Raw genomic sequence first — 57,671 nt, forward strand, 5'->3', positions numbered from 1 at the left:
GGATAAACAGGGTAAGGATTCATTGTGGGAAGGACCGATTTACGCCCAGGATTTGATCGAAAAACTCCATAATGGCTTAAAGGAAATTTATGCGAGCTTAAAGGCCTCGGGTAATCTACGTATCGTAGAGCATAAGTACATTGATAAGATTGAGTATTGCACCTTTGGCAATACGCATCCGTTCCGGATTAGAATTGTAAACAGACTAAATGATGTTTATGATTATTTCTACATTAAGAAAGCCGATGCTTCCCGTATTTACGGACTGGAAATGGAAGAAATACTTTCACCAAACCAGGTGAATTATCTGGTGGATGGCGATACATTGGTTGAAGAACATATAGCCGGAATACCCGGTGATGTTTTTACGAAAGGACAATTATACACCCCTGAATTTAATCCCACCCGTATAGCCAAAGAGTTTGTGAAATTTAATGAGCGTTGTCTCATTATGCTTTTGGGCGATATGCGTGCCTATAATTTTGTAGTACAGATTACACCAGATTTTGACGATATCCAGTTTCGCATCAGGGCAATAGATTTTGATCAGCAGTTTTATGAAGGTAACCTGAAAGTTTATCTCCCTCAGTTTTTTAAAGAAAACCTGCCTTATGTTAAACTGAGTATGGAGCAGCTTACCGAGAAAACTGTATTGCAGTACCAACAAGAAGAAAGATCATCTATAGTACATCGGGTGAGGAGTGAACGCCATCGTTTAACCGATCTTCGCGATGTTTCGAAGCGGGAAGAGCTAACCACTCCCGAAAATATCGCCAGGCTAAAAAAAGGAATGGCAGAATACTTTAAAGACGATAACTATCTCCACTGTACCAACATGACGGATATTATTGAGTTGAATATCAAAAATATCATCAGACAGGTGAAACTGTAATTGATCAAATGCTGATGATTGATTGAATGAATAGGGATTGATGGAGTGGATTGTCTAATGACCTCAGCTAATGACTAATGCCCAACAGGCCAGTGTACTATCAATAAAAACGGCTGGACAAGCCAACCGTTTTTTGAGTGAATTTAGAAAGAGCGTCTAAAGCGTTGATCAGGCGTGTTGCCCTTCATGTACGCCTTCGGCAAATTCCTCCACTATTTTATCGTTAAATGCGGGTAGATCTTCCGGTGTTCTGCTGGTAACTAATCCCTGATCCACCACCACTTCCTCGTCGCTCCAGTCGGCACCTGCATTGATCAAATCCTGCGAGATATTTTTCACCGAAGTGAGTTTCCTTCCCCGAACTACATCTGCATTAATTAATGTTTGTGGTCCGTGGCAGATTGCAGCAACAGGTTTCCCAGCCTCAAAAAATGCCCTCACAAAAGCTATTGCATCATCATTAACCCGTAATTGATCTGGGTTTATAACACCACCAGGTAAAACCAAGCCATTATAGTCGGCAGCATTAACCTCGCTAACGGTTTTATCAACATCAACCTCAATAGACCAATGATCATGGTTCCATGCTTTAATTTTGCCACTTTTTGAGGAAATTACGTGAACGTTTGCACCCTCTTCCTTTAACCTTTTTAGCGGTTCTGTTAATTCTACTTCTTCAAATCCGCTTTCTGAAAGTATTGCAATGTTGCGGTTACTTAACTGTCCCATAGTTGTATTGTTTTTAATAGGTATTATGGTATAGACAGCTAAAATTGGAAGATTGTTTTTATAATTTTATATTATTGGATGACCAGAAACGAATTTTGGTTAGCGATATTATAATTGTGTAAGGCCTCATAAACTACTCTACTCACAATAGTTTTTATAGGTATAGTGTCCTTAAATGCATTCAAATCAAGTTTTATTTGCAGGCATGAGCCCGATTTATTTTTTCTAAATCCGATTATTCTCAGCAGCATCAAATTTTCTTTCTGAAAGTATATTTGGGAGGGAATTTCTGAAAATGGTGTAAATCTAATCCTTATCTGATTTCGTTTGATAGAAAAGCGAAGGTAGAGCTGGTCTTTCCATAAATAAAATATGAAAGCTTTGATTTTTTCTTCCACTAAATCGAAGAGAGCATCGTCAAACTCCTGCCCATCATTAAAATAGCCTGTTGAATGACAGTTGAGCTGGTTAATCCTGTGGTCAATGGTTTGAATTTTTTCTTTAATAAAATCTGCCATCCCCTGCCGGATGTTAAGTGCTTCTAATCTTTTCTTCTGATCCTCCAGCATTTCCTTTTCTTTGGCATGAGGATCAATCATTGACTTAAGTGTTCTAATTTGGCGTTCTATGCTAAACAGATTTTTAGAATTTAAGTATACCGCTTCCAGGTCGTTGTCCAGCTGATCGGCCTTGAGGAGAGACAGAATTAATTCTTTTTCTTGTTCGTAATGAGAGATGAGTTCGTTAATTTCTTCGTTCATAGGCTAATCATTTGTCTTTCTGTGTTTAAGAAAATACAGTGCCAGGTTACAGGCAATGATGAGGTGGTGAAAGAGATTTGGAATTAATCCGTAATATTTAGTAAAGATTTTGAAGCGTTCTTTCAGGCTTTCCCGATGCTTCTTCTTACTCATTCCCCCAACCAGGTATTTAGCTACATAACGGTGTACATTTACAATATTTGAGGCTTTTTTTGCCGCTTTGATAATCCAGTCTATATCGGAACTGTATTTATATTGAAGGTCGTAGGGAACAGTGATACTTTTTTTAATGTAAATGGCCTGGTGACTGATGCTCATCCCGTATTTAAAACTTTTCCAGTCAAATTCTTCGGGTACTTCATGTCTTCTTCTCCCCAAACTTTCCCAATTGTCGTTGTACATCTCTGTTTCTCCGTAATAAATATCTGCCCATGGAGCAGCGGCGAAAACAGCTTCTACTGTGTTTTGATCATATAATTCATCACCAGAGTTCATAAACAGAATATAATCGCCGGTGGCCAGCGCCAGGCCTTTGTTCATCGCATCATATATCCCTTTATCTGGCTCTGAAACAATTTTTGAAATGTGATCCTGATATTGGTTAACAACGTCCAAAGTTCCATCTGTTGATGCACCATCAATTACAATGTATTCAATCTTTTTGTAGGTTTGATTGATTACAGATTGAATGGTTCGCTCAATATCGCGAACATTATTATATACGATGGTGATGATGGATAGTTTAGGCATTTAGTTCATTAAATTTTTTAGGGTTTCAACATCTGGCAATATCCCTTGATACTCATCAGGTAAAGTATTATTATATCTGCTATTTAATATCGCAGACTTAAGTGCTTTTATATTATCGTAATAGGCATTTGTCAATTCTAACTTCATATTACTTAGGCTGTAGATCAATCAAAGTTTCGTACAGATGAATGTGCTCGGCAGCAATTACTTCCTCCGAAAAATCTGAAAGAATGGTAAATCTTGCCGCTTTCTGAATTTCTTCCTTGTTTGGACGATGGTACAGCCATTCGATCCCATTAGCCAGATCCGCGGCGTCCTGATAGGTGGCAAGATAGCCATTTTGCATATGCTTCACCATGTCGGGAATTCCTCCTGTGGTAAAAGCAATAACAGGAGTGGCACAAGAAAGGCTTTCCATCACTGTATTTGGCAAATTATCTTCTAAAGATGGGGTAATGAATGCATCTGCTGCAGAGTAACACTTGGCTAAATGATCATCTTTATTAATTGTTCCTAAAAAAGTGGTTTTAAAAGGGAAGGCGGGCAGCTCCGCATTATCCTTATTGCCAAAAATAACCAGCTCGATATCTTCTTTTTTAATCCCGGCCCTTCGGGATAGGATTTCTAAAGCTTCAATCAGGTAAGGAGTTCCTTTATGCTTATCGTTTTTAGAAGGCATAAAACCACTCATCAATACGAATTTATCCGGATCTATTTTAAGTACTTTTTTAGCTTCAGATTTTACATAGGGTTTAAAAATCTGTGTTTCTATGGTGTTTGGAATTACAGTGGTTTTTCTGGTGCCCAACAAACTGCTGAATTTTACCGATTTGGCCATCCAGTTACTGGGTGCAACAATGTGAAAATTTAGTTCTGTATATGCTTTCTGCTTGCGGAGCCAGGTTTTATGAGAGATATCATTCCTGCCACTCAGCTTTAAAATCGGGCAGTTGCCACATTGTTGATGAAAGTGCTCGCAACCATACCGTACATGGCAGCCACCGGTAAACGCATTGCTATCATGAAAAGTCCATACCACAGGCTTTTCCAGTTCATCTAACTGGGCTAAAAACCTGGGGTTTAAAAAACCATGGTTTATCCAGTGGAGATGTATGACATCGGCATTTTTAACATCAGGATGGTTAATTACCGACCGACCATACCATTGCAAACTGAAAGGGGTTTTGACCGATTTGCTCAACCATTTAGAAAAATAGCGTTCAGCCAAAATATTGTAAACTGCTTTCGCCTTTTGGAAAGGGTTCTTGCTGAATGTATCTATTTTAGGATTTTGACCGAATTTATAGTATACCAAAACCTTCGAATCAATACCAAATGCCTTAAGCGCATCGCTCAGGCGTAAACAAGCACGGCCTGCTCCGCCATTGCCATCATAAGTATTTAAGTGTACAACTTTCAAATCTCTCAAAAATACATTTTATTGTTTACGATTATAAAAACTGTTGCGTATTTTCATCTTTCCAAACATCCTTATCGCTAACTTATGATAAAATCTTTCTTTAAAGCACTAAAAATAGCTGCTTTGCTGGTACCCGTCTATTCATTTGGACAAAATCAAACTTATTTTGCCGCATACCCAGCTTTAACGCCCGATGCACAAACAATAGTATTCAGTTACGATGGCGATATCTGGAAAGTTCCGGTAAAAGGCGGTTTGGCAACACGTATTACAGCGATGCAGGGAGAAGAAATTAATCCAAAGGTTTCTCCGGATGGTAAATGGCTGGCATTTTCTTCTAATCAATTTGGAAACCAGGATGTGTATGTTATGCCTATGGCTGGAGGAGATATCAGACAGCTTACTTTTAATGATGCGACAGATGAAGTTGATAATTGGGGCTGGGACTCTAAAAGTATCTATTTTACTTCAGGACGCTATAATTCCTTTTCGAGCTACAAGGTAATGGTAAATGGAGGTTCTGCCATCCGCCTTTTCGATAATTACTTCAATACAACCCATCACATTGCAGAAGCGCCAGACGGGCAATTGTTTTTTAATGATACCTGGGAAAGTTATCGTTTTCCAAACCGTAAGCACTATAAAGGCGCGTACAATCCTGATATTCAATCTTACAATCCTAAAAACAAAAGTTATAAACGGTATACAGATTATAACGGAAAGGACTTTTGGACTACCATAGATCAAAAGGGTAATGTGTACTTTGTTTCTGATGAGGGAAATGAAGAATATAACCTTTACACTTTTAACAATGGGAAAAAAACCGCCCTTACAAAGTTCGACAGTTCTGTTAAACGCCCTTTTGTAGCTGCTAATGGTTCATTAATTGTATTTGAAAAAGATTATCAGCTTTACACCTATGATGTAGCCACAAAGAAAACAGAGAAAGTAAACATCAGTTCGAGCAGAAACCAGGTGTTGAGCAAAGAACAGGAATACGATGTTAGAGGCAATATTTCTTATTTTGATGCTGCTGTGGATGGAAAAAAGATAGCCTTTATCTCCCGCGGTGAGCTTTTTGTAAGTGATGCAGAGGGTAAGTTTATCCGGAAGATTACCAATACCGGCGAGCGGGCAATGGAGTGTAAATGGCTGGCTGATAATAAGACCATTTTGTTTAGTCAGACTGCTGGTGGCTACCAAAACTGGTTTACCATAACAGGTGACGGAAAAGGTACACCAAAACAGATAACGAAAGATAAGGCCAATAACAGGGATATTACCTTTAACAAAGCCAAAACCCAGGCCGTTTACCTAAGCGGCAGAAATGAGCTTCGGTTAATGGATTTAAAATCATTGGATAGCAAAACCATTGTTACCGATGAGTTTTGGGCCATACAAAACGCCGCTCCGAGTTTTTCTCCAAATGATGAGTATGTTTTATTTACGGTTTACAGAAACTTTGAACAAGATATTGTGGTGCATCATATCAAAAACAATAAAACCATTAACTTAACCAATACAGGTGTTACAGAAACCAGTCCTGCATGGTCTCCTGATGGTAAATATATTTTTTTTACCAGTGCCAGAACCAAGCCTGCTTATCCCAGCGGTTTGTCGAATAGCCATATCTACAGGATGGCACTGAACAATTATGATGAACCTTTTCGATCAGATAAGTTTGACGAACTTTTTAAAGAAAATAAACCTGAACCAAAAGAGGTTAAACCAGGGATAACGGATCCAAAGGAGAATAAAAAAGTAAAAGCGGCTGATACTGTAAAGAAGAAGAATGAGGTTAAGCCAACAGCCAAACCAGCAAATGTAATTACGATTAATACACAGGATATCTTAGATCGCATAGAATTGGTTGGTCCGGGATTTGGAGGACAGTATGGTACCGATGTTTTTGCAAAAGGAGATAAAACTTATGTTTTCTACAGCTCAAATCATGAAGGTGGGGCACCAGGAATCTACAGAACAACATTAGAACCCTTTGAAAACAGAAAAACGGAGAAAATTGCAGACGGTGGTGGTTTTGGTATCATTCAAAGTGGCGATAGATATTTTATGTTGATTAATGGCGTAATCAATAAATATAATATCGATGCAAACAAAGCAGATCGAATTGATCACAATTACAAATTTACCAGAAACCTCAATGCAGAGTTTAACCAGATGTTTTATGAAACCTGGGTAGGCTTAGATGAGAATTTTTACGATGAAAAGTTTCATGGTGTAGATTGGGAGAAAATGAAAACGCAGTATGCGGCTTATCTGCCATATGTAAACAACCGCAACGACCTGAGAATTCTATTAAATGATATGCTGGGTGAGCTGAATTCTTCTCATATGGGATTCAATAGTAACGGACCCGAAGAGCGTAAAAATCTAACCTATACGACAAATGAAACAGGGATATTATTTTCTAATGAAAATCCCCTGCAGGTAGAAAGGATTGTAGCTAAAAGCAATGCCGCAGCAGCAGGAGTTAATGTTAAAGCCGGCGATGTGCTAAAAGCAGTAAATGGAATTGAGGTAGACGAGAAGATCGACCGTGACTACTATTTCAGTAAACCCTCATTAGATCGTGAAATGACCCTGACATTACTGCGTAATGGAAAGGAAGTCATTGCAAATGTGCACCCGGAGAGTTCTGCAACTTTGCGGACAAACCTTTATGATGAATGGATTACCCAAAACCGCAGGAATGTAGATAAATGGGGGAAGAACAGGATTGCTTATTCCTACATGAAAAATATGAGCGGTGGAGAGTTGGAAAGGTTTTTATTAGACATGATGGAGCAGGAGGAGAACAAAGATGCCATCATTTTGGATCTTCGCTACAATACCGGAGGTAATGTTCATGATGACGTTCTAAGATTCCTATCTCAGCGCCCATATTTGCAATGGAAATATAGAGGAGGAAAGTTGGCCCCACAAAGTAACTTTGGCCCTGCAGTGAAGCCCATTGTGTTGTTAATTAATGAACAATCTTTAAGTGATGCAGAAATGACAGCTGCTGGATTTAAACAACTAAAACTCGGCAAGGTGATCGGAACAGAAACCTATCGCTGGATTATTTTTACCTCCGGAAAAGGCTTAGTTGACGGATCTTCTTACCGCTTACCTTCCTGGGGCTGTTACACCATGGATGGGCAAAATATAGAGAAAGAAGGCGTTAAGCCAGATATTTATGTGAAAAATACTTTCGAAGATCGCCTGGCAGATAAAGATCCCCAATTGGAAAAAGCTGTAGCGGAGATTTTGAAGGACTTGAAATAGGGTTTTGGAGTTTAATTGTTTAATCGTCCACTCGTTTAATTGTTAGTCGGTTAGGCAGTTCTTCAGTTAAACAGTTAAACAATTAAACATCAATTAAAACTTTTTCCGTTTCTTTGGTGCTTCGAAATTTTAGTACATGGCAAATTTATTAACCGACAGGGCTTTTTGGGTAAATTATTGGGAGAGTAAAAAAGGATTAGCAGTGCAATTGCCATCCAATTATCTGTTTCATCGCCAACTGGCAGAAATAATTTCGAAAAATAGCGTTAAAAATGCTATTGAATTAGGAGGTTTTCCTGGCTACTATGCTGTTTTTTTGAAAAAGTATTTCGATCTGGATGTTACCTTGTTGGATTATTTTGTTCATCCACCTGTGGTAAATGAGCTGCTTGAAAAGAACGGATTAACTGAAAAGGATATCCATATCATTGAAACAGATCTTTTTAACTACCAGCCAGAACAAACTTATGATTTAGTATTGAGCTGCGGCTTAATTGAACATTTTAACGATACAGCTGATATTATTAAGCGACATATTGCCTTTGTTAAACCCGGAGGAACTTTATTCATTACCTTACCGAATTTTAAAGCGGTTAATGGTTGGTTTCAGAAGAACTTTGATAAAGAGAATTACGATAAGCATAACATCAACAGCATGGACCCGGCCTTACTTAAGCGCATTTGCGAGGAAGCCGGATTAAAAGATGTGAAATCGGGCTATTTTGGTCGTTTCAGTATCTGGTTAGAAAATGAAGCTGAAAAATCTGCCGGTGTTCGCTTGTTTAAGAAGCTGGTTTGGCTGAGCGGAAAAATATTTACCAGGATTATTCCTTTCGAGAGCAAAAGTTTATCACCATATATTATCTTAGAGGCAAGAAAATAATTGCGCTCTATGTCAGTAAGTTGGGGTTATTCGCCAAAAACAGAAAAATACATTCCTTTAGCAGGCTTTCCTGCTGATAAATACCTGATTGTTGCTCAGCAAGCGATCAAAAATCTGGGCTGGAGTTTAAGCCATCTGTCTGAAAGCGGATTGATTGCTTATACCAAAATTTCATTTCAATCTTACAGTGAGGAAATCTCAGTGCGGATTCATGGCGATTTTGCAGTGATAAAAAGCGAATGTGTCGGGATTCAAATGTTGTTTAACGACTATGGAAAGAATGAGGCTAATCTTGCGAAGTTTTTTCACGAGTTTGAGTATGTAGAATTTCATTTAAAGGATGTTTGGGAAGAAAGGCTGGCTCAATACCATCAACAGATAGCGGATCAGGATAAAAACTATTTTGAACAGGCACCGCTGGCCACTAAAGATAAAATTAAGAACTTTTTATATCTTTTCTTTCCGCAGAAAGGATATACTGTTACCCCCGTTCTGGTATTGTTAAATGCATTTTACTACCTCGCTACCATCGCCATTTCTATTTTCCTGATGCGCAATTTTATTGCTGCAAAGGGTAACTCGGTTGATTACTACACGATACAGATGGAAGCAAAAAAAATGGCTTTAAGTTTTGGGGTAAATCATCGCAATATGGTGTTGGATGGACAGTACTGGCGATTAATCAGTTATCAGTTTATTCACGCATCTCTTTCTCATCTCTTTTTCAATATGTATGCCTTAGTTTACCTGGGTTTGATGATTGAAAATAAACTGGGCTGGAAAAAGTTCCTGTACGTATACTTGTTGAGCGGAGTTTGTGGAGGCCTGGTAAGCCTTACTTTCCATCAGGAAACGATTATGATGGGCGCATCTGGCGCAATAATGGGACTTTATGGTGCTTTTATTGCTTTACTACTAAATAAGTCATATGAAAAGAATGCAACAAGAGCGCTCTTAATCAGTACGTTATTTGTATCCGCTATTGTTCTTATAAATGGCAGTATGGGTAAAAGAGTAGATAATGCAGCACATATCGGAGGATTTCTTTCAGGTTTTATACTGTGTTACCTCTTAACTTTTAAGGTAGAAAAGACGGTTTTGCTTAAATCCTGGGCACGATATGCTACCGCCTCCTTACTTTTTCTTTTGTTCTTTTCGGGAATGATTTATTTCAGTCCGAAGTACCAAACAGAATTGTACCGGGAACTTAATGCCAGGTTTAATACTAATCTTGAAGTAATCAATAACATCATGAGGCTTAGAGTCTCTTTGCCTAAAGATGTAAAATTGAACGCCATTAAAACAGATGGTATTGCCCCAACGGAAAAGAACCTAGAACTGGCGAAGCAAATGGAAAAGCTAACGCTCAAATCAGAAGACGCTGTTGCACGAGATAGGAAGCTGAAGCTGGCAAAAGCCTCTCATCGGGCAGTTATGTTAATGTACAGAGATATTAAATCAGATAGTACCTATCGCTATAGCAAGCAAACTTCTACAGCGATAGGTCAGATCTTTGAATTGTTATATGCCGAAGAAAAGTAAATTTCCTAAGGTGTTTTTTTATAAAGCCCAAATTCACTCAAAGTAAGGCATACCGGTGATTGGGTAATAATCAATCTCACTTTTGAAGTAGTTACGGCATCGTCTAATTTGATCAGTCTTTTCGCCCCAATGCTGGTGCCTTTATAAACCTTTTGCCAGGTGTTGTTGAACCAGATTTCTACGTTGTAAGACTCAATTCTTTGTCCCAGGGGGATATATTCCTGCAAACTGATTATATCAAAGGATTGGGGTGTTTTAAGGTCAAGTTCCAGACTGGCAGTATGCATGTCATCAGTACTTGCCCAATAGCTTTCCTTGTTGCCATCTAAGATTTTGCTGGCTTCAAATTTTTTACCGCGGGTATTGCTTGCCACAATACTGGCATTTTTAGCCAGGTTATTGGCAAATGTATTTTTCACGGTGCTTCCGAAGGTTCTTAGCGCTTCTACATCATCTGCATGGAGTTGTCCACGGGTATCAGGAGCCAATCCTAAGTCTAATCCCGCACCTCTGCCTACACTTTTGAGGTAAAGATCGAATAACGTTTCAGGAGTTTTAGGTTTTTCTGTGGCATGGTAAAACCATCCTTTACGTAAAGGTACATCACATTCTGCAGGCATCCAAAATTTACCATTTCTAATTCCCATTGGGCTTTGAGGGTAGTTTGCTTGTCCTGGAACAGCTGCGTTTTTACCTTCAGGAGCCATTGGTGTAAATGTAGCCCAGCTGGTTTCGGCAGCATGCCCGTCTTCATTGCCCACCCAACGCACGTCCCAGCCAATATCGCTGAAGATATTAGCCATAGGCTGTTTTTTACGGGTGATGGCCCAGGTATTATTCCAATCGTAGTATACCGTATTGTCAATTGAACGGCGCTCTCTGGCACCACCATAATATCCATCTCCACCGTTGGCACCATCAAACCAGCTGATGAAAAGTTCACCATAATTGCTGTATAATTCTTTAAGCTGTGCCTGATAAATAGATAAATAGGTTGGTGTGCCATAATTGGGATTGTTGCGATCCCATGGGGAGCAATAGAGGCCAAATTTCAGTCCGTTCTTTCTAACCGCCTGCTCTACTTCCTTAACTAAGTCGCCTTTTCCATTTCTGAATGGGCTGTTACTGATGTTGTAATTGGTAGTTTTGGTTGGCCACAAAGCAAAACCATCGTGGTGTTTGGCTACCAGAATGATGCCCTTCAAGCCTCCGGCTTTTGCGGCGCTAATAATCTGCTCTGCATTAAAATCTGTTGGGTTGAAACTTTTAGGATCGGCATCACCGAATCCCCATTCTTTGTTTTCAAAAGTAGTTGGGGTAAAGTGAATCAAGCCATATACTTCAATGTCGTGCCAGGCTAACTGGCGTTTGGATGGCACTGCACCATAAGGTTCAGGTGCATTTTGAGCATACCCGTAACCAGATAAGAACAGGAGGATTAGGAATAATCTTTTCATAATAAAAAATTGAATCCTAAAGTTAAGCCCAAATCCATTAATAAATTAAGGGATATAAGCTTTTTGTTAAGAAATTTTGTTCCTTAATGGCAAATATTACTGAAATCTTAATGTAGAAGGTTTGTTAATAGATTATTTATTTATTTTTTCTTGTAAAAAGCGCTTAATTCTATCCCAAAGATTACCTTTTCTATTGGCTAAAAAGTTTTTAATGGCCTGGTAAACCATTTGGTTTTCTTCCACAACCTCAGGGAACTCCGTTACAGGCTTTGGATTGATGATGACGTTGTAAATGTCATTGATGCCCGAATGAACACCAGTACCATCGTGACCGATATTGTTAACTAAAGATTGGGAAGGGTTAAGTGTTAAGCCTCCTTTTAAAAATATGGAAGCATACCAACGGATCGCCCAGCTATTGTTTTTACCTTTTTTAAATTCCTGCATTTGTTTCCAGAAGTTCATCGTATTGTCGATGGCAAATGCTGATTTCTTTTGCTGATCAAATTGGGATATGAGGGTATCTATATCGGGTTCGAAATTTTTCCAGGCCCTGGCCCAGGTTGCCCATCCCCAGCTTGTGGCTGCCCTATAGAAAAATGACTGTGGAAGATCGTCTGCTTTCAATGGGTACATGTAAGCTCCAACGTGCATCACTTTTTCCGCTGTTTTATAACGGTTTAGCGCATCATTAAAATAGGTTAGCGTATGTGGTGATGTAATCAGGTCATCTTCAAAAACAATTACATGGCCGTAGTCATTTATCAACTGACTTACTCCAGCTATAACCGAATTTGCGAGGCCCGCATTATCCTGGCGTTCTATAACTTTAACCGATTTAAAACCTTCTGCATTGCGGATGATTTCTCTTACTTCAATTACCTTTTGCTCGTCTTCTGGCCTTTTTGCCCCGTCTGAGAAAATATATAATCTACTATCAGCAGCCAGCAAATTCTGTTGTAAAAACTTCAGCGTCCGCGCGGTATGTTGCGGGCGATTATAAACAAAAAGTGCTATGGGTGCCAGGTTTTGCATATTTACTGAAACTAAAATATGTGTAGGTTAGAATCAGATTTCTGTGTTAAAACAGTATAGGCATTTGCAAATTGCTCTTGTTTCTTCCTCCCGAGAAAGTTGCCGAGTACTTTCTTTAACCGGTATTCTAATTCTATCTTGAGGTTTTTACTAAAGGTTTTGGGCGCTTTCCTGTTAATAAACTCATTAAACTTGGTGGTTTCCGGAGCTGTCATCGAAACTTTGTCCTCTAATATTTCCAGGCCTTCACTTTGCAATAAAAACCTCAATGAAGTAGGTGTGTACATGTTAATGTGGCCGTAGTCCAGAAAATGTTTCATGCGTTTATCTACGCCGAAACGATAATCTTTAGGTACTTCCACCACAATGTATCTGGCAACTCTTTTTAATTCGCGTAATAAAATACGTTCGTGTTCTACGTGCTCCAATACATGGGCAAGGATTACCAGATCAAAGGCATTATCTTCATAAGGGATTTTATACCCATCAAAAGACTGGGCGAGAACAAGCCTTGAAAGTTTCCTTTCTTTAATAAGTTCTACGCCACTTTGCGCGATTTCCAGTGCATAAAGTTCCGGAGCAAAATTCCATTCATTTAAAAAATGCAGGATGCTTCCATCACCAGCGCCAACTTCGAGTACTTTTTGGGGTTTGATGCCTTTACAAACATCAACTATATTTTGTGCCTTGTATTTTGCACCAAGCATGCGCCAGGCAACATCGCTATTAGTATAAAAATTATCGTAGGCCGTTTTAACTTCTTCGCTTAACATGGTAGAGCTCCCGCAATTAAATTCCTAAACAATTATCGGCCTTGTAGAATACTGAAGTGGCTTTCTCGTAAAAAAGGCCTGGGGAAATACCGCTAAAGCTCAATTCTTTGAAGCCATTTTGTTTCAGGAATGTTCTTGCCGGATCGTAAACTTCACGCTCACTATCATCCAGTACCAATACCCCCTGACTTGAAAGGGCATCAATGCTATATTTACAACAGTTTACCCGGTCGCGGCCATCTACAATAATGATGTCAAATTTTCTATTCAGAAGTTTAGCTTTCTGTGCATATTCGCCATCTTTTTCCAAATGACAGAAAATCATTTCTGCGTTATCTGGGCTGGTATTTTTAACCCGATCAAACCAGCCTTTGTCATGCTCTACAGAAGTAACTGATTTGGCACGTTCTGCATAGAAAATGGTTGAGCTTCCGGATCCGTATTCAAAAATATCCTGATTTTTATTGATCCGGTTTTTAATAAAATCAATAAAAGAGTACGTTACCCAGGGCAAGGCCTGGCCCTGGCCATCAACAGCCTGTTTTTTATCGAATGCAGTAAACCAGCCAATGCTGTTTAAGTAGCCTTTATGGCCATATGATAATAATGCTTTTAGCCTTTGAGGCTTGGCGATTAACCGGGTTAATGCTTTTAAAGTGCTCAACGTTTAAATATTTTTTGAAATGCCGTGACCAAAAATAATGATTTTAACATCATTATACCTTGCTGACGGGTTTTAGGTATAAATAAAAGATAAAATGTAGAAACAGCACAAGCGATAAGTGTAGCTATCGATGCACCTATTCCTGCATATTTCGGTATTAACCAAAGATTTAATAAGATGTTTACCAAGGCTCCGGCGGCAGTTCTGTAAAAAGCTATTTTGGTGTAACCCTCTGCTAAAAGGTATTGAGAACTCGCGCTCCCTAAAAATACGAAAACGCCCGACCAGATATGGATAGATAACATTGCTCCAGCTCCCTCATACCTGTTGGAATAGAGTAGGTGGATAATGAAATTGCCGGAAAAACTCACAATAATGGCTGTAGGGATACAAATAAATATTAACAGGTCATAAAGATTACCCAATCTTTTAATGTAACGCTCGTGATCTGTTTTTCTTGCATTTATAAGTGCAGGGAAAACAGAGGTAATTATAGCTACTGGTATAAAATACCAGGCCTCACTCAGATTGGCTGCTGCACTATATATACCTACCGCTTTGCTACCAACATCTTTAAGCATCACTACATCAATCTTCATGTAAAGTGAAACCATTACGGCAGAGAGTATTAATGGAGCAGATTGTTTAAGAAGAGATCGGGCTCTTGTGCTATTGTAAGTCCATTCGAAAATGTTAAACCCTTTTCTTTGATAAATAAGCACTAATCCAAAAGCCAATATCAAGCCATCAAAAACTAAGGCCAGAACGATATAAATTAAAGGCAGGTTTAATGAAACTATTGTAATTTTTACTGCTGCTGAGATGATCAGACAGATATTTTGTACTTGAACAACGTATTTTGATTGTACCTGTGATTGAAAATAAACGTCAATAACATTGAAAGATTTGAAGAAAGAGGCCAAGGCCAGCAAGCCTACCATCAGGGTTAATGATTGACCGGGAGTTGATGACAAATGATGACTTAACCCATAAATACCCATGGCAACAGGAATTAACAAGGCATTTGTTATTATTCTTAGCCAAAGAGAAGTTCCTAAAATTTCATTTTTTTTATCTGGTTCTTGTACAATTTCTCTGATGATAAAAGTATCCAACCCTAAAGCGCCTACAGCAGCTAAAATGGCCACTAATGCTAATCCAAAATTTAATTCACCAAAAGAATCCGGGCCCAGATATCGCGCTACCAGCAAGCCAACCAGCAAGCTTAAGATTTTTCCAAACATCAGCCAACCCGTATTTTTCAAATACTTGTTAAATGCCTCCTCATCAAAACCTTTTATAACGGGTAATTTCATTAACGCAAAGATGTAAAAATTAAATGCTATGCAGAAAACTCTTTTCTATGCGATTAAGCTGTTTTAAATGGTGTTTCAAATGAATTTCAATAAAACGGAGCCACTGTTTTGCATTCAAATAGCCCAAACGGGGATGTTTTGTCTTTAGATTAGCATCAGCCTGAGCAATACCAGGATAAGCCTTGGCCAGGGCATTTTCAAATTGATGGATAAAGCTTAGTGCTTCAACTTTAGTGATTTTCTTCACCCGATCAGCCAGTTTTGAAGGCACTTTATATTTTTGAGGGGGCAGGGACCCGAAAAACAAAATCAGTTTAACAGCAAAAACCGTTTTTTGGTACTCAGCTTTACCGTTAATACAGTTTTCTAAAGCCATTACAGACAGAAAGCTGGAATCAAAAATATGCGAATACACCTCGCTGTAACTCCAGCCAGCAATGGGTGGTGTGGCCTGAAAAACAGCTTCGGGATAATGAAGCAGCTTTGCTTTATAAGCACTTAGAATTTGGTGAATAGCAGCATTGATTTTTGAAATCTTCATTCAATAAAGATAAACCGAATTACTGTTTCTCCAAAAATGCCACAAAAATGTAATGGTACAGCATGGCTGGATTAATGGTGCTTAAACATCTTAAACGGTAAGAAAATTGAGTCCTGTAGGGCTTACAAAAAATGAGTATTCACAACAATTACTAAAATAGTTCCAGTAATTCTTTAAGATGTAAGATCTCCTTCTTCACATCCGCTGGTTTTTCCTTTTGGGTTGGATTAAAGAAGATGGCTTCCATACCAAAATTCAAAGCGCCGTAAATATCAGCCTCCAAACTATCACCAATCATAATGCTTTCTGCTTTGAGCGCCCTGGCTTTATCTAGTGCATACTCAAAAATAATAGGACTGGGTTTGTTCACCCCAACATCTTCAGAAATGATTACGTTTTGAAAATAAGGATTCAGCTTAGAAAGATTCATTTTGGTTAAGGTTGTTTCTTTAAAGCCATTAGAGATAATATGCAGGGTATACTTCTGTTGTAAATAGCTTAAAACATCTTCTGCTCCCTCAAGTAAATTGGTTTTAGTAGGAGAAATGCTTACATAGTCATCTTCAAACTGATGGGGTACTGCATCGGGATGAATACCCATTTGAAGAAAGGTTTTACTAAAACGTTCTGAACGGAGAAACTCTTTTGTTATTTTGCCTAAGTGGTAATCTGCCCAAAGCTGATGGTTATTTTCAGTGTAGGTAGTAATAAAATCTGCGCAAGATTTTAAACCCAGTTCATCGAGCTTGTAGGTATAATAGAGTTCATTTAGTGTTTCTTCAGCATTGCGGTCGAAATCCCAAATGGTATGATCGAGGTCAAAGAAGATATGTTTTTTGGAATGATGCATATAAAGGCAAAGTTCGCAAAGATTTCTTGCAATGCCATTAAATTCTGGTTTTTTGAATTAAAATTGATGCACTATACCTTTTCGCCATAGGCCAGATCGCCGGCATCTCCTAAACCTGGAACAATGTACGATTTGCTGGTCATTTCTTCATCAATAGCACCCAGCCAAAGTTTTGCTTTGGGTAAATTGGCCCGTACATGCTCAACACCAACCGTACTTGCAATGGCTGCAACAATGTGAAGTTCTGTGATTTTATATCTGTTAATCAGTTCTTTACAACACATTACCATGCTTTGGCCAGTGGCCAGCATAGGATCGGCCATGATCAATACACGGTCGTTTAAATCCGGGCTGGAGATGTAATCCATCTGGATAACAAAATCACCACTCTTTTTTACTTTCCGGTAGGCTGAAATGAAACAGCATTCTGCCTTGTCAAAAATGTTAAGCAGTCCTTGTTGAAGAGGTAAGCCAGCTCTCAAAATGGTAGCCAGAACCGGCTGCTGTGCTAATACTTCACAAGAGGAAACCCCCAGCGGGGTAACTACTTCTTTAATATCATATTTAAGATTCTTGCTGATTTCGTAAGCAAAAAACTCCCCGATACGTTCCAGGTTTTTACGGAAACGCATAGAATCCTTTTGAATCTCTTCATCTCGTAATTCGGAAATGAAGGTATTGGCTATGGATTTCGTTTTGCTGAGGTTAAAAATCATGATGGATGGTTTGCTGTTAAGGTATTTCCTTGGTTAAATTTAAGGTTAATATTCTTATTGCAGCAAAAATTGTTCAATCTCCAACAGATTGTAGCATTTCTGTAAAGAGGGTTTTCAGTTTTTTATACTTTAAGTGATCAGACAAACTTCTAAGCTGCCAGGCACTGTAAAATGTGCCATTCACGACTTTTACCTGATCTATGAGGTGCTGGATAATTTTTTTTCCTTCTTCAAGTGGCATAAACTGAAGGGTTTGATCGGTTACACAATAAGCATTTACCTTTAATGGCGTTGCTTTTTCCAATTGCAGGTCGTACCAGTTAAATGGTGTACAAGTGCCGGCTCTGAATCCGATGGTATCGGCGTATCCCATAGAAAAGTCGGAGATGAACTGGAAGCTCAAAAGATTAAGATAACAGATGGGAAACTTTAATATTTCCAGTTGCTGACTGGTAAGGTGAATCAGTTCGGGGTGTATTTTTTTGAGTTTAATAAGGTTATCCTTAATGGTGCTGATGCCTTGTGCGCTATCAGCACAGGGTCTGAGCAAACCGACAGCCTTTTGCGACAACGTTTTGCTAAGTCCGTTTACTTTCAAATATGCCGTTGGAATGTTGGGAAAATTGACAAAGTAAAGCGGCTTGGTTTTCTTTGGGCCAAGCCATTCAGTTACCTGTTGCAGCACTTTTTCATTGTTGATATCGATTCCGGTAAGCCGGTCAAACTTGCTGCTTAAGTAACGATTTCTTCTTTGAAACAGCGCACTAAAAAGAAACTTAGATTTATTTACAAACCCTGGAGGCAAACTTGGATTAACCGTGAAATTGATGGTCGGGTGGTGGCTGAAATGCTTCTGATGAAATTTGAAATCCGGAAATTTTTTGAGGATCAGATTTTTCAGCATCAGCGCCCATTCATCAATAATAGGCCGTTTTAGTATCTTCCACTTGTGCTGAAGACTCTTAGAAGCTTTAAAATCTTCGTTGCTTTTCTTTTGGAAGAGGTATTCTTCGTACCTGCTTATTAAAAAAAATGATGCAGCAAAAACATCAAAAGGGAGTGCTGAACCCTGAACCGGGAAAGGAACCTGATAATCTCCGAAAGGTACAGTCTTAAGCGTTATTTCTTCTACTTTATTAGCGAACAAAAGTGGGCTGCTTTTAAAGAAAAGCTCATCTGCCAGCGGCTCCTCCCCATAACTGATTTTGGAAAGATTACTTTCTAAAAAGTACTGGCTGTTTCCAGTAAACTCAACCTCTATCTTTAAAATGTCTTTAAACAAAAAGCTAAAGATATACTTGATCCTCGGTGTCAAAACACTTGAGAAGATGATTAGATGCATAGCTTATTTAAACATTAGGGGAACAAATATTAACTAAGGTTACAACAAATTTTCCTCTCGGAAATGTGACTATTACGTAAAACGCAGTATTAAAATTAATGTTATTTTAATACTCATTTTATATCTAATACAAAAATTACAATTAAAAGTTTGCCGTGAAGGTTTGGTCGGGGTAAAGGATTTTAGTACTCTTTCTGGTATTTCCCTTCACAATATGCAGAATACTCATTTGATCATCAAACTGATCATAAAGGATCGTATTTTTTACTGATACGGCTTTTAAGAAGCTTACTTTTCCTACTTCAAGGTAAATGTTTGTGGCTTCATGATCGATCTCAAAGCCAATATAATCTAAAGGAACAGCTTTGCCGTTAGCATTTAAATGCAGGTGTGAAATCAGGTATTTTTTTACCAGTTCATCCATGTTCTTTTTAAGCTCAGGCCTGGCTAAATCAATTTTTTGTTTATAAACCTTCGCTAAAATGGCTTCAAAATCATCGGTAAATATTTTACAACTGATTTCAAGTGCCTTTTCTTTAGCATTATAATTTATTTCCGTAGTGCTCACGTGTAAGGGATGGCGGGTACCGGCAGCTAAATTTAAGCATGTAAAAAGAAAAAGTACTAACCCATATTTAACACTGTGCATAAGCCTGTTTTTGTTTAAACGCAAAGTTAACAATAAAGGTACTACTTGTTAAACGTAATTAAGGTGTTGTGGCCATTCCTTTCAATATTTAGGTTTTGAAATTTTAGTTTGGAGAAAATCTTTTTAAGTTTCTGGTGAGAGGGGTGGACGTGAGTGAGCTTTATACCCAGTTTTTCATTCAACCAAAAACTAAATTTAATAATTAGTTTCTTTAATGGCTTCTCCACCTGCAATTCTTTGTTGAGGTAGTCTTCGTTATTCACGATAATTAATCCTTTACCTCCAACATTTAATAAATCATAAATCTGGCGGGCAAATTGTTTGTCATTCAGGCAATAATACCAGCAAATCCGGTTAAAAAGTAAGTCGAATTTACCTTTTGCCTCTTCCAGGTAGCCCAGGCTAAAATTAATCTTAACCTTGTTGTTTTTGGCCTTTTCCCTTGCAATTTTCAAATAATTCTGGCTAATGTCATGCCAGGTTACCTGAGCCCCACGTTTAGCAAAAGCAAGGCTAAACTGACCGGGTCCGCCTCCCAGATCAATTAAAGTTCTGTTTTCTAATGATCCCAATTGGCTACAGATGTTATCTACCACTTTATTGTCCAATTTTTGATATTCATTCTCGGAGTATTTTGCTGCAAATTCCGCCGGTACCGGATCATAACCTTTTTCAGGTCTTTGAAAGTAGTATTTTAATCTAACCATATGAGCTGGGTTTAAGGTTGAATAAATATAGGATTTAGAGTTGTGAAGCTTAAGATCAGTCTGGTTTACAATCTGATAGCGTTATGAATTTTAGAAAATCCTTGTCAGAAAATGTGCGGGTTTCTATAAACAGGGGCTTTGGTCCCTCTAAACGTTTAGAGTCCTCACTTGTGCCTCGTTGCGGGATTTCCACTTATATCGGGTTTAGTAACGAAGGGCTATGAAGAGGAGAGCGACCACCTGAAGACAGTGCTGAAAGACCGGGGACTTGCTAACAAACTACAGCGTGACAGCTAACACATTGCTCAATATTGGCACTATCTATTCAATTTTGATGGTGATTTTAAATTTTTTAGTAACAAATTTGGTATTTATGGCCATGTTTTTAGGGAACCTTACTCATTTTATAAATTAAAATTTAATTTTAAGCTTTAAATAAAGCCCAAACAAAATATTCATAAATGCCGTTACAAGATTTTATCTTTTATTTTAAATTAGGTTGGGAACACATTATCAGTGCGGATGCGCTGGATCATCAGCTCTTTATTCTGGTACTGGTGGCTATTTATAGCTATCATAATGTGAAGCAGGTATTGATCTTAGTAACCGCATTTACCATCGGGCATTCACTAACGCTTTTGCTAAGTGTTATGGATATTATTCGCTTTGACAGTAAATGGGTAGAATTTTTAATTCCTTGCACCATCGTCATTACGGCCATAAGTAATCTGTTCAGGAGAAATTTTTCTTTAAAGTCTATCAAGATTAATTACTTTTTGGCATTAGGCTTTGGTTTAATCCATGGTATGGGTTTCGCTAATTCTATCCGCATGATGTTGGCAAAAGATCAAAACATTGGCTGGGGTTTGTTTGGGTTTAACGTTGGATTAGAAGCGGGCCAGGTGTTTATGGTGATGATTATCCTGCTGATTACTTTTATTATTTTTAATTATACGCGGATAAAACGCCTGAGTTGGGTTTTGTTTATTTCCGCGGCCGTATTTAGCCTGGCTTTAAAAATGGCTTTAGAACGAATTCCTTTTTAATAACTAACATATTATGAATAAACTGTTTACCCTGTCTGGTTTGCTGCTTCTTTCTGGAAGTTTAACCATGGCCCAAAACATTCAAAATAACCCTGGGAGTAACCACGGGAATAAGTTTGAGCAATTGGGTACGATATTACCCACACCAAATGAGCAGCGTACTGCGAGTGGTGCACCCGGCGTAAAGTACTGGCAACAAAGAGCTGATTACAATATTAAGTGCGAGCTGGATGAGAAAAACCTCTTGTTAACAGGCTCTGAAACGGTAACCTATACCAACAATTCTCCTGATCCTTTAACGTATATCTGGCTGCAGCTGGATGAAAATCAGCACAGTACAGATAAAAGTGCAAACTATCAGGACGCAACGAAAATGCCGGAAATCGGTACTACAGCAAGTTTGGATAAGTTGAGTGCAAAAAACAATAACGGTTATGGCATCAACATAACTAAATTGACAGATGCCTTGGGTAAAAATCTAAAGTATACGGTTAATAAGACGATGATGCGGGTTGATTTGCCTGTAGCGCTAAGATCGGGTCAGAAATTTATCTTCAACATAGATTGGAACTATAAGATTACCGATAGAATGAGTATCGGCGGTCGCGGAGGATATGAATATTTCCCTACCGATGGCAACTACTTATTTACCATGACGCAATGGTATCCACGTTTGTGCGTATACAGCGATTTTCAGGGCTGGCAAAATCATCAGTTTACCGGTAGGGGCGAATTTGCTTTAACTTTTGGTGATTTTAGAGTACAAATGACCGTTCCTGCAGATCATTTGGTGGGTTCAACCGGAGAGTGTATAAACTACAGCGCAGTGCTAAATCCAACGCAGTTAAGCCGTTATAATCAAGCGAAAACTGCTGCGGCACCTGTGCAGATCCAAACTTTGGAAGAGGCAAAAATTGCTGAAACCAAGAAGGCTACTGCTAAAAAGACCTGGGTTTTTCAGGCCAACAATGTGCGCGATTTTGCCTGGACAGCCTCCCGTAAGTTTATTTGGGATGCTATGCCCCAAAAAATTGAAGCCAATAACAATACAGTAATGTGTATGAGTTTTTATGGTAAAGAAGCCTATAACCTGTATAGCCAGTTTTCTACTCGTGCTGTTGCACATACCATTAAAACCTATTCAGATTTTACCATTCCGTATCCTTACCCGGTGGCACAAAGTATTGAAGCAGCGAACGGAATGGAATATCCGATGATTTGTTTCAATTATGGGCGAACAGATGCGGATGGAACCTACAGTGAAAGCACTAAAAATGGTATGTTGGGCGTAATTATACACGAGGTAGGGCACAACTTCTTCCCGATGATTGTAAACAGTGATGAACGCCAGTGGACCTGGATGGATGAAGGTCTAAACTCTTTTGTTGAGTATTTAACAGAAGAGCTTTGGGATAATAAGTTCCCAAGTAAAAAAGGTCCTGCTCATACCATTGTTGATTATATGAAACTGCCTAAGGATGAGTTGGAACCAATTATGAGTAACTCAGAAAATATTGCCCGCTTTGGCCCGAACGCATACTCTAAGCCTGCCACAGGGTTAAATATTCTGCGTGAAACCATCATGGGTAGAGAACTTTTCGACTACGCATTTAAAGAATACTCAAGAAGATGGGCTTTTAAACATCCTGAGCCTGCAGATTTATTCCGCACCATGGAAGATGCAAGTGGCGAGGATTTGGATTGGTTCTGGAGAGGTTGGTTTTACGGAACTGATCCTTGCGACATTGCGCTGGATACTGTAAAGTTTGCAAAAGTTGATTTTCCTAAAGATGTTCCTGCGGCGAGGGCCAGAATGGTTAAAATAGATCGTCCTGCCTTAAATGCATTTGATGATATCTCCAAAATCCGAAATCGTGAGGATAAAAAGATAAACTTTTATGTAGATAAAAACACTGCAGCACAGGATTTCTATTACAAATATGATAGGGGTATGGTTACTGTAGATACCACAACCGCTACAAGGGTTGAAACAGCGCTTCCACTTGAACCTGTACCAGCTGCAGAACAAGATAAGTATAAGGAAAAGTACCTTTACGAGTTAAGCTTTAGCAACAAGGGCGGTTTAGTAATGCCGGTCATTGTAGAATTTACTTATAAGGATGGAACAAAAGAATTAGACAGAATTCCTGCTCAAATTTGGAGACACAATGAATTGAAAACATCTAAATTTTATGTGAAGGATAAAGAAGTAGAATCGATATTGGTTGACCCGCTTAAAGAAACGGCCGATATTGATACCTCAAACAATGGCTGGGGCGGTAAAGCCAAAGAAAGTAAATTCCATGCTTTTAAAGCCAAATCTGGTGCTGCGGTTAGGGGTCAGTCGGTTGGCACTAATCCTATGCAGAAAGCAGCTGGCAAATAATAAAGCTGGTTTCTAGAAAGAAAGTCCTGTTGAACACCAGTTCAGCAGGACTTTTTGTTTGTGGTGTAATTGTTGTGCTTGGTCCGTGACTCACGGACCAATAAAATAGTTGCCTGTGGTTTGTGACACACAAACCACAGGCAAGAGAAAAAGATAACTGGATATGGTTCGTGGGCCACAACCATGGTAGCCAATGAAAAAATCGTATATTTGATATTACCCATGAAATTTAAGATCACGTCAGAATATCAGCCGACCGGCGACCAGCCCGGCGCAATAAAACAATTGGTTGAAGGTGTAAATGCAGGAGAGCATTATCAAACACTGCTCGGGGTTACCGGCTCAGGTAAAACCTTTACGGTGGCCAATGTTATTGAGCAGACGCAAAAACCAACGCTAATTCTCAGCCATAACAAAACCCTTGCAGCACAGCTATATGGCGAGTTTAAGCAGTTCTTTCCTGAAAATTCGGTGAATTACTTCGTTTCCTATTATGATTATTATCAGCCTGAAGCTTTTATTGCTTCAAGTAATACCTATATCGAAAAGGATCTGAGCATTAATGAGGAGATTGAAAAGCTGCGTTTACGTACCACCTCTTCATTAATGAGTGGAAGGCGGGACATTATTGTGGTTTCGTCTATTTCCTGCATTTATGGTATGGGCAACCCGGAAGATTTCTCCAGAATGGTTTTTCGTTTTGGTGTTGGGTTACGGATTTCAAGAAATGCCTTTCTGCATAGCCTGGTAGAAATTTTATATGCCCGTACAACGACTGAGTTTAAGCGCGGTACTTTCAGGGTGAAAGGAGATACTGTAGATATTTTTCCTGCCTATTTAGATTTTGCCTATCGGATTTCTTTTTTTGGGGATGATATTGAAGAGCTCTCGGCAATTGATCCTGTTACTGGTAAAACACTCGAGAAGCTGGAAGATATGGCCATTTATCCGGCCAATCTTTTTGTAACCCCCAAAGACCGGTTCACCCAATCCATCTGGGGCATACAGGAGGAACTCGAAATCCGGAAAAATCAGCTCATCGCAGATAAACATTTATTAGAAGCAAAGCGATTAGAGGAAAGAACCAATTTCGATATCGAAATGATGAAAGAACTGGGTTATTGTTCAGGTATTGAAAACTACTCGCGTTTCTTCGATGGCCGGGCACCTGGTATGCGTCCTTTCTGCCTGCTGGATTATTTTCCGGAAGATTATTTGATGGTGATTGATGAGAGCCACGTAACAGTTCCACAAATCAGGGCAATGTATGGTGGCGACCGCTCCCGTAAGCTTTCGCTCGTTGAGTATGGATTCCGTTTACCTGCTGCATTAGACAACCGTCCTTTGAATTTCAATGAATTTGAGGCACTGGCTCCACAAACGATTTATGTAAGTGCTACACCTGCAGAGTATGAACTGGAAAAGTCAGAAGGTGTAGTGGTAGAACAGGTAATTCGTCCTACCGGGCTGTTAGATCCAATTATAGAAGTACGTCCGGCTATTAATCAGGTAGATGATCTTTTAGATGAAATAGACCTAACCATTAAAGAAGGTGGAAGGATTTTAGTTACCACGCTTACCAAGCGCATGGCTGAAGAGCTAACCAAGTATTTGGATCGTTTGAATATTAAGACCCGTTACATCCACTCAGAAATTAAAACTTTAGAAAGGGTAGAGATTTTACGTGGCTTACGCTTAGGGGAATTCGATGTTTTAGTTGGGATTAACCTTTTGCGTGAAGGCCTGGATTTACCGGAGGTAACTTTGGTAGCCATTTTAGATGCCGACAAAGAAGGGTTCCTCCGTTCAGAAAAGTCATTAATTCAAACCATTGGCCGGGCAGCCCGTAATGACCGGGGTCGTGTAATTATGTATGCCGATGGTATGACGGATAGTATGGAGAAAACCATTGATGAAACTAACCGGAGACGAGAAAAACAGATTGCTTATAATCTGGAACATGGTATTGTGCCCAAAACAGTAGGTAAATCTCGCGAAGCAATTTTAGAACAGACTTCAGTACTCGATTTCTCACAAAAAGCAAGTGATAACAAGGCCAGGGCTTATGTAGAAAATGCAGAAATAAGCATTGCTGCTGATCCGGTAGTGCAGTATATGGGCAAAGGTGAAATGCAAAAAGCTATCGATAATACCCGTAAAGAAATGCAGAAAGCAGCCAAAGACATGGATTTCTTACTTGCAGCCAAACTCCGCGATGAAATGTTCGCTTTGGAGAAAATGTTTAATGAGAAGTTTCCGAAGTAAGGCGGTTTAATTGTTCATTAGTCATTGGTCATTGGTAATTAGTCATTGGTCATTTTGAGGCTGCATGCAATACTAAATCATTCAGCCGAACTTGATTTGTCGTGTTTTTTTAGGCAAAAACTTTATCAATGGGCTCAGTCAAAGTAACGTTTTAGTTTAAAATCCCTTCATCTCAAATATTTGAGCTAGACTTGTATTCGAAAGTTATCTAAACAAATATTGAATGAAATCTTTAAAACTATTGTCGCTGATCGTACTTGGCGGCCTGGGTTTGAATGTGCAAGCCCAAAATCTATCTATTCCTCTTGGTGGCAATGCCTACAGCTCAAAACATACAGATGGCGGCAGAACGGTTACCAACCGGGGGATTCAGAACTGGACAGATCCCAAAGAATATTTTACCGTGTACCTTAGGGTAGAAAAACCCGGAACACTGACCTTTAGTACTGAGGGCAATACAGTGGAAGGGAAATCAAACTTAGAATTTGCCATTCAGAATCAAACTAAGAAAGTTGCTTTTGATGAAACTGAAAAAACTTCTACGATTGGTACCTGGGAAATCAAGGATACAGGATATGTGGCGCTAACGATTAAGGCCCTGGATAAAACGAAAGATCGGTTCCCGGCCTTGCAGTCATTAAATGTATCTGGAACAGCGATTACAGCTAAAACGGCCTACGTAAAAAATAATGAGGGGAATTTCTTTCACTGGGGAAGAAGAGGGCCATCTGTACATTTGAATTATATTCAGCCAGATGGCCTGAATGCAGAATGGTATTATAATGAAGTTACAGTGCCTAAAGGTGAAGATTTATTAGGCTCTTATTTCATGGCCAACGGTTTTGGTGAGGGTTACTTTGGCATGCAGGTAAATAGTCCGACAGAAAGACATATTCTTTTTTCGGTTTGGAGTCCTTTCAACACGGATGATCCTAAAAGTATCCCCGAATCGCATAAAATAAAAATGTTAAAAAAAGGGGAAGGTGTACATACAGGAGAGTTTGGAAATGAGGGTGCTGGTGGGCAATCCTACTTAAATTACATGTGGAAAGCCGGTAATACCTACAAATTTTTATTGCATGGCCTGCCTGGAACAGATAGCACTACAACCTATACGGCTTATTTCTTTGCTCCTGAATTAAACAAATGGCAGTTAATCGCCAGCTTTAAAAGGCCAAGGACACAAACCTATCTGAAGCGTTTTCACTCATTCTTAGAAAATTTCTCACCAGTACAGGGTGATCAAACCCGTATGGTTAAATTTAATAATCAATGGATCTGTGATGATAAGGGAAACTGGATAGAACTCAATAAGGCCCGTTTTACAACAGATAATACCGGGAACAAGGCTTACCGCATGGATTACGCCGGTGGAGTAGAGCAGGGGGCATTCTTCCTTAAAAATTGTGGGTTCTTTAACAACTACACTATTCCAAGAACAATCTTCAGCCGAAAAGAAACAGGGAAAAAACCTGAGATAGATTTCGCAAAATTACCTTAGTATGCTTTTTATTGCTGAAATTTGAATTCTTCGAGAGGCAAAGATTATTTAATATGGATGGACAAAACAGAAAAGATATTTACCCGGGTTTAGAAGTAGGCGTTATTTTAAAGAAGGACCAGCGGTCTGGAAACGTAACTTATGGTGTAGTTAAAAACCTTTTAACTTCATCTGCGTTTCATTCAAGGGGGATAAAGGTGCGGTTGGAAGATGGACAGATTGGCCGGGTTTGTGAGATTGTAGAAGAATAAACTTTGTAATCAAATTGCAATTAAAGGCGAAAAAGGTAACAAATTAATCCTGTAGACGTCTATATTTGTATTAAGTGTAAATTAAGATGGCATTAATTAAATTCATATTTATAACCATATTGGTACTCTGGCTTATCCGGATGCTAATTCGTTTGATCTTGCCGATGTTATTCAATAACCTGGCAAGTAAAATGCAACAACAGGCTACAGGCCAGCAATATCAGCAAAAAAGACAAAAACCAGAAGGCTCAATCTCTATTGATTATATGCCGCCGAAGCCCGATCAGGGGAAAACGGATAAACTGGGTGATTTCGTAGATTATGAAGAAATAAAATAAAGCAATGCCCCGAAGAAATTCGGGGCATTTTTGCGTCAGGATTTCTCTGCAAATGCTTTTATAAAGCGATTTCTTTCCATCAGTAATTTTTTCATGTAGAATTTAAGAAAGCTTTTTTCTACCAGCCAGCCAACGAAACCAAATGGTACCTCAAATTCGAAAACATCAGTCATCTCAGTAACCCGATCCTTTACCTTAAACTGATGGAGGTGCTTCAGGCTTTTAAAAGGACCATTGGTCATTTCATCAATAAACCGGAGCGGTTTTTCCATCAGGGTAATCTGGCTTGTCATTCGGAAAGAAATTCCGAAATGTTTAGCCAGCCAGGTAACACTTTCACCCATTTCTATTAAGCCTGCCGTTTTTCCGTCAATAGCCTTTTCTTTAGATTGATGCATAGAATCCAGGTGCAAATCGATGTTTCTGGATAAGTCAAAGCACTTTTCAACAGGCGCATTTATGTGGGTTGTTAATACAATCAGTTCCATTATTTTATTAATTGATACTTAGAATATCATGGACAGCTGCAGTAGCTGTTGCATATTGAAATTGAAAGCCCTGATCTAAAAGTACCTGAGGTTTTACCCACCTGCTTTTTAAAATTAATTCTGTTTCGGTACCGATTATTTTAGCGCCAATAGCAAGAAGCCAGGTGGGCGCAGGTAAGCCCCATGGAATACCGTAAGCATTTCTGATTAGCTTCATCAATTCAGTATTTTTAATGGCTTCAGGAGCTGTACAGTTCAGGGGTCCATTTATTTCTTTCCGTGTAGTTAACCATTCGGTGATTAAGGCTACATCTTGCTCGTGCACCCAGCTTACATACTGCGTTCCATCACCCTGGCGGCCACCAAGACCAAATTTTATTAAATTAAGTAAGCGGGGAAATACACCATCATGCCTGCCCATTACCAGGCCTACCCTTAACGCAACTTTACGGGTAGCTGGAGTTTGGGCGTCAAAAAATGCTTTTTCCCAGGCTTTACAAACCTCAACAGAGAAGCCATAGCCAATATCTCCATTCTTCTCATCCTGCGGCTTATCTTCGGCGTGGCGGTAAATGGTAGCAGATGTAGTATTAATCCATAATTTCGGCGCTTTGGTCAATCCCTTAATGGCTTCGGCCAATAGGGTTGTCGGGATAACCCTTGAATCGATTATTTCCTGCTTATTTTTATCCGTATACCTGCAGTTCACATTTTTTCCACAGAGATTAACGAGTAAATCTGCATTTTCCAATACCTTGCACCAGTCACCAATAGTCATAGCATCCCAAACAACGGTAACTATGTTTCCTTGTGTTCGCTTCGGCTTTCTGGCCAGAATGATTACCTCTGCTGCCATTGGGCTAAAGTGTTTGGCCAAAACTCCACCGAGGTACCCGTTTCCACCGGCAAGAACAATTTTATCGTATTTCATTACTTAAAAACTAGAATTAAACCTAAAACCACTAATCTATAAATCACCCAGGTAATACTTAATAAAAACCCAAGCGCTAATAATTTACTTCTGCGCAAATGTTCGAGCAGCATAAGCCCGGCTATCACCATAAAATAAAACAGGAAGCTTATAGCAGGAAGCGTTAATATTTTTGCAGCAAGTAAACCTATACCCAATAGCAGTGCCCCTGCACATGAAATACTCATCATATTACCCAGGTAATCCCAAAACTTTTCCCGTTTATAAAAGAATATAATCAGACCTTGAAAGGCTATCTGTGCTCCGCAAATGATATATTCCCTGTATCTTCCTCCCAATGGGACAAAATCTGTTAGAAGAGCTGCATAGGCGGTTAAAATATAGGCGGTTACCAGCCAGGTTACCAGCAGATAAATGAGGCGGTAACTTAGTTTAAAACTGGGTTGTAACCCTTCTTTTTTGATAGCTGCGGGGATAATTACTTTTCTGTTGTAGGAAATAAAAGCATAAAATTTTTCCATCAGCCAGATGAAGGGACTGAAAGTAAATAGGGGTTTAAAGAAAGGGAGGCTATGGCCAATAACTTTAAAGATACTTTTTATCCCGTAGGTAACTTCGCCATTTTGAATGTTAACCAAAGCAATTTCATTTACAGCTCTTTGCCTGTCGATGATAGGACAGACCTCTGCCGGCATTTTTTGGTAAGAAACCCTGCCTTCCTGATTGAGCATGCCTGTTTTAACAAATAATTGAGTATAGCCCATGCACATAGGGCATTCCTCGTCGAATAAAATAAGATGGTTGCTGAGTGTTTTCATTTTACATAAATATTGAACTTTCAGTAAAAAATGAAAGATTGATTTAAAAAATAAAGCCGGTTAAGGCTTTGGTTGATTTGAATATCTTGTATTATTTAAAAACTTTTAAAATTGATCCCCAGAACCAGCTTTCTTCTGCCTTTAACATTGTTTCGAGGGTTTTATCAACGTTGTTGGCCAGTTTGTTAATATCGGTTACTGATTTATTAAAGGTTTTAAACGCTGGATCTTTTTCATCTCCCTTGACGGTTGACAGCTCCGTTAATACTTTCAATACTGGTTCAAGTTCCCGTTTTTTCCGTTCTTTAGCCACCTGGCGGGCAATGTTCCAAACATCTTTATCAGCAAAAAAATATTCCTTTCGCTCGCCAGCTTTATGTTGCTTTTCTACCAGTCCCCAACCAATTAAGTCTCTCAGGTTCATATTGGCATTCCCTCGGGAAATACTCAAAGTCTCCATAATTTCCTCAGTGGTCAGTGCATCAGGGGAGATCAGCAATAACGCATGCACTTGAGCCATTGTACGGTTTATTCCCCATTCAGAGCCTAATTTGCCCCAGGTTTCTATAAACTTTAATTTTGCTGCTGCTAATTCCATGAACAAATATAATTATATTTTTAAACTTTCAAAAATTATTGAAAATATATTTATTTTGAAAAATTAGGCTTCAACTTTCAACTTTTCATTTTAAGCCTTTCATCCTGTCTACAGTATTTTGCCAGTTAGGTTTGTACTCCATCAGCGTTAAAAGACTTTGTTGAGCAGGATCGAAATAGCTTGAGTATTTGAATACCGGAAGTGCCATACTGGGTTTGAAGAAACTGCCGGCAGCAAACCCTGCTTCTCCGTTTTTTGCCCGGTCGCGATCGAATTTAACTTTGGTATTTACATATTCTTCGTGTTGCTTTTCGCCTTTCACATAGGGGATCATCCACTCTACCGATTTTTGAATAGAGGAGCCTGTAGTACTTTGATAATGATAGAAATCTTCTCCTTTAGCCCGGTCAATCGCGATAGCTAATTTCAGCATCGGCTCCAGATCATAAATATGATAGTGCATGGCATCTCTTTCTTTAAAATCGAAGCTGGTTCCATCTGGATATAAATTGATTTCAATGTGTTTTTTTAAATGATCAATGGTCCAGCTGATTAATTTCTGATCATTAATGGCATAACCGATTAACCCGACAATTTTTAAGCGGTGAGCATTCCAGTTATTAATAGCGGTTGTGCGGCCAGGTTTCATTCTTTTACTATTGATTTCTGCATTTGCAGTATTGCGGAGCCAATCAATAATCAGCTCTTTTTCCTGATTAGGAATCTCCTGCTTAATCAAGTCATAGGCCTCAACTGCTCTTTCCAGGTTGGTATCATCAATGGGATCGCCGTTTGGCTGATTAATTTTTGCCCAGGCACTCAGAAATTCAATACTCTTATTCAGGTATTTTTTATCCGAATTCAAACGGTACAGCAATGCCGTAGCATACATTTTGTAAATATCTGCAAGGGCTGTAGCGGTCTTAATCTTTTTTGGGTTTCCTTTTAATAGTCCCTCCGTTCGGATGGTATCTATCGCGTTAGGCTGATCTGAAAGAAAATTTGCAGTAGATTGCTCAAAAGCATCATATTCTTTCCTGAGGTTTTCATTTTTGGTCAGATTAACCTTTAATTGTTTGATTTCAACATTGTTCAAACCGACAATTTGTGAAAAGGCTGTGGTAGAGGATAAAGCTAAAAGTATTGTAATGGTAAAGTTTCTCATCGTTAATGGGTTAAAAGGAGACTTCCTTTCACAAATCTAATTGTTTATTCGCTTTACCTTCAATAATTCCTTTTTTATACCGCCCAAATTTTTATTTTTGACGTTCGTTTAAACTTAAACAAACCTTAATGAATAACTGGTTTAATAAAAATGGCGTTCATTTGGCCATCATTGCAATTTTTGTAGTCATTTGTTTTGCCTACTTCAGTCCTGTTTTACAGGGAAAAGCGCCACAGCAAGGTGATGTACTGCAGGCAAAAGCCATGCAGAAGGAAATTATGGATATTAAGGAAAAAGATGGGAAAGGCCCTCTTTGGACTAACCAGATGTTCGGCGGTATGCCAGCATATCAAATCTGGGTGAAATATCCGATGAACGTTGCCAGCTATGGTATAGATGTAATCAAAGGTATCTTTCCTGACCCTGTTGGAACGGTATTGCTGTATCTTTTGGGTGCATATTTGTTATTCTGTGTGCTCAGGATTAATCCATGGCTTGCAGCAGCAGGAGCCATAGCCTTTGCTTTTACTTCCTACAATTTTATCATTATAGCCGCGGGACACAGCAACAAGGCGCTTGCCATTGGCTTTTTCGCACCGATATTAGCAGGAATCATTTTAACGCTTAGGGGAAGGTATATTCTTGGCGCAAGCTTAACAGGCCTTTTTATGGCTTTGGAGATTCGCGCTAACCACGTTCAAATGACCTATTACCTATTTATTGCTCTATTTATTTTAGCTTGTATAGAGTTATATCATGCATATAAAGCAAAGCAATTGGCAGCTTTTGGTAAAGCAATTGGTTATGCCGCAGTAGGGATTATAGTAGCTGTGTTGGTTAATGCGGGTTCGCTTTGGACTACCTACGAATATTCAAAGGAAACTATTCGAGGTAAATCTAATTTAACAACTGATAAGGCTGAACCAGCAACCGGATTGGATAAAGCTTATGCTTACCAGTGGAGTCAGGGTGTGGGAGAAAGTTTTACGTTTTTAATCCCTAATTTATATGGCGGAGCGAGCAGTATTGACGATCTGATTAAACCAGAAAGTAATACTTACAAAGCTGTTGAGAAGAACCTTCAGGGAGTTGACCCGAGACAGGCGATTGGTTATTTTGCTCAAAACCTTGGAACTAATCAGTATTGGGGAGAGAAGCCAGGTACTTCTGGTCCATACTATTTTGGAGCCATTATTTGTTTCCTTTTTGTATTCGGATTATTTATTGTTCAACACAGGTGGAAATGGTGGATTTTAGGATCGAGCATCCTGTTGTTGTTCCTTTCATTTGGCCAAAACTTTCCGTTAATCTCTGATATTTTCTTTGATTATCTTCCTGGTTACAATAAGTTCAGGGCAGTAGAGTCTATTCTGGCAGTGGTAGGTTTATTGGTTCCTTTATTGGCGATTTTAGCTATTAAAGAAGCGCAGGAAGGTAAGTACGATCAAAAGTTTCTGGTTAAGCGTTTAACCTGGTCAGCAGGAATTACTGCCGGTTTTGCGCTGATTATTGCTTTGATTCCTACGGCATTCTTCAGCTTTACTACTTCTAATCAATCTCAGGTGATTGATGCATTAACGCAGATGTTACAGAATAACAGGGGCGCTGCAGAGCAGATTAGCAATGCAATTATAGCAGACCGTGTTTCTCTGGCAAGAACCGATGCTTTGCGTTCTATTTTATTCATTGCCATAGGTTTCGGCTTAAGCTGGGCATTCATCACCAAAAAGATGAGCGCTTCTATCGCTTTTGGTTTATTGGCTTTATTTGTTTTGATTGATTTGTGGCAGGTAGATCGTCGTTATTTAAACAACCAGAATTTCGTGAGCAAATCTGATTTGGCTAATCACTATCAACCACGTGATGTAGATAATTTTATATCTGCCGATAAGGATCCAAATTTCAGGGTTTTTGATTTATCGTTAGGTGATCCGTTTAAGAGCGCTGAAACTTCTTACTTCCATAAAACGGTTGGTGGTTTCCACTCGGCAAGATTAAAACGTTTTCAGGAATTGGTTGATCATCAGCTTACCAAAAGCATCAATCAGGATGTTTTAGATATGTTGAACACCAAATATGTGATTACGCAAGACCCTCAAAATGGTTCGTACAAAATGCAACGCAACCCTACAGCTTGTGGCAATGCCTGGTTTGTACAAAGTGTTCAATACGCTAAAAATGCTGATGAAGAAATGAAGGCCATTAGTAGTTTTGATGCTAAAAAAGAGGCCATTGTGGATGAAAGCTTTAAAAATATGATCGATACCAAGCGTTTGGGAACAGGGGTAGAAGGTTTCATTAAATTAACGAGCTACAATCCAGATCACCTCACTTATGAATATTCATCAGCTAAGGATGTAATTGCTGTATTCTCTGAAATTTATTACAGCAAAGGTTGGAAAATGTACATTGACGGCGTAGAGAAGCCTTATTTCCGTGCCGACTATGTATTGCGTGCAGCACAGCTGGAAGCAGGGAATCATAAATTAGAGTTTAAGTTCCACCCAACCGCTTATTATGCAGGTGAGAAAATTTCTCTTGCAGGTTCATTATTGTTGTTGGCGGGTCTTGGATTTGGCTTCTATTCGGAAAACAAGCAAAAAAAGAAGAAAGAAGCGAAAGTTTAAATACATAAAATCAGTTTCTAAGAACCCCATGGCCTATCGGTCATGGGGTTTTTGCTTTGGTGCTTTAACATACTTTAGCATTTAGGTGATAAATTTAACAATGCCGTAACATTTGTTTGATAGACAGCGTCTTACCTTTGTAAAATAAGTTTGCTGGAATGCTGGAATCCATTTTTGCCATTGGCCTTTTAATTGTTGTAATCTATTTCTTTAGCCCCTTTGAGGTCAAACTCGATGAGGAAGAAGAGTGGTAAATACAACAACTCTATATTTAAACTGCTTCAGATAAGCGGTAACAAAACTTCTCCCCCTAAAATTTCCCGATTATGGAAAAAAGAAATGTAGATCTCGTGGTTATTTCCGACGTGCATTTGGGTACGTATGGCTGTCATGCCAAGGAACTGCTGAAGTACCTCAAGAGCATTAAGCCTAGAACGCTGATCTTAAACGGCGACATTATAGATATCTGGCAATTTAGTAAAAGCTACTGGCCAGAATCGCACATGAAAGTGATCCGTAAACTGATGAAATTTGTTTCAGAAGGTGTTCAGGTACATTACCTTACCGGAAATCACGATGAAATGCTTCGGAAGTTTGATGGCATGGAAATGGGAACCTTTCACCTTCAAAATAAATTGATTTTAGAACTCCATGGTAAAAAAGCATGGTTTTTCCACGGTGATGTATTTGATGTGACCATGCAGCATTCTAAGTGGCTGGCTAAAATGGGAGCAGTAGGTTACGATACGCTGATACTGATTAACAGTTTTGTAAATTGGATACTTACAGCGCTTGGAAGGGAGAAGATGAGTTTTTCCAAAAAGATCAAGGCTAAGTTTAAGGATGCCGTTAAATTCATTAACAGCTTTGAGCAAACTGCCTCAGAATTAGCCATCGAAAAAGGGTATGAATTTGTAGTTTGTGGCCACATCCATCAGGCAGAACAGCGGGAAATTGTAGGAGAAAATGGCAAAGTTACTTATTTGAATAGTGGCGATTGGGTGGAAAGTCTTACTGCTTTAGAATATCACAATGAAAGCTGGACAGTATTCAAGTATGATCATAAGGATTTTGTAAAAGATGAGGTGGACGAAGGGATTCTCTCTGATGCGGAGGATTTGAAACAGAAATTGGATGTAAATTTACTTTTGCATACAATTAAGTATGAAATTGCCCAATAATTTTTTGATATTCGGGGCAAATCATGAAGATACTCTACGCAATCCAGGGAACAGGAAATGGTCATATTAGCAGGGCAAGGGAAATAATTCCTTTGCTGCAACAGTACGGCGAACTGGATATTCTGGTGAGCGGTACGCAAGCAGATGTAAAATTGAGTCAGCCGGTAAAATACCAGCTTCACGGTTTCAGTTTCATCTTTGGTAAAAAAGGGGGAGTTCATCACTTTAAAACCTGGCTGAATATGAATCTTTTCCGTTTTCGGAAAGACATGAAACAGCTTCCACTTAAAGATTATGATTTAATTGTAAATGATTTTGAACCCGTAAGTGCCTGGGCTTGTAAACTGCAGGGAATAGAAAGTGTATCCTTAAGTCATCAGGCGGCTTTTAAATCTAAAAAGGTTCCGCGCCCAAGAACACTGGATTGGGGGAAGATTATTTTAAGTCATTATGCACCCACAACACACCATATCGGTTTTCACTTTGATCGATATGATACTTTCATCCACACACCGGTAATCCGTTCCGAAATACGACAGCTTAAAAATGAAAACCTGGGTCATTATACCGTTTATCTGCCGGCAATTGATGATAAAAGATTGGTAAAGCTTTTGGTGCAAATTCCAGAGGTACAATGGCAGGTGTTTTCCAAGCACAGCAAAGTGGCCTATCAGGAAGCTAATGTATTGGTTGAGCCAGTTAACAATGAGAAGTTTAACAGGAGTTTGGCCAGCTGTGAAGGTTTATTTACAGGAGGAGGTTTTGAGGGCCCCGCAGAAGCGCTTTACCTTAAGAAAAAATTATTGGTTGCTCCCATGCGTTTCCAGTTTGAACAGCAGTGTAATGCCTATGCGCTCAAGCAGTTTGGCTTGCCCGTTATTTGGGGAAGTAACCGGAACTGGCTCCCTGTTTTAAAAGAATGGGTAGCAAATCCACAAAAACATCAATTTGATTTTCCTGATGAAACTGCGAAGATTATTGATGATATGGTGAAGAAGTACGGGCGAAGAGGGGCTGGTATTTAGTAATCAGTAGAAAGTATTTAGTAAAAAGTAGCTGGTATCAAGTATAAAGTATCAAGATTGGAGCAAAGATCAGGGGAGCGTATGGTTGTTTAATTGCTTAATTGTTGACTGTTTAACTGAGCGGAGCTGACTTTTGATTAAAGACTTTGTACTCTTGACTGACGAATGCATTATCAACTATTTTTCTTTACTTTGCCATCTCTATAAAAGGCATGATTAATCAGTTTAGAAAACTTAATCCAATTAACCTCGTTTTTTTGCTGGCATACACATTTTTTATGCGTATTGCTATTTTTTACGAGATGCCTGCGCTAGTCAATTTTGACTTTGTAGAATCCTTTACCCGCTTGCTGATTAATATAGACCTGGAAAATGCACTGTCGCCAAGTGCTAATATTTTCTTTGCCACGGTGATGGTTTACATTCAGGCATTGATTTTTAACAGGGTTATCAATAATCATAACCTGTTGGCCAAGCCCAGTTTTTTGCCGGGATTGAGTTTTATAACAGGGACAAGCCTTTTCATGCCTTTTATGATTTTGAGTCCGGCGTTGATCTGTAATTTTCTGCTGATCTGGATTATTGATAAGTTTTTGAAACTCAGTAAAAGCGCCAATTCCATTACTACCGTTTTTGATATCGGAATGATCATCGGTATAGGAACCTTAATTTATTTCCCTTTTATGGCCATGTTATTGATGATTTTCTTAGCGCTTATGCTATTTAGATCATTTAACTGGAGAGAGTGGGTAGCAGGTTTGATTGGCTTTATTACAGTTTTCTTCTTTTTAGCGGTATTTTATTATTGGAACGATAATCTCAGCTCATTTTATCAGATATGGAAACCTTTAGGAAATAAATTTCCTTCGGTGTTTAAAATTAATTACAATGATTATTTGGTATTGATCCCGGTGGTAGTGATTATAATTTTAGCCTCCCTGCAATTAAGAGAGAACTTTTTCAGGAGCTTTATCAGTACAAGAAAGGGCTTTCAGTTACTATTCTTTATGTTTATTGTTGCAGGCGCAAGCTTTTACTTAAAACCACAGTTCAGGATTTCACATTTCTTGCTGTGTGTACCTCCTGGAGCAGTCCTCTTAGCTTACTATTTTAGTAATGCCAAAAAGCGCTGGTTTTACGAAACTTTATTCCTGCTCTTTGTGCTTTCCATTCAGTACTTTCTCTTTGTTTAACCTTTTTTAACAAATAACTAGACCGAAACTTGGCAAAGATTAATAGCTTTGTGGCACGAAGTTTTACACCAAAAGCTTTAAATGAACAGATTAACTATTGATATTGGTAACTCATCGGTGAAAATTGCGGTTTTTAATAACCGGGAGTTAATCCACCATCAAAGATTTGATGAACTCGGAGTAGCAGAATTGGAACGTTTGATTAACGACTATTCTATTGATAAATCAATTATAAGTAGTGTTAATCAGGAAATAGAAGTACTGGAAAATATTTTAAAGGCACATACCCTCTACACCAGGTTTTCAGCTTTATTAACCAATGGTGTAACCAATATGTATAAAACTCCCCACAGCTTGGGTTTGGATAGATGGGCTGGCATTTTGGGCGCTAAAGGTTGCTTTCCGTCATATGCCTGTTTGGTTATAGATGCAGGCACATGCATTACTTACGACCTGCTCCAGTCTGATTCTACTTATTCTGGTGGGAGCATAAGCCCGGGAATTGAAATGCGTTTTAAAGCAGTGCACGAATTTACCAAAAGGCTACCTTTGGTTGATTGGAATGCGGAAGAGGAGATTGTGGCAGGAACAGATACACAATCGGCCATCAGGAATGGTGTTTTGCAGGGGATGATCAATGAGATTGAGGGCTTTATTGCCATAAATAATAAAAAAGAAAGTGCTTTAAAGGTCATTATAACAGGAGGTGATGCTAATTTTTTGTATAAACAATTACAAAACAGCATCTTTGCGCCTCAAATAGTAAAAGATGCCTTCATCGTATTAAAAGGATTAAATGAAGCTATTGCAGATTAAAATGTACAAAAGAATAAATTATATTGCGGCCATTCTCGTTCTAGTTTGTGGTTTAGGTGCTCAGGCTCAGGTTACTACATCGTCTCCATATTCAAGATTCGGACTTGGAAATATCAAAGGTTCTTTACTTCCTCAGTTGAGGGCTATGGGTGGAATTTCTACCGCAGTAAATAAGGTTACCGGTTTTAATTATATCAATATGCAGAACCCGGCATCATACGCCGGGGTAAACCTTACAACTATTGATATCGGTATGAGTGCCGGATTAACCAGCTTGTCGCGTAATAATCTAACCGAAACCAGTTTTAACTCTACATTTAGTCACCTGGCTTTTGCCATCCCTACCGGTAGAAAATCGGCAATTAGTTTTGGCATCTTACCTTATTCAGATTTAGGCTATTCTTACCGTAATACAGTGAAAGTAGATACGATGTCTGTTGATCAGCTTTACGAGGGCGAAGGTGGTTTATCTAAAGCTTATTTTGGATACGGTCGCCGTTTTGGAGATCACTTTAGGATTGGCGGTAACATTGAGTATCTTTTTGGTAATCTTCAAACAACCCGTGCTACAGAATACGGTAATGTGGGATCACTTAATGCTAAATTGCAGAACAAGAATAGTGTAGGTGGTTTAAACTATTCTTATGGTGTTCAATATGATTTCAATGTTGGTAAAAAAACTTTGGTTACTTTAGGGTACTCAGGAAGTAGCTCAGGTAAAGTAAATTCTACTCAAACCTTTTACTCTACCCATTATACAAGAGATGCCAGTGGCAACGAGAATACGGCAATTGATACTTTGGCCGCTATTGATAACGGCCGTTCTAATCTAACACTTCCACTAAGTCATAACTTTGGGATTTCTATCCAACAAAATGATAAGTGGTTAATCGGTGCTGATTTTAGAATGAGCAAGTGGTCTTCTACCAGCATTAATAACGTTAACCAGGGTTTACAGGATAGCTGGGGAGCATCATTAGGTGGGCAATGGACGCCAGATTACACTTCTTATAACAGTTATTTGAAGCGTATGGATTACCGTTTAGGAGTATCTTACGATAAGACTTATATTAAAATCAGCAATAAGGATATTAAGCAAATGGGCGCCTCGCTGGGTTTTGGATTCCCGCTTCCAAGCGCAAATGGTGGTAGTGCTTTTTACAAAATCAACTTTACAACAGAGGTTGGCCAAAGAGGAACCTTAAGTAATAACCTGGTTAAAGAACAATTTATTAACTTCCATCTGGGCTTTACACTGAACGATACCTGGTTCCGTAGATATAGAGTAGACTAATGAGAATCAGAACATTTTTATATGCATTATTACTAGGGATGCCCTTTTTTATGGCCTCTTGCAGTGATGATGATCTCAAAAATGTGGATTCCATTTCCAGTAAAAAGATTACACTTACCCGAGACCGTACCTATGGTGTTGAAATCACTTACAGCGATTCGGCTCGTGTAAAAGCGGTTGGTAATGCACCAATTCTGGATAAGGTAACCCCGAAAAATGGTGGTTCTTATCAGGAGATGATCAAGGGGGTTAAAATCAGTTTCTACAATCAAAAAGGAACAATTGATGGAACCTTAATATGCGATTACGCCATTCGCAAGGATTCGGAGTTGAAAACTGAGTTTAGGAAAAACGTTGTGGTTAAAAATGCTGATGGCAGTACTTTCTCCTCTGAAGAATTGATTTGGGACGAAGCCAGAAAGCTTTTTTATTCTAACCAGAAGGTGTATGTGAAAGGCTCTGATGGCAGTATCGGAGAAGGGATCAATTTTGAAGCCCCTCAAGATTTCAGTACCTATAAAATGAGTACAACTACAGGGCAACTGAACGTGAAGGAGGGCATTGCCCCTTAATTGTTATTGAAATAAGTACCAGTTTATGCTGAAATGACGTCATTTCTGTTTGATTTGAAGGGCATTCCTTCAGTCGCTAAGCCTATTCAATCATTCTCTCATTCATTCCTTCTGTCATTTAAATAAGGGTGCTATTTCCTTAAAAAACAATCACTTGATAAATAAAATTTTGTGTTTTCTTTTTTAAGCCAAATTTGTATCTTGCGCCCTCTTAAAAAAACTAAATAAATTTATAAAGTACAATATGGGATTAATGACATTTTTGCGTAACCGAGCGGGCTATATCTTAGTCTTTGCTATTGGTTTTGCAATTGTTGCATTTTTAGTAGGTGATGCAATTAACGTGGGTAAACCTTTCTGGGCAGCAAACCAAAAGGTAGTGGGTTCAATTGATGGTAACGAAATCAATATCGATGAGTTCGGGCCAAAGGTTGACCAGGGAGTTAATCAGTTTAAACAACAATATGGTGGTAGTGCAAATGCACAAATGACTGCTATGGCTGTAGATCAGGCTTGGAATGCTGAGTTGGCTAAAGCTTTATTAACGAAAGAATACGATCGTTTAGGTCTTAACGTATCTGAAGATGAGTTGTTAGACTTATTACAAGGTGCTAACCCAAGCCCATTAATTAAACAATATTTTTCAAATCCTCAAACTGGCCAGCTGGATCGTGCTACCTTGATGAACTTTCTTAAATCGAAAGAACCTCAGGCCTTACAGCAATCAGCTATGCTTCAGGAAGAAATCAAAAATCAGGCTTTACAAACCAAGTATACCAACTTAGTTCGCAACTCTGTTTATGTAACGTCTTTAGAAGCAACAGATGAATATAACAACCGTAACAAGTTGGCTAACTTCAAATACGTAAGTTTAGATTACACTTCAGTTCCTGATGCTTCTGTTAAATTGAGCGATGCTGATTACTCAGAATACTATGAGCAAAATAAAGCGCGTTTCAATAATCCACAAGAAAGCCGCGGATTTGAATATGTAACTTTTAGCATTAAGCCAACTGCTGCTGATTCTTTAGCCATCAAAAATCAGGTAGAAAAAATCGCGGCAGACTTTAAAGTTGCTAAAAATGATTCATTATTTGCAGCAGTAAATTCTGATGTTAAAGTTCCGTACACTTATTTAACAAAAGGTAAAATAGATCCGGCAGTAGATTCAGCAGTTTTTGTGCTACCTGCAGGTAGTTTCTATGGACCTAAACTTTCAGGTAACTCTTATAAAGTTGTAAAAGTTGTTGATACCCGTTTCTCTCCTGATTCAGTTAAAGCAAGTCATATTCTAATCAATCCTGCAAAAGTAGGTGGTGAAGATAAAGCTGTTAAATTAGCCGATTCATTAAAAGGATTAATTGCTAAAGGCGGAAATTTTGCTGAATTAGCTAAAAACTACAGTGAAGATGGTTCTAAAGACAAAGGTGGCGATTTAGGTACTTTTGCCCGTGGCACTATGGTTGCTGAATTTGAAAATGCTGCTTTTGGCGGAAGTCCTGGCGAAATTAAAGTTGTTAAATCTCAGTTTGGCGTTCACGTAATCAGAATCGATAAACAAATTGGCAACTCTAAAGTGGTTAAACTTGCTTATGTAGAGAAAAACCTAACTGCAAGTAGCAAAACACAGGCGGCAGCCTATAAAGCAGCAAGTAATTTCTTAAACGATGTTAAAGGCAAAGACTTTAACAAGTTTGCTCAGGAGAAAGGTTATAAAGTAGCTGTTGCTGATAAAGTAACCGCAACTCAAGGATTTGCCCCAGGATTAGATAATCCACGTAAATTAATTCAGGCAGCTTATGAAGCTGATAAGGGCGATGTGCTTCCTGAAATTTACAACATGACGGATGCTTATGTAATCGCTAAATTAACCAGTGTTAATCCTAAAGGGACTTTACCTTTAGAGGCGGTTAAAAAAGAAATTGAACCTTTGGTACGTAATGCTGTTAAAGCTAAATTGTTAAAAGAGAAATTTGAAAAAGCAGGTAAAGGTAGCTTAGATCAGATTGCTTCTAAAGTGGGCCGTACGGTTAACCCTGTTCAAAACATTGTTTTTGCTAACCCAATTATCCCAGGGGTAGCGCAAGAAAATGCATTGGTAGGAAGCGTATTTGGTGCGCAACCAGGCAAAGTATCGGCTCCGGTACAGGGCGATCGTGGTGTTTACGTATTTTCAGTTGATGGATTTACTAACCCTGCACCAATTGCTAACATGTTTAAACAAAAAGAAGGTATGTTGTTGAGTCTTGGTCAGCGTTCATTAAGCGCGGCTTTCCAGGCTTTACAAGATAATGCGAAGATAAAAGACAATCGCGTGAAATTCTATTAATTAGAAATTGCGTAATTTTGTAACCGTCCAGGCTTTGAGTCTGGACGGTTTTTTATTTTATACGATATGGAAATCCAGGAAAACATTGTTAATAAAGTAGCCAATAGCGGATTAATCAGCTTAAATCTTGAAGATTTTTATGATAGTGGAGCGCGTGTGCTTTATGATATCAAGGAAAATCTTTTTCACGGATTGATTTTAAAGGAGAAGGATTTCAGGGATTTTATTAAAAATCACGATTGGAGCCAATACCAGGATAAAAATGTGGCCATTATCTGCTCTACAGATGCCATTGTGCCTACATGGGCTTATATGTTACTGGCAAACAGAATGAAGCCTTTTGCGAAAGAAATTGTTTTTGGCGATTTAAGTACGCTTGAGGCCGTTATGTTCTCTAAAGCATTGGCTAAAATTAACCCTGAGGATTATAGAGATGAACGTGTGGTGGTTAAAGGATGTGGCGATATTGACATTCCGGTATCGGCCTATGTAGAGGTAACCAATCTGCTTACACCTGTGGTTAAAAGCATCATGTTTGGCGAGCCTTGCTCAACAGTACCGGTATTCAAAAGAAAGGATTAGCTTTTGGTTTGCTTTTTGTATATTCAATTTGAAAAATATGAGATAGGATTAATAGGATAACAAGGGCCAAGATACTAAGGGCTCGTGCAGAAAATTATTCAGTATCCCATAAACACAAATGAAAACACACAGCAAATGAAAAGATTATTTTTAACCCTTACAGCGGTAATTTGCGTCCTGGTGGTCACGGCGCAGGAGCTTCCCATAAAAAAGGAGCCAGTATTTCAGGAAGGAGAGGTTTTAACGTATAAGCTGAGATACGGATTTATCACAGCGGCAGAAGGTACATTAAAAGTGCAAAATTCTGATCTTAAGTTTGACGGAAAGCCTACTTATAAGCTTACTGTTGATGCTTCTACATCAGGTACTTTTGATATTTTCTATAAGATCAGAGATCACTACGATTCGTATATTGATAAGAAAGATTTGTTGCCTTATTTCTACCAGGAAAACATTAGAGAAGCCAGCTACCGCCGGCAAGACAAAGCCAGATTTAATCAGGATACTAAGAAAGTAGTTTCGAATAGGGGAACATTTAATACACCTACAAATCAAACTTTCGATTTGGTGTCTGCCTACTATTTTGCGAGAAGCTTAGATATTAGCAAACTGAAAATTGGCGATAAATTTAAATTAAACTATTTCTTACAGGATGAAATCTCCGCATTAGAAATAGAATATATAGGTAAAGAAACGATTAAAACGAAGTTGGGTAACATTCGGTGTTTAAAATTCAGCCCCTCTATTAAGCCCGGCAGAATTTTTAAGAAAGATAGTCGTTTGTATCTGTGGGTAACGGATGATAATAACCGGGTTCCGGTAAAGGCACAAGTAGAGATATTGGTTGGTGCTGTAACCATGGAGCTTAAATCGGCCTCGGGGCTTAAATATGCTTTAGCAAAAGAATAATGATGATAGAAGTTGAACAGGTGCTGGTGCACGAAGATGTATTAAAAGAGAACTTTGTTTGTAACCTAAACAAATGCAAAGGAATCTGCTGTGTGGAGGGTGATTCTGGTGCACCATTGGATAACGATGAGAAGGCCATTCTGGAAGACATTTATCCAAAGATTAAACACCTGCTCAATGAGAAGGGGATTAAAGCAATTGAAGAACAAGGGGTGTACGTGGTAGACGAAGATGGCGACCTGACTACCCCATGCGTAGACAAAAATAAAGAGTGTGCTTACGTGCTATTCGAAAATGGCATTACCAAGTGTGCCATAGAAAAAGCATATGAGCAGGGCATTGTAGATTGGCAGAAACCCATTTCATGCCATTTGTATCCTATTCGCATTACGAAATATCCGGAATTTGAAGTGCTGAACTATGATCGCTGGCACATTTGCCACGATGCCTGTACTTTCGGGAGAGAATTAAAAGTGCCTGTTTACAGCTTCCTAAAAGGGCCTTTAGTGCGAAAGTATGGTGAACAATGGTATAAAGAGTTAGAAGAGTCAGTAACGGCGCTGAATCAAGGCTAAAGCTTCCGATGCTTCCATGGACACGCACCAGAAAATCTTAGCAGTTTAGATCAGGTTACGCGTAATCTTCCCTTTGATAATATACAGCGCAGCAATATTCTTTTTCTCAATCACCGTATCTCCCTTAAAATTAGGGTTAGAGGAGCGTAAGATCAGTTTGTTATCGTTGCTGTGCTGATAAATTAGTTTGATACTTCTTAAACTGTTGGCCGCTTCATTCATCATAATCACATAAGCTTCACCCCATTGGAGTACTTCGTAGTTAGTGATTTCCCTTACGGCAATGATTTCGCCCGAAGCATATTTAGGATACATGCTGTCGCCGTAAACAGGAAGGTAAGCCGTACAATCGTTAAAAGGTTTATAGTTTACAAAGTATTCGGCCTGTTCTTCGTTCAGTACATGGTCAATTTCAGCCAGGCTGATGTCAAAATAAGGTACTCCTTCCTTACTTTCTGAAATAATTGGCCCTTTTTTGATGAAGGGTTCTCCTTTACCAGATTCTAACCATTCGATATTGAGGTTGAACACCAGCTCTAGCCTGTCTTTTAGAGATTGAGAAACTGAGTCACCTCGCCTGCCTCTTGTTGCATCAGAGAGTGCACCAGCGGTTAATTTTAAGCGATCAGCAAAATCCTTTTGGGTTTTAAATCCTAAAAGACCGATAACCTCTTTTAATCTCTGAATTTCTGTCATTATAAATGTTGATAAGTTGGTCTGTTTTCAATTAGCTATGCTAACAACGAATCTGTAAATTTATTCTATCAATGCAATTTAACAATTAACCTCATATTACTGGTATGGAATTAACACATGATTTCAACACACCCTTATCATCCTTCGAAAGTACCTGTCCCTTGTTGTTAAACAATGAATGGGTTAATGATCCCTACCTGATGGTGGAGTCCTTTTTCAGCTTCGATACATTAGCGGGGCATAAGCGGCGTCTGAAAGCCTGGTATCAACATGCCATGATTGAGGGCGAATGTGCTGACGAACCAGGTGAATACCTGTTTATGCATAACCAGTTTGTTCAGCTATTGCAGGCCAGTTACCTAATCGGCTCGGCAAATATTAAATACCATCGGCATGAGCGGCGAAAAATTAACGGACTTTGCTTTAGCGAATGGTTAATCAAGGTGGAACAAAACCATCTTCGTACGGGACAATTTAGCCAGGAAGAGTTTCGAACCACTTATCTGTCCTTGGCTTACACGAATAATTCTCATCAGTACCTTCGCGATTTCGCGTCCCTGAACAACATCAAACAAATGCGCTATGGATTATTAGAGTGGCTTTACTCTGCTTTAAGTAACAAGAGTAGCATAGTCGGTCTAAGCAGGGAATATCTATTTGGGCAGTTTGTTCAATTAAACAGGATGATAGAGACTTTTTATTTGATTTTAAAGGGGCTTGAATAAAGTAGGTATTTTACACATGTGAACTAATCCAGACTTTTGCAGAATAAAAATACATATATCTACTCATTCTGAATGAAATGGTTGTGAAATATGATCAACTGATAGTAAGCTAGTTGCTTTTTACTTAAAACAAGCTTACTTTAGCCTTTTTAACTGAAATTATATATCATACTGTGAAAAAAATCTTAATTACTGGTGGGGCAGGTTTTATTGGCTCTCATGTTGTACGTCGTTTTGTGAACCAATACCCACAATACGAAATCGTCAACTTAGATAAACTTACCTACGCAGGTAACCTGGCTAACTTAACCGATATAGAGAATAAGCCAAACTATCGGTTTGTAAAAGCAGATATTGTAGATGCAGAAGTAATTGATAACCTGTTTCAAACGGAGCAGTTTGATGCGGTAATTCATTTGGCGGCCGAAAGCCATGTAGATCGTTCTATAACGGATCCAACAGCTTTTGTAATGACCAACGTAATCGGTACGGTGAATTTACTAAACGCTGCACGCCAACACTGGAAAGGTAGTTACGATCAAAAAAGATTTTACCATGTAAGTACCGATGAGGTATATGGTGCATTGGGTGAAGAAGGCATGTTTACCGAAACTACTGCTTATGATCCCCATAGTCCCTATTCAGCATCTAAAGCCAGCTCTGATCACTTTGTAAGGGCCTATCACGATACTTATGGAATGGATTGTGTCATTTCTAATTGTTCTAATAATTACGGCTCGCACCATTTTCCAGAGAAATTAATACCATTAGCCATTAATAACATCAAAAACAACAAACCGGTTCCTGTTTATGGTAAAGGAGAGAATGTACGCGATTGGTTATGGGTAGAAGACCATGCAAGAGCGATTGATGTGATTTTTCATCAGGCTAAAACGGGTGATACTTATAATATTGGCGGACATAATGAATGGAAAAACATCGATTTAATTCAATTGCTTTGCCGCATTATGGATGAGAAACTGGCACGTGAAGCTGGAACTTCAGCAAAGCTGATCACTTATGTAACCGATAGAGCTGGACATGACCTTCGTTACGCCATAGATTCTACTAAATTACAGCAAGAATTAAACTGGGTACCCAGCTTACAGTTTGAAGAGGGCCTGGCTAAAACCGTAGATTGGTATCTGCAAAATGAAGATTGGTTAAACAATGTTACTTCTGGTAACTATCAATCTTATTATGAGCAACAATACAGTACTAAATAATTTTTATTAAGCTTCCAGAGATTCTGCAAGCATCGTCCCAACATATTTATTCATGGAAATTGAACAAACCGGATTAAAGGATTGTATCATTATTAGACCTCGGGTTTTTGAAGACTCCAGAGGTTATTTTTTCGAAAGTTTTAATCAAAATTCCTTTGAAGATAGAACAGGTTTATCTGGTCGATTTGTCCAAGATAATCAGTCTTTGTCCTCTTATGGTGTTATCAGGGGGCTACACGCCCAAGCAGGAGAGTTTGCTCAGGCTAAGCTGGTGCGAGTTTTAAAAGGGGAAGTGCTGGATGTTGCAGTAGATGCACGGCCGAGCTCTCCTACATTTGGAAAATCCTTTGCAATTAAGCTTAGTGCTGAAAATAATCTTCAACTATACATTCCCCGTGGATTTTATCATGGGTTTTCTGTATTGAGTGAAACCGCAGAGTTTTTTTATAAGTGCGATAATTTTTATAATAAAGCATCAGAGAGAGGGGTGATTTATAATGATCCTCAATTGAATATTGACTGGCAGATTCCTGTTGAAAAGCATGAAATCTCAGAGAAAGATTTAGCTTTAGGTACTTTTTTACCCTTATAACAAATGAGCAAGATATTAGTAATAGGTGCTGGCGGACAGCTTGGTCAATGTTTAAAAACGGTAGCCGCAAGAAGGGGTATAACCGATATCGTTTTTCCGGCCGAGCAGGATGCCAACATTCTGGATGAAACAGTTTTGAGAAACTTATTGTCTGCAGAGAAGCCAGCCTTCGTAATCAATTGTGCGGCCTATACAGCGGTAGATAAGGCTGAAGAAGATCAGGCAATTGCAAAAGCCATCAATGAAACGGGCGCAGCCAACCTGGCTAATGCTTGTTTGGAGACTGGAGCAACTTTGGTTCATGTATCCACTGATTTCGTTTTCGAAGGCAATGAAGTGAAGTTGCTAAAAGAAGAAGATGTTGCAAACCCGATTAATGTATACGGTTTAACCAAGTTGGATGGTGAAAAAGCCATTGAACATATCTTACCTCAACATTTTATTTTGCGCACCAGCTGGTTGTATTCAGAATATGCGAATAACTTTGTAAAAACGATGCTGAAGCTGGGCGCAGAGCGCGATGAGCTGAATATTATAGCCGATCAGGTAGGTACACCAACTTATGCTATCGATTTAGCCCATGCTATTTTTGATATTATTCAGTCGGACAGTACTGCATTTGGGCTTTATCATTATAGCAATGAAGGCGTAACTTCCTGGTTTGATTTTGCAAAAGCGATTTTCGAAATTAGCGGTACGTCTGTAAAAACGAACCCTATTCCAGGAACTAAATACCCAACACCCGCCAGAAGGCCAGCTTTTTCGGTGATGGACAAAACAAAAATTAAAGAAACATTTAATATAAATATTCCTTACTGGAGAGATAGTTTGGTACAATGTATACGAGTTTTGCAGGAGAATTAACAGTTGGCAGTTATCAGTTGGCAGTTTTCAGTTAATAAAGTCAATTAAACAGTTAAACAGTTAAACAATTAGTCAGTTAAGCAACTAAACAATAATAACATGAAAGGTATAATCTTAGCCGGCGGAAGCGGCACCCGTTTGCATCCTTTAACCTTGGCTTGTAGCAAGCAAATGATGCCGGTTTATGATAAACCGATGATTTACTACCCGCTTTCGACCCTAATGCTAGCAGGTATAAAAGAAATTCTGATCATTTCTACCCCGCACGATCTGCCTAATTTTGAGAAGTTATTGGGCGATGGGAAATCTTTAGGTTGCAAATTTACCTATGCAGTGCAGGCAAAACCTAACGGTTTGGCTCAGGCATTTGTAATTGGAGAAGAATTTATAGGTAATGATAAAGTTGCCTTAGTATTGGGTGATAACATTTTCCATGGAGATGGTATGGCGAAGCTATTGCAGGCCAGCGCCGATCCGGATGGCGGAGTGGTTTTTGCTTACCAGGTTTCGGATCCTGAAAGATACGGTGTGGTGGAATTTGACGATAACAATCAGGTAATTTCTATTGAAGAAAAGCCAGTTGCGCCAAAATCAGATTATGCAGTACCTGGTTTATATTTCTACGATAATGGAGTGGTAGAAATCGCTAAAAATATCAAACCTTCACCCCGTGGTGAGTACGAGATAACCGATGTAAACAAGGTTTATCTGGAAAGAGGCAAATTAAAAGTAGGTGTACTGAGCAGAGGAACAGCCTGGTTAGATACCGGAACTTTTACCTCCTTAATGCAGGCCGGGCAGTTCGTACAAATTATCGAAGAGCGCCAGGGTTTAAAAATAGGCTGTATTGAAGAAGTAGCTTATCGCATGGGCTTTATTTCTGCAGAAGAATTAAGGGCAATCGCAACACCGCTGGTAAAAAGTGGTTATGGAAGTTATCTGTTAAAACAGATTAAATAAAAATACTTTGTTCTAAGATATCAAGGCACCAATTATGGTGCCTTTTTTATTTGGCGAAAAAGTAGTTTTCCTCCTTTTTCAACGAGAACATATAGCGAGTCTGATCGGGAATTAGCCCCCCTTCGGAGGGGGCAGGGGGATGAAAACCAAAAGCTCATTTGTATCCGAAATTACCTGTTATAGCAACTGTTTAAACACCCCCACCCCCTCCTTAAAAAAAGGAGGGGGTGGGTAAGCCTGTGTGGTGGCAGGGGTGGTAAAACATTGTAGAATTCCATGAGCGTTTGAACCATATAAGGCATTTAAGAACATCTAAGTTCAAATACTCAATTCTTAACGCAATGGCTTCACCACCATGCTTTGCCACCCAGCTAGGCCTCAGCATTGTTTCCTCGTTCCGCTCGGATCGGCCTAATAAAGTTTTCGGCAGGCACAGTCCAAGCCTACTTACTGACTTTCAAAGAAAAGTTTTAAGCCGACGTTTTTGCTTCTTTTGACGCCAAAAGAAGATAAGCCCGTCCGGCCAGGACAAGCAAGCCCGTGTGGTGGCAGGGGTGGTAAAACATCGTAGAACCCCATGAGCATTTGAACCATATAAGGCATTTAAGAACATATAAGCAGAACAAGAAGGTTCCTTTCTTCCTCACCGCCGGAAGGGCTCTTACCTTTTTCTTGATAAAAAGGTAACGAAAAATCAAGGCTTGCATCCTTTCTTGGCTAGGAGCATCCGAATGCCATTGGCGGTAATAAGAGGCCTTCCCTCCACACAAACCTACCCAGGCTGCTTATTCCCTTGGGCAGTAAGTAAACGTTTGAAACTGCAAACATTCAAATGTCCTATCCGGCGAAATGCTGCGAGGCCGGAAGCGTACTTAGGAAAAGGCAGTTAAATATTTAAGGCAGCCAGCGAAACGCCTAAACAATCAACATCGAACATGTATCTGCGTAGCTATCGTAATTTAGCTCCCCTCCTTTTTTCAAGGAGGGGGTGTGTAAGCCCGTGTGGTGGCAGGGGTGGTAAAACATCGTAGAATCCCATGAGCGTTTGAACCATATAAGGCATTTAAGAACATATAAGCAGAACAAGAAGATTCCTTTCTTCCTCACCGCCGGAAGGGCTCTTACCTTTTTCTTGATAAAAAGGTAACGAAAAATCAAGGCTTGCATCCTTTCTTGGCTAGGAGCATCCGAATGCCATTAGCGGTAATAAGAGGCTTTCCCTCCACACAAACCTACCCGCGCTGCTTATTCCCTTGGGCAGCAGGTAAGCGTTTGAAACTGCAAGCATTCAAATGTCCTATCCGGCGAAATGCTACGAGGCCGGAAGCGTACTTAGGAAAAGGTAGTTAATTATTTAAGGCAGCTAGCGAACGCCTAACCTTACTAATCCATCATTCTTGCATAAAGAAAGCTTATTACGATCGCTTTGGCCACCATGCTTTGCCATCCAGCCAGGCCTCCCCACTGTTTCTCCGTTTCGCTCGGATCGGCCTAATAAAGTTTTCGGCAGGCACTGTCCAAGCCTACTTACTGACTTTCAAAGAAAAGTTTTAAGCCGACGTTTTATTAATAGTTGTTAATTGTTTTTTAATTGTATTAATGAGCTCCCCGATGTAATATCGGGTTCGGTTTGCTTCTTTTGACGCCAAAAGAAGATAAGCCCGTCCGGCCAGGACAAGTAGGCCCGTGTGGTGGCAGGGGTGGTAAAACATTGTATAATTCCATGAGCGTTTGAACCATATAAGGCATTTAAGAACATATAAGCAGAACAAGAAGGTTCCTTTCTTCCTCACCGCCGGAAGGGCTCTTACCTTTTTCTTGATAAAAAGGTAACGAAAAATCAAGGCTTGCATCCTTTCTTGGCTAGGAGCATCTGAATGCGATCAGCGGTAATAAGAGGCTTTCCCTCCACACAAACCTACCCGCGCTGCTCATTCCCTTGGGCAGCAGGTAAACGGCTGAAACTGCAAGCATTCAAATGTCCTATCCGGCGAAATGCTGCGAGGCCGGAAGCGTACTTAGGAAAAGGTAGTTAATTATTAAAGGCAGCTACCGAACGCCTAACCTTACTAATCCATCATTCTTGCATAAAGAAAGCTTATTACGATCGCTTTGGCCACCATGCTTTGCCACCCAGCCAGGCCTCCCCACTGTTTCTCCGTTTCGCTCGGATCGGCCTAATAAAGTTTTCGGCAGGCACAGTCCAAGCCAGAGCACTTACTTTAATAGAAAAGTTTTAAGCCGATGTTTTTGTTTCTTTTGACACCAACCTGCGCAGCAAGCTTGAAGGCCGATGAAAACATAAGAACTACTTAAAAAAGAAGATAAGCCCGTCCGGCCCGGACAAAAAATATTAAATATAAAAATCAGGTAGAGCGAGTTGAAGCAATCCGAATCGTGATCAGTCCCCATTAGAAGGGGGGCAGGGGGATGATGATAATCCTGCATCACCCCAACTATACTTAACTCGGAACTATTCCCTTTCTGCTGAAAAAGACTAATTCTTTCTGTTAATATTAAACTGAATCCCCGCAGAAACCGGATTCAATAAGAACTCCCACTTACGGTAACTGTTTACCGTTCTGGCAATGCCATTAGGCTCGCTAATGTCTTGTTTTTCGTAAGAATAATAAAAGTCGAGGCTGCTTTCCGCAAAGAAAGTAAGCTGATCAATGATGTTAACTTTAATACCTAAAACAGGGGCCATCACCAATCCATTTTTATTGGCATCCACTGTTTTTTCAGATACACCTGCTAAAGCACTTTTAGGGGCTGTAGTTCCGGTAAAGCGGTTGGATCGATAACCAATATCAAAAGCAAAGTAAGGTTGAACCCTCGAGTAGGTAAAGTTTTTCTCAAAACCTACTTTAAAAGAGTAATCAGTTACCTTGCCTTTACCTATTTCGCAGGTGGTGCAGGTGTTATCAAAAGAAATATCATCCCTGAAATAATTACCACTTATCCGATAGCTTACCTGATTGTCATTAAATTTAATCATGGCACCATTAGCCAGCATACTGGTGTAATCCTGTGTATTGGTCTGGTTTAAAATCTTTGGAAGCTGCATTAAGCTGTATGCCCTGATGCCAATTGAATAATTATAGTCCGATGCAGACTGTGCGAGTGCGAATAAGGATGTGCTCATCAAAACGATGAACATTAATAATTTTCTCATTTAGGATTCTTTGGGATTTAGGTCAAAATTATAAATATTTCGCTAATTATTTCATATAGTTAACCTTAAGCATAAACTTTGCCAAAAATTTAGGTTTTTTGTATTAACGAATAGACAAAATTAGAATTCTTTCTTAATTGAATTTGTTCATTTTGTTCTTGAAGGTTGTTTAAAGTCCGAAGTCAGGTGCCAGAGGTTGGAGTTTTGACTTTTTGATTCATCCGAAGACTAAACCTATATTTCGCTCAAAATGGCTTATTATCTGTTTGCTTAACCATTTCCAACCCTTTCTTAAAAAGACGGGGAGCTGGATATGCTTTAAAAGAAGATTTAGAGATAAGTGCAACTGCTGGATTCATGGTTTCCTTCATTACTAATTTTGTGAGAATTGAAATATTTCGGATAGGGATTGTAAAGAGGAGAAGGAGATGGTCCTAGCCTTTGGCTTTTGTCCAACAATGAACCACAAGCAATGGAAGATCGACAACCTTGATCAAACATTTTTATTACAAACCAATTATTTATATATCTTTGCTAGCTTAAAACAAAATCTATTAACTAAATATGAAAGTTGCCTTAATTACAGGTGTTACTGGTCAGGATGGTGCCTACTTAGCAGAATTTTTGCTGAAGAAGGGCTATTTTGTTCATGGCTTGAAAAGGCGTTCATCTCTCTTTAATACCGATCGTATCGATCACCTCTATCAAGACCAGCATGAGCAAAATGTGAATTTCAAATTGCATTATGGTGATCTGACCGATTCTACCAACCTAATCCGCATTATACAGGAAACCCAGCCTGATGAGATTTATAACCTCGCGGCCATGAGCCATGTTCATGTAAGTTTTGAAATGCCAGAATATACGGCAAATGCCGATGGGATTGGAACATTGCGTTTACTTGAGGCCGTTAGGATTTTAGGTCTAAATCAAAAGACCAAAATTTATCAGGCTTCTACTTCAGAGTTGTATGGATTAGTGCAGGCGGTTCCACAAAGTGAGACAACTCCTTTTTATCCACGTTCGCCCTATGCAGTGGCCAAAATGTATGCTTATTGGATCACCGTAAACTACAGGGAGGCTTATGGCATGTATGCCTGCAACGGTATTTTATTCAATCATGAAAGCCCGCTGAGGGGAGAAACTTTTGTTACCCGTAAGATTACGCGTGCCGCTTCGAAGATTGCATTGGGTTTGCAAAACTGCCTTTACCTTGGTAATTTGTCTGCTCAGCGCGACTGGGGGCATGCTAAAGACTATATTGAAGCCATGTGGCTGATTCTCCAGCAAGAAGAACCAGAAGATTTCGTTATTGCTACCGGGGTAACCACTACGGTACGCGATTTTGTTCGCATGAGTTTTGCTGAGCTTGGCATAGATATTGAGTTTAGCGGCAAAGATGAAAATGAAAAAGGTGTGATTGTGGGCTTAGATATCGAAAAATTAACAGAACTAGGCCTGGATCAGGATAAATTATTTTTAGGCACTACGGTTGTTCGTGTCGATCCTAAATATTTCCGTCCAACAGAAGTAGATCTTTTGCTGGGCGACCCAACGAAATCCAAAACCCAATTGGGTTGGGAACCTAAATATGATTTGCCTGCATTGGTGCATGATATGGTGATATCTGATCTGCATTTAATGAAGAAAGATGAATATCTGAATCAGGGCGGTTTCAAAACCCTAAATTATTTTGAATAGAATTACCTACCGATTATTTCGGAAACCTATGAAACAAAGCATAAAATTATTTCTATCCCTTATCGTTCTCAGTTTATTCGTTCACATAACATCCTTTGCACAAAATTATTCCAGTGTTAAGGTCGATGAACTTTCTGATGCTCAGATTTTGCAGATGATTAAAAAGGCTGAGTCTGTAGGTTATAACGATGCCCAACTGGAGCAAATGGCAGCGGCACAAGGTATGAAGGCCGATGAGATCCAGAAACTAAGAGCGCGCGTGGCTAAGGTGAGAAAGCAAGGCTCTGCTGTTCAGGTAGAACAAAAACCAGTAGTTACAGGTCGAGAAATGAGCGAAACCACTGCCGGTGGTGAGATCAATAACGAAAAGAAAGAAGAAGATAGTGAAATTGGCCCGAAAATCTTCGGAGCAGACTTGTTTAAAAATGGAAATATAACTTTTGAACCTAATTTGCGGATGGCTACTCCCAAAGGTTATATAATTGGCCCTGATGATAAGTTAGCTATTGATTTAACTGGTGATAATGAAGCCAGTTACAATTTAGAAGTGAGCCCAGAGGGAATTATCAATATCCAGTATATTGGAAGAATTGCAGTTGGGGGATTAAGTATAGATCAGGCCACTTCGAAAATCCGTACAGCAATGGCTAAAACCTACCCCTCATTGCGTTCGGGTAGAACAAATTTAGCCATTAATCTGGGTAATATTCGCAGCATTAAGGTGGTTATGACGGGTTACGTAACCAAGCCAGGTACTTATACTCTTCCATCTTTGGCTACAGTGTATAATGCATTGTATGCATCAGGCGGTCCTGCACAAAATGGTTCCTTCCGTAAAATTCAGATCATTCGCAATAATAAAATCATTGCAACATTGGATGTTTATAACTTCCTGTTAAAAGGCATACAGCAAGCCAATATTCGTTTACAAGATCAGGATGTAATTAATATCCCGGTTTACGATGATCGAGTAGAGATCAGCGGTGAAGTAAAAAGAGCTGCCCTATATGAAGTAGTGAAGGGGGAAACCTTGAAGGATGTAATCGATTTTGCCGGTGGATTTACTACACAGGCCTATACCGCAAAGATCAAAGCTTTTCAAAATACCGACCGTGACCGCAAGATCAATGATATTGCTGCTGTAGATTTTCCTAATTATGCACCAAAAAACGGTGATAAGTATGTTGTTGAAGCCATTTTAGATCGTTTTGCCAACCGAGTAGAAATCTTAGGGTCAGTATTTCGTCCTGGTGTTTACGAGTTAGATAACGGCTTAACATTAAGGGGCTTGATAAATAAAGCTGATGGCTTAACGGAAGACGCTTTCTTAAACCGGGGGTATATTAACCGATTAAACCCTGATAATACCCAGGCCTTAATTTCTTTTGATGTGGCTAAGATTATCGCTGGTACGCAAACGGACATTTCCTTACAGCGTGAAGATAAAATTACCATTTCTTCTATTTTTGATTTGAGAGACGAATACCAAGTGAGTATTCAGGGTGAAGTTCGTGCACCAGGTAGTTTTCAGTATGCTGAAGGCATGACTTTAGAATCGGTGATTCAACTGGCTGGGGGCTTTAAAGAAGGTGCTACTCCTAATAGGGTTGAAATCTCGAGAAGGGTGAGAAATAGCGAGGCTACTTCAGCTACAGCCCAAACAGCAGAGGTTTTCATCGTCAATGTGAACGAAGATTTAAAATTAGAAGGCGAGCCCTTTGTGATTAAACCTTTTGATATTGTTTCCGTGCGTAATGCTGAAGGTTATGCTGTTCAAAAGCAGGTGAAATTAGAAGGAGAAGTGGTCTATCCCGGGGTTTATACTATCTTAAACAAGAATGAGCGCATTTCCGATTTGATCCGTAGAGCTGGTGGTTTAACTTCTTCTGCATATGCAGATGGCGCATCATTAAAAAGACCGGGCGCAGAAAAGGTAAATCCAAAAGACAAAAATGCAATCAATAACGAAGAAGAAGAGGATAAAAAGTTTTTGGGTTTGAAGAGAGCGCAGGAAGCAGGGGCAAAGGATACACTCGCTACAGAAGTTGAGCAAAAGCTCATTCAAAGTGATTTAGTTGGGATCAATTTGGTTAAGATTCTAAAGGATCCTCAATCTAAGTTCGATTTGATTGTTGAAGATGGTGACATTATCCGTGTTCCACGCACCTTACAAACCGTTCGCGTAACCGGTGAAGTTTTAAATCCGAATAGCATTGTTTATTTACCTGGAAAAGGCCTTAAACAATATATCAATGGTGCCGGTGGATTTACAGATCATGCACGTAAAAGTGGAGTTTATGTAAAATATGCAAATGGATCAGCGGCTGGAGTAAGCAAATTTTTGTTTTTTAATAATAATCCGGTAATTAAACCGGGGGCAGAAATTTTGGTGCCTAAAAAAGCAGAAAGGGAACGTTTGACTGCTCAAAGCTGGATTGGAATTGGAACAGCAGTTGCATCATTAGGGGCAATAATAGTGAGCTTACTTAGATAAGTCAATTATACATACTTAATTTAATAGAAGCTTAAT

The 57,671-nt window shown here is 39.2% G+C and carries 51 protein-coding genes (2 of these 51 cut by a window edge); 29 read left to right on the forward strand and 22 right to left on the reverse strand.

From position 1 onward, the window contains the following. Window positions 1-892 carry the 3' portion of a hypothetical protein gene (locus tag ACQY77_RS13340; protein ID WP_421942381.1) on the forward strand. Its footprint begins 152 nt before the window's first position, so only the last 892 of its 1,044 coding nucleotides appear in the window; the start codon falls outside the window, past its left edge; its stop codon occupies window positions 890-892. A 168-nt stretch (window positions 893-1,060) separates the two neighbouring features. Here the strand turns inward: ACQY77_RS13340 and ACQY77_RS13345 are convergent, their stop codons facing one another. From ACQY77_RS13345 to ACQY77_RS13360, 4 genes are all read right to left on the reverse strand, one after another. Beyond that, window positions 1,061-1,621: a type 1 glutamine amidotransferase domain-containing protein gene (locus ACQY77_RS13345; protein WP_421941655.1), complete on the reverse strand. Its 561-nt coding sequence runs from the start codon at window positions 1,619-1,621 to the stop codon at window positions 1,061-1,063. 71 nt (window positions 1,622-1,692) lie between these two features. Beyond that, window positions 1,693-2,382, reverse strand: coding sequence for a hypothetical protein (locus ACQY77_RS13350; RefSeq protein ID WP_421941654.1), 690 nt, complete (start codon window positions 2,380-2,382; stop codon window positions 1,693-1,695). 3 nt (window positions 2,383-2,385) lie between these two features. After that, window positions 2,386-3,132 (reverse strand): glycosyltransferase family 2 protein, encoded by a 747-nt coding sequence (locus ACQY77_RS13355; RefSeq protein WP_421941653.1) that lies wholly within the window; start codon window positions 3,130-3,132, stop codon window positions 2,386-2,388. Window positions 3,133-3,280: 148 nt separating this feature from the next. Continuing rightward, window positions 3,281-4,561, reverse strand: a complete 1,281-nt coding sequence (locus tag ACQY77_RS13360; RefSeq protein ID WP_421941652.1) for a glycosyltransferase family 4 protein — start codon at window positions 4,559-4,561, stop codon at window positions 3,281-3,283. A gap of 75 nt (window positions 4,562-4,636) precedes the next feature. Here ACQY77_RS13360 and ACQY77_RS13365 point away from each other — a divergent pair, with 75 nt between their 5' ends. From ACQY77_RS13365 to ACQY77_RS13375, 3 genes are all read left to right on the forward strand, one after another. Further along, a complete protein-coding gene (locus ACQY77_RS13365; protein WP_421941651.1) occupies window positions 4,637-7,837 on the forward strand; it encodes a S41 family peptidase in 3,201 nt (1,066 codons plus the stop codon). A 136-nt stretch (window positions 7,838-7,973) separates the two neighbouring features. Next, the gene (locus ACQY77_RS13370) at window positions 7,974-8,720 is read left to right on the forward strand and encodes a class I SAM-dependent methyltransferase (RefSeq protein WP_421941650.1); all 747 of its coding nucleotides are present in this window, start codon (window positions 7,974-7,976) and stop codon (window positions 8,718-8,720) included. A gap of 9 nt (window positions 8,721-8,729) precedes the next feature. After that, window positions 8,730-10,262: a rhomboid family intramembrane serine protease gene (locus tag ACQY77_RS13375; RefSeq protein ID WP_421941649.1), complete on the forward strand. Its 1,533-nt coding sequence runs from the start codon at window positions 8,730-8,732 to the stop codon at window positions 10,260-10,262. A 5-nt stretch (window positions 10,263-10,267) separates the two neighbouring features. On the opposite strand, the gene ACQY77_RS13380 is transcribed toward ACQY77_RS13375, so the two are convergent. The 11 genes from ACQY77_RS13380 to ACQY77_RS13430 all read right to left on the reverse strand — a co-directional run bounded on the left by ACQY77_RS13380 (window position 10,268) and on the right by ACQY77_RS13430 (window position 20,312). Further along, window positions 10,268-11,719: an alpha-L-fucosidase gene (locus ACQY77_RS13380; RefSeq protein ID WP_421941648.1), complete on the reverse strand. Its 1,452-nt coding sequence runs from the start codon at window positions 11,717-11,719 to the stop codon at window positions 10,268-10,270. A 132-nt stretch (window positions 11,720-11,851) separates the two neighbouring features. Next, window positions 11,852-12,754: a sugar transferase gene (locus ACQY77_RS13385; RefSeq protein WP_421941647.1), complete on the reverse strand. Its 903-nt coding sequence runs from the start codon at window positions 12,752-12,754 to the stop codon at window positions 11,852-11,854. An 11-nt stretch (window positions 12,755-12,765) separates the two neighbouring features. After that, window positions 12,766-13,527: a class I SAM-dependent methyltransferase gene (locus ACQY77_RS13390; protein WP_421941646.1), complete on the reverse strand. Its 762-nt coding sequence runs from the start codon at window positions 13,525-13,527 to the stop codon at window positions 12,766-12,768. Between the two features lie 16 nt (window positions 13,528-13,543). Continuing rightward, the gene (locus ACQY77_RS13395; protein WP_421941645.1) at window positions 13,544-14,191 is read right to left on the reverse strand and encodes an FkbM family methyltransferase; all 648 of its coding nucleotides are present in this window, start codon (window positions 14,189-14,191) and stop codon (window positions 13,544-13,546) included. Further along, window positions 14,188-15,507 carry a flippase gene (locus ACQY77_RS13400; protein WP_421941644.1) on the reverse strand — a complete coding sequence of 440 codons (1,320 nt, stop codon included), beginning with the start codon at window positions 15,505-15,507 and terminating at the stop codon, window positions 14,188-14,190. Before ACQY77_RS13400 ends, ACQY77_RS13395 begins: the two co-directional genes overlap by 4 nt. Before the next feature lie 19 nt (window positions 15,508-15,526). Next, window positions 15,527-16,048: a DinB family protein gene (locus ACQY77_RS13405; protein WP_421941643.1), complete on the reverse strand. Its 522-nt coding sequence runs from the start codon at window positions 16,046-16,048 to the stop codon at window positions 15,527-15,529. A gap of 151 nt (window positions 16,049-16,199) precedes the next feature. Continuing rightward, window positions 16,200-16,898, reverse strand: a complete 699-nt coding sequence (locus tag ACQY77_RS13410) for a YjjG family noncanonical pyrimidine nucleotidase (RefSeq protein ID WP_421941642.1) — start codon at window positions 16,896-16,898, stop codon at window positions 16,200-16,202. Between the two features lie 71 nt (window positions 16,899-16,969). Continuing rightward, on the reverse strand, window positions 16,970-17,614 hold the full coding sequence (upp, locus tag ACQY77_RS13415) for a uracil phosphoribosyltransferase (RefSeq protein ID WP_421941641.1): 645 nt from the start codon (window positions 17,612-17,614) through the stop codon (window positions 16,970-16,972). Between the two features lie 73 nt (window positions 17,615-17,687). Further along, on the reverse strand, window positions 17,688-18,896 hold the full coding sequence (locus ACQY77_RS13420) for a DUF7033 domain-containing protein (RefSeq protein WP_421941640.1): 1,209 nt from the start codon (window positions 18,894-18,896) through the stop codon (window positions 17,688-17,690). Between the two features lie 202 nt (window positions 18,897-19,098). After that, window positions 19,099-19,605, reverse strand: a complete 507-nt coding sequence (locus ACQY77_RS13425; RefSeq protein WP_421941639.1) for a DUF6702 family protein — start codon at window positions 19,603-19,605, stop codon at window positions 19,099-19,101. Window positions 19,606-19,646: 41 nt separating this feature from the next. Beyond that, the gene (locus ACQY77_RS13430) at window positions 19,647-20,312 is read right to left on the reverse strand and encodes a class I SAM-dependent methyltransferase (protein ID WP_421941638.1); all 666 of its coding nucleotides are present in this window, start codon (window positions 20,310-20,312) and stop codon (window positions 19,647-19,649) included. A gap of 461 nt (window positions 20,313-20,773) precedes the next feature. On the opposite strand from ACQY77_RS13430, the gene ACQY77_RS13435 reads away from it, so the two are divergent. From ACQY77_RS13435 to ACQY77_RS13460, 6 genes are all read left to right on the forward strand, one after another. Further along, the gene (locus tag ACQY77_RS13435; protein WP_421941637.1) at window positions 20,774-21,358 is read left to right on the forward strand and encodes a HupE/UreJ family protein; all 585 of its coding nucleotides are present in this window, start codon (window positions 20,774-20,776) and stop codon (window positions 21,356-21,358) included. Between the two features lie 13 nt (window positions 21,359-21,371). Then, complete coding sequence (locus ACQY77_RS13440) at window positions 21,372-23,744, forward strand: M1 family metallopeptidase (protein ID WP_421941636.1); 2,373 nt, start codon at window positions 21,372-21,374, stop codon at window positions 23,742-23,744. 222 nt (window positions 23,745-23,966) lie between these two features. Beyond that, complete coding sequence (gene uvrB / locus ACQY77_RS13445; protein WP_421941635.1) at window positions 23,967-26,009, forward strand: excinuclease ABC subunit UvrB; 2,043 nt, start codon at window positions 23,967-23,969, stop codon at window positions 26,007-26,009. A gap of 223 nt (window positions 26,010-26,232) precedes the next feature. Next, entirely contained in the window at window positions 26,233-27,510 is a 1,278-nt protein-coding gene (locus ACQY77_RS13450) for a DUF3472 domain-containing protein (protein WP_421941634.1), read from the forward strand. Window positions 27,511-27,563: 53 nt separating this feature from the next. Beyond that, complete coding sequence (locus ACQY77_RS13455) at window positions 27,564-27,761, forward strand: YwbE family protein (RefSeq protein ID WP_421941633.1); 198 nt, start codon at window positions 27,564-27,566, stop codon at window positions 27,759-27,761. An 86-nt stretch (window positions 27,762-27,847) separates the two neighbouring features. After that, entirely contained in the window at window positions 27,848-28,099 is a 252-nt protein-coding gene (locus tag ACQY77_RS13460) for a DUF4834 family protein (RefSeq protein ID WP_421941632.1), read from the forward strand. Window positions 28,100-28,134: 35 nt separating this feature from the next. On the opposite strand, the gene ACQY77_RS13465 is transcribed toward ACQY77_RS13460, so the two are convergent. From ACQY77_RS13465 to ACQY77_RS13485, 5 genes are all read right to left on the reverse strand, one after another. Beyond that, window positions 28,135-28,587 carry an SRPBCC family protein gene (locus ACQY77_RS13465; protein ID WP_421941631.1) on the reverse strand — a complete coding sequence of 151 codons (453 nt, stop codon included), beginning with the start codon at window positions 28,585-28,587 and terminating at the stop codon, window positions 28,135-28,137. Window positions 28,588-28,594: 7 nt separating this feature from the next. Continuing rightward, complete coding sequence (locus ACQY77_RS13470; protein ID WP_421941630.1) at window positions 28,595-29,518, reverse strand: TIGR01777 family oxidoreductase; 924 nt, start codon at window positions 29,516-29,518, stop codon at window positions 28,595-28,597. Next, window positions 29,518-30,336, reverse strand: coding sequence for a DCC1-like thiol-disulfide oxidoreductase family protein (locus ACQY77_RS13475; protein WP_421941629.1), 819 nt, complete (start codon window positions 30,334-30,336; stop codon window positions 29,518-29,520). Before ACQY77_RS13475 ends, ACQY77_RS13470 begins: the two co-directional genes overlap by 1 nt. 91 nt (window positions 30,337-30,427) lie before the next feature. Further along, entirely contained in the window at window positions 30,428-30,934 is a 507-nt protein-coding gene (locus tag ACQY77_RS13480) for a GbsR/MarR family transcriptional regulator (protein ID WP_421941628.1), read from the reverse strand. A gap of 85 nt (window positions 30,935-31,019) precedes the next feature. Next, window positions 31,020-32,099, reverse strand: a complete 1,080-nt coding sequence (locus tag ACQY77_RS13485; RefSeq protein ID WP_421941627.1) for an alginate lyase family protein — start codon at window positions 32,097-32,099, stop codon at window positions 31,020-31,022. A gap of 128 nt (window positions 32,100-32,227) precedes the next feature. Between ACQY77_RS13485 and ACQY77_RS13490 the strand changes: the two genes are divergently transcribed. The 11 genes from ACQY77_RS13490 to ACQY77_RS13540 all read left to right on the forward strand — a co-directional run bounded on the left by ACQY77_RS13490 (window position 32,228) and on the right by ACQY77_RS13540 (window position 45,202). Continuing rightward, complete coding sequence (locus tag ACQY77_RS13490) at window positions 32,228-34,726, forward strand: YfhO family protein (RefSeq protein ID WP_421941626.1); 2,499 nt, start codon at window positions 32,228-32,230, stop codon at window positions 34,724-34,726. A 326-nt stretch (window positions 34,727-35,052) separates the two neighbouring features. Next, entirely contained in the window at window positions 35,053-35,907 is an 855-nt protein-coding gene (locus ACQY77_RS13495) for a UDP-2,3-diacylglucosamine diphosphatase (RefSeq protein ID WP_421941625.1), read from the forward strand. 23 nt (window positions 35,908-35,930) lie between these two features. Continuing rightward, window positions 35,931-36,932, forward strand: coding sequence for a glycosyltransferase family protein (locus ACQY77_RS13500; protein ID WP_421941624.1), 1,002 nt, complete (start codon window positions 35,931-35,933; stop codon window positions 36,930-36,932). 212 nt (window positions 36,933-37,144) lie between these two features. Continuing rightward, window positions 37,145-38,125 carry a DUF6427 family protein gene (locus ACQY77_RS13505; protein ID WP_421941623.1) on the forward strand — a complete coding sequence of 327 codons (981 nt, stop codon included), beginning with the start codon at window positions 37,145-37,147 and terminating at the stop codon, window positions 38,123-38,125. Window positions 38,126-38,206: 81 nt separating this feature from the next. Then, a complete protein-coding gene (locus ACQY77_RS13510) occupies window positions 38,207-38,941 on the forward strand; it encodes a type III pantothenate kinase (RefSeq protein WP_421941622.1) in 735 nt (244 codons plus the stop codon). A gap of 1 nt (window position 38,942) precedes the next feature. Next, window positions 38,943-40,235, forward strand: coding sequence for a hypothetical protein (locus ACQY77_RS13515; protein ID WP_421941621.1), 1,293 nt, complete (start codon window positions 38,943-38,945; stop codon window positions 40,233-40,235). Beyond that, window positions 40,235-40,807: a hypothetical protein gene (locus ACQY77_RS13520; RefSeq protein ID WP_421941620.1), complete on the forward strand. Its 573-nt coding sequence runs from the start codon at window positions 40,235-40,237 to the stop codon at window positions 40,805-40,807. Before ACQY77_RS13515 ends, ACQY77_RS13520 begins: the two co-directional genes overlap by 1 nt. Before the next feature lie 244 nt (window positions 40,808-41,051). Continuing rightward, window positions 41,052-43,136: a SurA N-terminal domain-containing protein gene (locus ACQY77_RS13525; RefSeq protein ID WP_421941619.1), complete on the forward strand. Its 2,085-nt coding sequence runs from the start codon at window positions 41,052-41,054 to the stop codon at window positions 43,134-43,136. 66 nt (window positions 43,137-43,202) lie between these two features. After that, entirely contained in the window at window positions 43,203-43,718 is a 516-nt protein-coding gene (locus ACQY77_RS13530) for a DUF2480 family protein (RefSeq protein ID WP_421941618.1), read from the forward strand. A 135-nt stretch (window positions 43,719-43,853) separates the two neighbouring features. Next, window positions 43,854-44,627, forward strand: coding sequence for a DUF3108 domain-containing protein (locus ACQY77_RS13535; protein WP_421941617.1), 774 nt, complete (start codon window positions 43,854-43,856; stop codon window positions 44,625-44,627). Window positions 44,628-44,629: 2 nt separating this feature from the next. Further along, window positions 44,630-45,202 carry a DUF3109 family protein gene (locus ACQY77_RS13540; RefSeq protein WP_421942380.1) on the forward strand — a complete coding sequence of 191 codons (573 nt, stop codon included), beginning with the start codon at window positions 44,630-44,632 and terminating at the stop codon, window positions 45,200-45,202. A 45-nt stretch (window positions 45,203-45,247) separates the two neighbouring features. Here ACQY77_RS13540 and ACQY77_RS13545 read toward each other — a convergent pair whose 3' ends face one another. Further along, entirely contained in the window at window positions 45,248-45,898 is a 651-nt protein-coding gene (locus ACQY77_RS13545) for a LexA family transcriptional regulator (RefSeq protein ID WP_421941616.1), read from the reverse strand. Between the two features lie 104 nt (window positions 45,899-46,002). Between ACQY77_RS13545 and ACQY77_RS13550 the strand changes: the two genes are divergently transcribed. The 5 genes from ACQY77_RS13550 (at window position 46,003) to rfbA (ending at window position 50,265) form a co-directional block, all read left to right on the forward strand. Continuing rightward, entirely contained in the window at window positions 46,003-46,623 is a 621-nt protein-coding gene (locus ACQY77_RS13550) for a hypothetical protein (RefSeq protein ID WP_421941615.1), read from the forward strand. Between the two features lie 173 nt (window positions 46,624-46,796). Then, the gene (rfbB, locus tag ACQY77_RS13555; RefSeq protein ID WP_421941614.1) at window positions 46,797-47,849 is read left to right on the forward strand and encodes a dTDP-glucose 4,6-dehydratase; all 1,053 of its coding nucleotides are present in this window, start codon (window positions 46,797-46,799) and stop codon (window positions 47,847-47,849) included. A 52-nt stretch (window positions 47,850-47,901) separates the two neighbouring features. Further along, complete coding sequence (gene rfbC, locus ACQY77_RS13560) at window positions 47,902-48,441, forward strand: dTDP-4-dehydrorhamnose 3,5-epimerase (RefSeq protein WP_421941613.1); 540 nt, start codon at window positions 47,902-47,904, stop codon at window positions 48,439-48,441. 3 nt (window positions 48,442-48,444) lie between these two features. Then, window positions 48,445-49,305: a dTDP-4-dehydrorhamnose reductase gene (rfbD, locus tag ACQY77_RS13565; protein ID WP_421941612.1), complete on the forward strand. Its 861-nt coding sequence runs from the start codon at window positions 48,445-48,447 to the stop codon at window positions 49,303-49,305. A gap of 99 nt (window positions 49,306-49,404) precedes the next feature. Next, window positions 49,405-50,265, forward strand: a complete 861-nt coding sequence (gene rfbA, locus ACQY77_RS13570) for a glucose-1-phosphate thymidylyltransferase RfbA (protein ID WP_421941611.1) — start codon at window positions 49,405-49,407, stop codon at window positions 50,263-50,265. A gap of 2,497 nt (window positions 50,266-52,762) precedes the next feature. Here rfbA and ACQY77_RS13575 read toward each other — a convergent pair. Then, window positions 52,763-53,440: a hypothetical protein gene (locus ACQY77_RS13575; protein ID WP_421941610.1), complete on the reverse strand. Its 678-nt coding sequence runs from the start codon at window positions 53,438-53,440 to the stop codon at window positions 52,763-52,765. 564 nt (window positions 53,441-54,004) lie between these two features. Here ACQY77_RS13575 and gmd point away from each other — a divergent pair. The 3 genes in view from gmd to ACQY77_RS13590 are tightly spaced (at most 34 nt apart) and all read left to right on the forward strand, a layout consistent with a single transcriptional unit that may run on beyond the window. Continuing rightward, window positions 54,005-55,141: a GDP-mannose 4,6-dehydratase gene (gmd, locus tag ACQY77_RS13580; protein WP_421941609.1), complete on the forward strand. Its 1,137-nt coding sequence runs from the start codon at window positions 54,005-54,007 to the stop codon at window positions 55,139-55,141. A gap of 28 nt (window positions 55,142-55,169) precedes the next feature. Continuing rightward, window positions 55,170-57,635, forward strand: a complete 2,466-nt coding sequence (locus tag ACQY77_RS13585; protein WP_421941608.1) for an SLBB domain-containing protein — start codon at window positions 55,170-55,172, stop codon at window positions 57,633-57,635. Between the two features lie 34 nt (window positions 57,636-57,669). Continuing rightward, window positions 57,670-57,671: a 2-nt sliver of a lipopolysaccharide biosynthesis protein gene (locus tag ACQY77_RS13590; RefSeq protein ID WP_428429940.1), read on the forward strand. 1,108 nt of this gene lie beyond the right edge of the window; just 2 of its 1,110 coding nucleotides fall inside the window; its start codon straddles the right edge of the window (only 2 of its three bases are visible, at window positions 57,670-57,671); the stop codon falls past the right edge of the window.

This window comes from Pedobacter sp., from assembly GCF_965279535.1.
GTDB lineage: Bacteria > Bacteroidota > Bacteroidia > Sphingobacteriales > Sphingobacteriaceae > Pedobacter.

Bases quoted from the DNA above. Each gene is read 5' to 3' on its own strand.
- ACQY77_RS13430 (WP_421941638.1), bottom strand. From the start codon at position 20,312: ATGGTTAGATTAAAATACTACTTTCAAAGACCTGAAAAAGGTTATGAT.
- ACQY77_RS13435 (WP_421941637.1), top strand. From the start codon at position 20,774: ATGCCGTTACAAGATTTTATCTTTTATTTTAAATTAGGTTGGGAACAC.
- ACQY77_RS13460 (WP_421941632.1), top strand. From the start codon at position 27,848: ATGGCATTAATTAAATTCATATTTATAACCATATTGGTACTCTGGCTT.
- ACQY77_RS13585 (WP_421941608.1), top strand. From the start codon at position 55,170: ATGAAACAAAGCATAAAATTATTTCTATCCCTTATCGTTCTCAGTTTA.
- ACQY77_RS13370 (WP_421941650.1), top strand. From the start codon at position 7,974: ATGGCAAATTTATTAACCGACAGGGCTTTTTGGGTAAATTATTGGGAG.
- ACQY77_RS13470 (WP_421941630.1), bottom strand. From the start codon at position 29,518: ATGAAATACGATAAAATTGTTCTTGCCGGTGGAAACGGGTACCTCGGT.
- ACQY77_RS13355 (WP_421941653.1), bottom strand. From the start codon at position 3,132: ATGCCTAAACTATCCATCATCACCATCGTATATAATAATGTTCGCGAT.
- ACQY77_RS13465 (WP_421941631.1), bottom strand. From the start codon at position 28,587: ATGGAACTGATTGTATTAACAACCCACATAAATGCGCCTGTTGAAAAG.
- ACQY77_RS13535 (WP_421941617.1), top strand. From the start codon at position 43,854: ATGAAAAGATTATTTTTAACCCTTACAGCGGTAATTTGCGTCCTGGTG.
- ACQY77_RS13515 (WP_421941621.1), top strand. From the start codon at position 38,943: ATGTACAAAAGAATAAATTATATTGCGGCCATTCTCGTTCTAGTTTGT.
- ACQY77_RS13380 (WP_421941648.1), bottom strand. From the start codon at position 11,719: ATGAAAAGATTATTCCTAATCCTCCTGTTCTTATCTGGTTACGGGTAT.
- ACQY77_RS13520 (WP_421941620.1), top strand. From the start codon at position 40,235: ATGAGAATCAGAACATTTTTATATGCATTATTACTAGGGATGCCCTTT.
- ACQY77_RS13540 (WP_421942380.1), top strand. From the start codon at position 44,630: ATGATAGAAGTTGAACAGGTGCTGGTGCACGAAGATGTATTAAAAGAG.
- ACQY77_RS13455 (WP_421941633.1), top strand. From the start codon at position 27,564: ATGGATGGACAAAACAGAAAAGATATTTACCCGGGTTTAGAAGTAGGC.
- ACQY77_RS13410 (WP_421941642.1), bottom strand. From the start codon at position 16,898: ATGCATCATTCCAAAAAACATATCTTCTTTGACCTCGATCATACCATT.
- ACQY77_RS13480 (WP_421941628.1), bottom strand. From the start codon at position 30,934: ATGGAATTAGCAGCAGCAAAATTAAAGTTTATAGAAACCTGGGGCAAA.
- ACQY77_RS13530 (WP_421941618.1), top strand. From the start codon at position 43,203: ATGGAAATCCAGGAAAACATTGTTAATAAAGTAGCCAATAGCGGATTA.
- gmd (WP_421941609.1), top strand. From the start codon at position 54,005: ATGAAAGTTGCCTTAATTACAGGTGTTACTGGTCAGGATGGTGCCTAC.
- rfbD (WP_421941612.1), top strand. From the start codon at position 48,445: ATGAGCAAGATATTAGTAATAGGTGCTGGCGGACAGCTTGGTCAATGT.
- ACQY77_RS13405 (WP_421941643.1), bottom strand. From the start codon at position 16,048: ATGAAGATTTCAAAAATCAATGCTGCTATTCACCAAATTCTAAGTGCT.
- ACQY77_RS13365 (WP_421941651.1), top strand. From the start codon at position 4,637: ATGATAAAATCTTTCTTTAAAGCACTAAAAATAGCTGCTTTGCTGGTA.
- ACQY77_RS13440 (WP_421941636.1), top strand. From the start codon at position 21,372: ATGAATAAACTGTTTACCCTGTCTGGTTTGCTGCTTCTTTCTGGAAGT.
- ACQY77_RS13510 (WP_421941622.1), top strand. From the start codon at position 38,207: ATGAACAGATTAACTATTGATATTGGTAACTCATCGGTGAAAATTGCG.
- ACQY77_RS13350 (WP_421941654.1), bottom strand. From the start codon at position 2,382: ATGAACGAAGAAATTAACGAACTCATCTCTCATTACGAACAAGAAAAA.
- ACQY77_RS13505 (WP_421941623.1), top strand. From the start codon at position 37,145: ATGATTAATCAGTTTAGAAAACTTAATCCAATTAACCTCGTTTTTTTG.
- ACQY77_RS13475 (WP_421941629.1), bottom strand. From the start codon at position 30,336: ATGAAAACACTCAGCAACCATCTTATTTTATTCGACGAGGAATGCCCT.
- ACQY77_RS13485 (WP_421941627.1), bottom strand. From the start codon at position 32,099: ATGAGAAACTTTACCATTACAATACTTTTAGCTTTATCCTCTACCACA.
- ACQY77_RS13550 (WP_421941615.1), top strand. From the start codon at position 46,003: ATGGAATTAACACATGATTTCAACACACCCTTATCATCCTTCGAAAGT.
- ACQY77_RS13575 (WP_421941610.1), bottom strand. From the start codon at position 53,440: ATGAGAAAATTATTAATGTTCATCGTTTTGATGAGCACATCCTTATTC.
- ACQY77_RS13375 (WP_421941649.1), top strand. From the start codon at position 8,730: ATGTCAGTAAGTTGGGGTTATTCGCCAAAAACAGAAAAATACATTCCT.
- ACQY77_RS13390 (WP_421941646.1), bottom strand. From the start codon at position 13,527: ATGTTAAGCGAAGAAGTTAAAACGGCCTACGATAATTTTTATACTAAT.
- ACQY77_RS13345 (WP_421941655.1), bottom strand. From the start codon at position 1,621: ATGGGACAGTTAAGTAACCGCAACATTGCAATACTTTCAGAAAGCGGA.
- upp (WP_421941641.1), bottom strand. From the start codon at position 17,614: ATGATTTTTAACCTCAGCAAAACGAAATCCATAGCCAATACCTTCATT.
- rfbC (WP_421941613.1), top strand. From the start codon at position 47,902: ATGGAAATTGAACAAACCGGATTAAAGGATTGTATCATTATTAGACCT.
- ACQY77_RS13425 (WP_421941639.1), bottom strand. From the start codon at position 19,605: ATGCACAGTGTTAAATATGGGTTAGTACTTTTTCTTTTTACATGCTTA.
- ACQY77_RS13385 (WP_421941647.1), bottom strand. From the start codon at position 12,754: ATGCAAAACCTGGCACCCATAGCACTTTTTGTTTATAATCGCCCGCAA.
- ACQY77_RS13490 (WP_421941626.1), top strand. From the start codon at position 32,228: ATGAATAACTGGTTTAATAAAAATGGCGTTCATTTGGCCATCATTGCA.
- rfbA (WP_421941611.1), top strand. From the start codon at position 49,405: ATGAAAGGTATAATCTTAGCCGGCGGAAGCGGCACCCGTTTGCATCCT.
- ACQY77_RS13495 (WP_421941625.1), top strand. From the start codon at position 35,053: ATGGAAAAAAGAAATGTAGATCTCGTGGTTATTTCCGACGTGCATTTG.
- ACQY77_RS13500 (WP_421941624.1), top strand. From the start codon at position 35,931: ATGAAGATACTCTACGCAATCCAGGGAACAGGAAATGGTCATATTAGC.
- uvrB (WP_421941635.1), top strand. From the start codon at position 23,967: ATGAAATTTAAGATCACGTCAGAATATCAGCCGACCGGCGACCAGCCC.
- ACQY77_RS13525 (WP_421941619.1), top strand. From the start codon at position 41,052: ATGGGATTAATGACATTTTTGCGTAACCGAGCGGGCTATATCTTAGTC.
- ACQY77_RS13545 (WP_421941616.1), bottom strand. From the start codon at position 45,898: ATGACAGAAATTCAGAGATTAAAAGAGGTTATCGGTCTTTTAGGATTT.
- ACQY77_RS13400 (WP_421941644.1), bottom strand. From the start codon at position 15,507: ATGAAATTACCCGTTATAAAAGGTTTTGATGAGGAGGCATTTAACAAG.
- ACQY77_RS13450 (WP_421941634.1), top strand. From the start codon at position 26,233: ATGAAATCTTTAAAACTATTGTCGCTGATCGTACTTGGCGGCCTGGGT.